A 57,175-nucleotide genomic window follows, 5' to 3' on the forward strand; every position below is an offset into this window, starting at 1 on the left:
CTGTGGTATACCAGCCGCTGGTAGGCAACCATTTCAATTTCATGGCGAAGATGAGTTGTAAAACAGGAGCAATTACAAACAAGGGTATGGATATTCCTATGACGGCCCATCCCATACTTAGGTAGTCTACCCAGGTATTTTGCCGTACGGCAGCTATTACCCCGGCCGACACACCCAACGTCAAGGCAATGAACATGGCCCAAAGCCCCAAGACAATCGAATTGGGAAGGCTATTGAAAATGTAATAGTTTACATCATAGTCCTTATACTTGTAAGACGGCCCGAGATCCCCTCTCAAAACGTCAAACATGTAACGGCCATATTGTTGTATCAAAGGTTCGTCCATATGGTACTTTGCCTCGATGTTCCTCTTTACAACCTCAGGTAAATTGCGTTCAGTCGCAAAGGGACCGCCCGGAGCTACACGGACGATAAAGAAACTTAACGTGATGATAATCAAAAGCGTAGGAATGATTCCCAGGAGTCTGTTGACGATATATTTTGTCATGCGCTTCCTCGTAGAGATAAATTACAGGGTACATTGAGGATGGTTTTTTCCTCGATTACACAGTCTTTCAGATACTATACCAAGAAGTCTATTTATGCAAGAATTAACAAAGTATTGAGGTTTCTTGTATGGAAGATTTCTTGAAAAATAAATATAAAATTTTTCATAGAAAAGATTTGAAAAATCAATCATAAGAAACCGATTAGTAAATGACAATAGGCTCCCGATAGAGAAATATCTCTAATAAGAGTTAAGACGTAAAATTTTTTTATGCTATTGTAGTCATATTCAGCTTTGTGTAGTAGGAGAAGGTGAAATTGAGAAAAATATATTTGGAAAATCTTGGCTGTTCCAAGAATCAGGTCGATGCAGAGACCATGTTGAAAATCCTCTGTGAGGATGGTTCTGTCAGGACTGAGGACGCCAGCGAAGCGGATTTGATCATTGTAAATACCTGTGGATTTATTGAAAGCGCCCGTGAGCAGTCAGTGGAATCGTTCTTTTCCCTGCATGACGCAAACCCCAAAGCGAAAATCATCCTTTCCGGTTGTATGGCCCAGCGTTATGCCGCCGAGTTGACCGATGAGCTGCAGGAAGCTTCAGCAATTTTTGGCAATCGGGACCTCTCGAAAATCAAGGAAGTCGCAGATGAAGTACTTAACGGTGAACGTGTAGTCCTTGTTCCTGAATATCCCCAGGTGAAGGCTGAGGTGTATGAGCGTAATGAATTGCTCTCCTATCCAGGCAGTGCCTACCTTAAAATCAGCGAAGGGTGCAACCATCGCTGTGCCTACTGTGCAATCCCGTTGATCCGTGGCGATTTGCGTTCGAAACCCATGGAAATGATACTGCAGGAGGCTGCTACCCTGCTCACTCGAGGCGTGAAGGAACTGAATCTTATAGCTCAGGACCTTGCTGCCTATGGTACCGATTGGGAAGATGGGAAAAGCCATTTTATGGAATTGCTTGCAAACCTTGTTGCGCTTGAGGGAGCTTTCTCGATTCGCCTCCTCTATATACATCCTGATGCGTTCCCGCAGGAACTTCCCCTCTTTGTTAAAGAGAACCCCAAGGTGCTTCAGTATTTCGATATTCCTTTCCAGCATGCAGCAGTACCTGTGCTTCGGAGCATGGGGCGGACAGGAACGAAGGAAAGCTACCTTGCCCTTATTGCCAATATCCGATCAGTCTTACCTGAGGCGGTCATTCGTTCCACCATTATGCTTGGCTATCCTGGAGAGGATGCCCCAGCCTTTGAGGAATTGAAAGATTTCCTTACCAAGGCAGAACTAGACTGGATGGGCTCTTTTCTCTATAGCAGGGAAGAAGGAACCAAAGCATACGACTTGCGCGATGAGGAAGAGCACCAGAAAGCCCGCAAGCGTGCCACCGTATACCAGAAGAAAATAGAAGCGCTGCAGGGTCCCTTGACTGCAAAAAGGCTTCAACGCTTCCTAGGAAAGGAATATGACGTTTTGATTGAGGAAAAAGTCGAAGGTGAGGACCTTGCCATTGGGAGGATCTACTCTCAGGCTCCCGAAGTCGATGGCCTGACTGTAGTCATGGGCAGGGATTTGAAGCCGGGGTCAGTACTCCGTTGCGGAATCAGGTCTGTGAATGGGCTTGATTTGGAAGCGGTTCCCGTGGGGCGTGCAAATGACTGAGATCGAGAATTTGCTTGGGCAGTTAAATGACAACCAAAAGGAAGCGGTCCTGGAAAACAGTGCACCTTTGTTGGTCCTTGCCGGCGCAGGTTCGGGAAAGACCAGGGTTATTACTACCAAGATTGCCTATTGTATAGAGAAGCTTGGAATTGCCCCCTACAAAATCCTTGCAGTTACCTTTACCAATAAAGCTTCCAAGGAAATGCGCGAGCGCGTAGGCTCGCTTCTTCCGGGGAAAGGGTATGAACAGGAATGCAACATACGGACCTTCCATGCCTTCGGAGCCTGGTTACTCCGCCGCTTTGGTACGGAAATTGGCCTGGATTCAAATTTCACCATCTATGACGACGACGATTCCCTGTCATTGCTAGCTTCCTGTTACCCAAACCACAAAAAGAAAGAACTGCAACCGGTAATGAAACGAATATCCTTTGCCAAGGACAGGGGGCTGGGCTGTCATGACAACCTCGCCTCTCTCAAGGCAGACAGTACCTTTCCAAGGATGTTTGAAGCCTATGAGAATAAACTCCATAAGGTCGGTAATGTAGATTTTGCAGACCTTATCACACGGAGTATTGAATTGCTCGATGCCCGTCCGGAGGTCCTTGCCTGGGTGCACCGGCGTTTCCAGGTTATTCTGGTCGATGAATACCAAGACTCAAATATTGCACAGTTTGAGTTGCTACGCCGTCTTGTCGGCCCCACTTGCTTTGTGTGTGTCGTCGGTGACGACGACCAGAGCATCTATCGGTTTCGGGGGGCAGAGGTCCAGAACATCCTTTCGTTTCCTGAAGTATATCCAGGGACCAAGGTAGTTAAACTCGAACAGAACTACCGTTCTTCCCAGAGCATCCTTGCCGTGGCGAATACGGTCATCAGCCATAATAAGGGAAGGCACCAGAAAAAACTGTGGACAGCAAATCCAAAGGGAGCGAAACCCAACCTTCTCTATGTCCAGGATGAAACCGATGAAGCCCAGCGGGTAGGGAATATTTTGAACCGCGACAAAGACTTTGACAGCAGTGCAATCTTGTATCGGACAAATGCCCAGTCGGTTGCCTTCGAGACAACATTCAAACGGATGCATATCCCCTATAAAGTGGTAGGGGCTTTGCAATTCTATGACCGCGAAGAAGTCAAGGATGTCCTGGCTCTGCTCTTTTTGCTGATGAACAATAAGGACGAGGTCAATTTCAAGCGGATGATCAATAAACCTGCCAGGGGAATCGGGGAAGGGGGAATCGAAAAAATCTTCTCCTATTCCGGTCAAGTTGGTGATGATTTGTTCATAACCCTTGAAAAGGCTATTGCTTCCGGCATTCTTGCGGGAAAGGCCCAAAGCGGTGCCCGTTCGTTCCTTTCCATGTTCAAGGAAGCCAACCGTTTGCTTGACAGCGAGGAACTGGTAGCATGTGTCAATTTTCTGATTCGTGAATCGGGCTTGCTTGATTATTACCGCAAGATTGACAGCCAGAACAGTACCGGCAAAGTGGATAACCTTGAGGCATTGGTCAATGCACTTGCCTCCTATGATTCATCCAGGGATGGCTTGGCCCTGTTCCTTGAACAGTTGTGTCTCGATCCCACTACGTTGGGTAAAGAAGACCCAAGGGACAAACCTGGGGTAACCTTGATTACCATGCATAATACCAAGGGACTCGAGTTTGACCGGGTGTTCATTGCAGGGCTTGAAGACGAACTCTTTCCCGGTAAGGCAAGTGAAAGCGATGACGACGTTGAAGAAGAACGCAGGATTTTCTATGTCGCGGTAACCAGGGCCCGGAAGGATTTGTACCTGCTGTCAGCCAAAGCACGGAGAATCTGGGGAAAAACCAGCTTCCAGCATCCCTGCAGATTCCTTGACGAGATTGGGTCTGAACTAGTCTCGGTACAGGGAATGAAGCCAGGGACACTGTCCAATGGATGGGAAAACGGCGGTTACCAGGGATTCGGCATGCTTGATGAACGCAGGGCACGGTCCTCGTCTTTCGGTGACGGGACAAAGCCAAGGCGCGAACCTATGGGAACGAGAATCCCTTCAGGCAACAATTTGATCCACCAGGGTTTCGGCGACAAAGCGAAGACCTTCGAAATGAAAAAAAGCCATGAAGAATCGAATGGCGAGAGTCTGTTTCCCCTTGGCCAGAAGGTTTTTAGCGACCAGTATGGAGAAGGTGAAGTCATCAGTGTAAAGAAGAGCGGGGACCGTGAAGTGATCGATGTGCGATTTGCCGGTGGACGGAAAGCAACTTTTATTAGCAAATTCGCCGCTCTTGAGAAAATAGGTCGTGACTGATATGCTTGCAAGTATGAAAGATACTAGACACAAAGACGGCGAAGGATATACAATGCCAGTCGTCGTCCGTGCTCGGTCATACTATTTGTATGATCGTTATGGCGTGCGATATATAGATTTTTTCCAGAACCATGGCAGAGCCATCCTTGGCCATCGACCTGATATGATGCAGCGGGCAATAAAGTCCACGGTCGGCAGGGGGTTGGTCAGCGAGTACCCTTCGGTATTCACAGGAAGACTCGAAAAGCTACTGGCACAACTGTTTCCTGATTTCTCGGCCTTTCGGATTTATTCTGATAGCCGGGTAGTCGCTGATCTGGCCATGAGGGTATCGCCTGATGCGAAAGCAATCTATGATCCCGCATGTTCTGCATCAAAGAACAGCTGCAAAGTGTCTTATTGGCGTCCGTACCTAGAGGTCGGCGGGGCAGATTCCGTGTTGCTCTTCCCTATCCTACCTTTCCCAGGGAGTTTCATACCTCAGGTCGTATGCATTAAGGATCAAACACTTGCAGAAGAGTTGCCGCCTTCGGATTGTATATCTCCGCTGCTTCTTGATTTGCTCATCAAGGCTACGGCGTGCTTGATAGATGAAATGAAGTCGGAAGAATCAGTTGCCAAGCGTATGGACAATCCTCTCAAGGGGTTGTTTGAAACTCGGGGACCGTACGGAATTACGAACCTCGACCACACGCGCTACCGAGAGTTCTATCATGAGGCCTTACAGCTTCGGGTAGTGCTTCCACCTTCTGCGGATATTCCTTTTATTGTCCCTGGTACATATTCCAAGGGTGATATTTCGGAATTCCTAAGGCTTTCGGAACAGTACGCAACAACAATGGTTGAATGAGATGGCAGCAAACCGTAATTGCATAGGGTATCTGTATAAGCATGGCTTGACAGGAGTCTCCTATTGTGCAATTATGCTTCGTGCTGTCCATGAACCAAAAACTACTAAGCGAAGCTTAAGCTTCGCAGACAGGATGAATAGATGAAAACTATTTTTGTAAAACCGCTGACGATTCAGAAGAAATGGTATCTGATTGATGCAGAGGGAAAGGAGCTTGGCAAGGTAGCAGTTGCCGCTGCACGCATCCTCCGCGGGAAAAACAAGCCCGAGTATGTCCCTCACCAGGACATGGGTGACTTTGTTATTATCATCAATGCCGAGAAAGCTGCCCTTACCGGGAACAAGTATGAGGACAAGATGTATTATCGCCACTCCAATTACCCAGGTGGCTTTAGGGAAACCAACTATGCGGATATGATCAAGCGCAATCCCGTATTCCCCATGGAGCATGCCGTCAAGGGAATGCTTCCCCGTGGACCGCTCGGTCGCAAGTTGTTCACCAACATGAGAGTCTATGCCGGTGCAAAGCATCAGCAGATGGCCCAGCAGCCCATCCAGGTTGAAATCTAAGGTAGGAGCGGAATATGGCAAAGAAAGAAGTTAAGAAAGTTGTTGATCTTGGTCATGGTGTAGGACGCAGAAAGACTGCTGTCGCCCGTGTCTATCTCCGCGAAGGTGAAGGTAAGATTATTGTAAACGGTAGAGACGTAGATACGTATTTCGCTAACCCGATGTTGGTATTTATCGTTAAGCAGCCGTTGCAGATTACCGATACCCTTACCAAATATGATATCCTTATCAATGTTGTCGGTGGTGGTCCTTCAGGACAGGCTGGTGCTTGTCGCCATGGTATCTCAAGGGCTCTTGTAGAGAACGATGAGACCTACCGTGCAGCATTGCATACCAGTGGATTCATGACTCGTGACTCCCGTATGGTTGAACGTAAGAAATATGGTCAGCCGGGTGCACGCCGCAAGTTCCAGTTCTCAAAGCGTTAGACTGTGTTTGCGACCATCAAGAGGGAATCCTCCAAGGAAGGGTATTTTGCCCTTCCCCGGGAGGGGTCCCCTTTTTTTATCTCTATGGAACTGTTTCTCTCCCAGCATCTTGCAGAGGGTCAGGAACTTACCGAAAAAGAATTTTTGGAACTCCTTGAAAAACAGCAGAGCTTGGCTTGCAGGGATAAGGCCCTCGTATATCTGGCAAGAAGAGAACATACGGCCTTTGAATTAAGGCTGAAACTGCAGGGCAAGGGATTTACAACTGAGCAGATTTCTTGGGCACTTACCTACCTGAAAGATAAAAACTATCTTTCGGAGCTACGCTATGCCCGTTCTATGATTGAGAGCCGGCAACGGAAAAACCCGGAAGGTCGGGCAATGTTGTCTAGAAGGCTGGCAAGTAAGGGTGTCAACCGCAACGATGCAGAGCAAGCACTTGATGAATTATTCTCAGAAGTGCGGACCTCAGAATATGTCATGAAAGCCTATGCAATGGTTTCGAAAACCGTAGAACCGGATTTGGTACTGATGAAATTACAGAAAAAAGGCTTTACCCGGTATGAGATCAAACGTGCCATGGAAGCTAGTGAGGATGAAACACTATGAGTCAAATGGTAATGTATGTGGCTTTTGTCGGGGGCCTGGTTTTGATTATAAAAGGCGGTGACTGGTTTGTCGATGCCGCTTCCTATGTCGCCGAGGCCTCGGGAGTCCCTAAGTTCGTCGTTGGGGCTACGGTAGTCAGTTTTGCAACTACACTCCCGGAACTGATGGTTTCATCCCTGGCCATGATGCAGGGGAAGGTCGACATGGCATTAGGAAATATTGTCGGTTCTGTTACCGTCAATACTTCCTTTATCCTTCCTTTGAGTATTCTGTTCTTGAGTGTTTCGGTCAAACGTAAGGATAATTTCAACCTCAAAGTGCTCTTGTTTCTCCTTTCCGAGATAGTCTTGTTCGCCATTAGCCTTACCCGTGGGGCAAGTATGGTTAAATCCTTGGCCTTGGTAGTCATGTTTATCCTCTACATCATTGAGAATATTCACAGTGCCAAGAAGAAGAATGAACCCAATGATGAACTGGCTAAAGACCAGAAGACTATCATTTTGAACCTTGCTAAGTTTTTCGTAGGTTTGTTCGGGATAGTCTACGGTTCCCGACTTCTAGTGGACAATGGAAGCGAAATTGCAAGGAGCCTTGGAATTAGCGAGGCCTTCATAGCACTTACCGCAATTTCCATCGGGACTTCCTTGCCGGAACTGGTAACGGCAGTGTCTGCGATTATCAAGAAAGAAGCAGCCCTCTCGGTAGGGAATATCTTTGGGGCAAATACCCTCGATATCGTTATGATTATTCCCGTATGCAGTTTTATTGCGAATAAAACCCAGGGAGTTCCCCTTCCTATTTCAGAAATGACCGTGATTCGGGATTTGCCAGTATGCATTGCTGTCTCACTTGTAGCTACTATTCCGACCATGATCAAGGGGAAGTTCTACAAGTGGCAAGGTGTTTTGCTTCTCGTTATGTATGGTGCCTATCTGACACTTCTTTAGCCGGTAAACGGAAAAAGGCAAAGGAAAAGTCGCCTATTCTTCCTTTCCTCTTGTATAAGTACTGTTTTTGGGTATTCTCTTACTAATCAATATGTATAAAACAACACAAGAATCCCTTCACAAAGGGATGATCCTTATTATAACTTCTGCAGTTTTCTTTTCGCTTGTCGGCGTAGGCATTCGAATGGCTGGCGATTTGCCTCTTATGCAGAAGTGTTTTTTCCGAAACATCGTAGCCCTGTTTTTTTCCTATCTCCTGCTGAAACGAAACAGGATTTCGTTATCAGTGGACCTATTCAAACCAAATTTCTCTCTTCTGCTTCTGCGTTCCATCTTGGGAACCATCGGTATGTTCGGCAATTTCTATGCAGTGGACCACCTTCTGCTCGGTGACGCCTCTATGCTTGCAAAAATGAGTCCTTTCTTTGTGGTAGTCTTCAGTGCATTTTTCCTGCAGGAAAAGGTCCGTCTCAACCAGGTCCTCTGTATTGTGGGCGCCTTCGCAGGGAGCTTGCTTATCGTCAAACCCTCTTTCTCCAATCTCCTGTTCATTCCTTCCTTGATCGGGCTGGTCGGAGGAATGGGTTCTGGCGGGGCACATACTGCAGTAAGGGCATTGGGAAAGAAAGGGGAGACCGGGGTCGTCGTAGTTTTCTTTTTTTCGCTTTTCTCGACGATTATAACCCTACCATCAACGCTTCTCAATTTTCATCCCATGACAATGGCCCAGTTGCTCTGGCTTCTCGCTACGGGATCACTTGCGGCCTGTGGCCAGTTTGCCCTTACCGCTGCCTACCGGTATGCCCCGGCAAATAAGATTTCCGTCTACGATTACAGCCAGGTTATTTTTTCAGCCTTGCTAGGGTTTGTTATTTTCTCGCAGGTTCCTGATCTGTATAGCGGATTCGGTTACCTGGTGGTAATCGGCATGGGGTTTGCCATGTTCCTCTTTACAAAGAAAAACCAGCAAGAAGCTGGTTTTCCCCCAAGTACAATGCCGAGTAACGAACAGTAACAATCAATTTCCTCTGATGTGTGCCAAAAATTCATCGAATCCGTTTTCATTTGCCTCAGGCTCATAGTCAACCAGCGGATAGTTTTCCATAACGAAATCGATATCCTTATCGCCACGTCCAGAAAGGTTTACCAAAATATTCTGGTCTTTTGTCAATTCTTGCGCGAGTTTGATGGCGTATGCCACGGCATGTGATGATTCAAGGGCAGGAATAATCCCTTCCATCCTGCTCAGACCATAGAAAGCCTCCACGGCCTCCCGGTCTGTCGCTGTCTTGTAGTTTACCCTACCGATTGTTTTTAAATAACTGTGCTGAGGGCCGACTCCGGGGTAATCGAGTCCACTGGCAATGGAATAGACCGGGAGCGGTTCTCCTTTTTCATCCTGCAACAGGTAACTCTTGAAACCATGGAGCACGCCCACCGATCCCTTTGTCAAAGTAGCCGCATTAAGGGGAGTGTCCAAGCCTTTCCCTGCAGGTTCTACACCGTAGAGTGGGACTGAATCCTGCAGAAATGCGCTGAAGATACCCATGGCATTCGAACCACCGCCGACACAGGCTACGATAGAATCGGGAAGTTTGCCTGTCATTGATGCAAACTGTTTCTTTGCTTCAAAGCCAACAATGCTCTGGAAATCGCGGACCATCATAGGGAAGGGATGCGGACCCACAACAGACCCGATGCAATAAATCTGGGAGATCGGATCGCCAAGGTAGGCTTCGAAGGCAGCATCGACAGCATCCTTGAGAGTCTGGGTTCCCCTGGTGACTTCTACGACTTTTGCCCCGAGTACTTTCATTCTGCTTACATTTGGTGCTTCTTTTCGTATGTCTATGGCGCCCATATAGATATCACATTCAAGCCCCATGAGGGCTGCGGCCGTTGCAAGGGCAACCCCATGCTGTCCCGCCCCGGTCTCTGCAATAACTTTTTTCTTCCCCATCTTTTTTGCCAGGAGTACTTCTCCGATGCAATGGTTGATCTTATGGGCCCCTGTATGGTTCAAGTCTTCACGCTTGAGATAAATCTGGGCTCCCCCGATTGCATCGGAAAGACGCTTTGCATGGTAGACAGGGGAAGGTCTTCCGACGTAATGGGTCAAAAGGTCATTCAGTTCCTCAAGAAACGCAGGATCCTTAACGATTTTCTCATATTCTGCGGTAACCTCATCCATGACAGCCTGCAGTTGCGGGGGGATGAATGATCCTCCGAATTCGCCAAAATAGCCATCCTGGGTAGGAAGATTGGTTGTATCGATATCCTTGATTATTCCGTTTTTCATGATATGCTCCTTTGCTTCTTATGAGCATGTTACTGTATATAGAAACATCATGTCAAGGAAAATATGTCTGTTTGTTAAAAAAAATAAGCCCACAACCGTGTGATACGGACATGGGCTTTTGCGCTGGGTCGGTTTTTTTACAGGCCGAGTAGTTTTTTGCAGGCATCAGCATCGCGTACGCCAACTGCCTTGTTTGTGATTTTTCCGTCTTTGTAGAACAGAAGGGTAGGGATGGACTGAACGCCAAAAGTTGCGGCAAGTTCGCCTTCCTCGTCTACGTTGACCTTACAGATCTTTACCTTGTCTGCTGCATATTCTTTGTCAAGCTGTTCAAGGATACCACCCTGCATTCTGCAAGGACCGCACCAGGTTGCCCAGAAATCCACTACAACGGGAACAGTGCTTTTCAATACTTCTTCTTCATATGTTTTTTTTGTCAGGTGTTTAATCATCTTTTGTCTCCTATGTCTCTACTATACCTATTTTTTTCTCTACCGCATAGTAAAAAATAAAAAATAGTTGCGGATAACAAATAAAAAAATACCCCTATCGTTTTGGTGTTTTCTGTCGATTTGCTGTATCATAGATGCATGAAACCCTTGATAGATCTCCATTGTGATACGTTCTTTGCAATGCACGAAAACCCAAAACAGGGAAACCTGAAACAGAATTCTTTCTCAGTCGATATTGAAAAGATGCAAAGAGGCAAAGTTGGGGCCTCTTGTTTCGCCCTATTTGTCGAGTTGCAGGAGGGAGCCGAGCCCTGGAATGAGGTTTGTGCCTTGCATGATCTTTTTGTACACGAGATGACAGAAAATGCCGATACCATCCGACAGATAAAAACAGCGAAGGACTTTTCCTCAAATGACCGCCTGGGAGCTATCCTCAGCTGTGAGGAAGGGCAGGTGATCGAAGGTGACCTCTCTCGATTGGCTATCCTTGGCCAATGGGGGGTAAGACTTTTTACCCTGACCTGGAATTTTGAAAATGACTTGGCTTACCCCAATTCATCGGATAAGAAGATTATGGGCAACGCACTGAAACCGCTTGGGCTCGAAGCTGTCAGTGAATTGGAGAGGCAGCACATATTGGTTGATGTTTCCCATCTGAACGACGGAGGATTCTGGGATGTTGTCAGGTATGCTAAGAAACCCTTTCTCGCTTCACACTCAAACAGCAGGTTTTGTACATCGGCAAACCGGAACCTTACCGATGAAATGATCAGGGCCCTTGCAAGCAAAGGCGGGGTTGCCGGACTGAATTTCTACCCGCCATACCTTAGTGATGATTCTTTACATGCCTCGAGAATTGAGGACATGGTTCGCCATTTGCAACACATGCACAATATCGGGGGAGCGGAAGTCTTGGCCCTGGGGACCGATTTCGATGGAATCGAAGGTGACTTGGAGATTCCCGATATCTCAAAGATGGAAAAACTCTGGGAGGCGCTCAAGAAGGCAGATTTCAAGGAACGTGAACTGGATATGCTTTGGCAGACTAACGCTTTGAGACTTCTTGGCGAATAGACCGCAACAACACCTTATCCTCTGGGGAGACCCGGAAAGATTCAATGCACTTCTGTATTGCTTTTTTCTGGACTCCGATGGGCAACCTGCCGGTTTTAAGGTAGGGGAGGGTCTCCTCCCTATATTTGGCAAAGGCTGTTGCATAGAACCAGCCAAGGCCCATTGTCACATAATAATGATCATTGGTGACAGCACTCAGAATTTCCAGGGTTTTATTGGCATACTCATCGGTCAGGTACCAGCACATCAACGCTATGGTGGCGAAACGGATGTCCCAGGGGTTCTCAGAGGACAGAAACCCAAGAAAGAACGGCCAATATTCTTTTTGATGTTTGCCCACTGTGGTCAAGGCACTGCACAGCGTATCATTTGTGGCCCAGCCATCGTTATAGGCGAGCAGTTCCCTCAGGTAGCCCTGTGTTGTCCCACTATCAAGCTTGAGCAAGCCCAAGACTTTATAGGCAAGGATTATCTCTTCATAGGAGACGTCCCCAAACAATAAAAAATCATCAATAAACAGGCTTCCCTCAGCCTTTGCCAATTCCTTGGCAAGGGCATTGAGCTGGGGGGAACGAATACCCAAAACCGGGTGATCTGAGCATTTCAGTCGATATTGGAACTGGGCATAGGCACTATCACTGAGCAGGAAGAGCTTTGCTTGCAGCATTTCTCTGTTCATAGCCCCATCCGTTTGATGAACCGCATAAGGTTGTCTATGGTTTTATCCATGTCTTCCTTTGCACGGGTTTTGGCGACTTTAAAATCTACAGCAAGCCGGTTTATCGAAAAAATGGCACTGACGCCCTCGTCATAGGCACCCTCAACATTATCAGCAATATCTCCGACAACGGCGACGACAGGAACGTTGGCTTTCTTGGCCCTACGGGCTACCCCGATGACAACTTTCCCCCGTAAGGACTGTTCATCTATTTTTCCTTCCCCGGTCAGTACCAAATCGGTATTTTGGAGAAGCGCATCAAACCCTACGGTATCGAGAACGGTTTCTATACCCATCTGCAATTGCGATTTGAAGAATGCGGCCATGCCTCCACCCATCCCTCCGGCAGCTCCGGACCCAGCGATGGACTGGACATCTACTTTGCAATCCCGTTCAATTACCTTGGCAAGTGATTGCATATTTGCATCGAGGCGTTCTACCAAAGCAGGGTCGGCACCTTTCTGTGGGGAAAAGACATATGCAGCGCCAGTCTTGCCATGGAACGGGTTGTCGATATCACACATGGTGGTTATGGTACTATTCTGTATCCTTGGGTCAAGGGAATCAGTATCTATGGACGCTACCTTGTCAAGGTTTCCCCCGGTTGGTACGAAGGTTCTTCCCTCTTTGTCCTTGAATACCACGCCGCAGGCAGCGGCTGCCCCGCATCCCGCATCATTGGTTGCGCTTCCCCCAAGGCCGACGATGATAGTTACACAGCCATGCTTTGCAGCATCGATCATCAATTGGCCTACCCCATAGGTTGTGGTCAGGTCAGGATGAAGGTCCTCGCCTACCAGCGGCAGTCCTGCACAGGCTGCCATTTCAATTACTGCCGTATTCCCCTTGAGTATCCCGTAGAAAGATTCCATGGGGTTGCCGAAGGGGCCTTGGACAGTAAGGTATACCTTCTCACCGCCAACTGCCTGCAAAAAAGCGTCGACACTTCCTTCCCCGCCATCTGCTACCGGTATCGAGGTAACCTGAGCGTCAGGAAAGTGACGTTTTGTAGCTTTGCCCATGATTGTACAGATTTGTTCGGAACTCATGGTTCCTTTGAAGGAATCGGGAATCAATAGAAAGTTTTTCATAGCAGGCTCCTGAAAAGTTCCGGGGGAAGAATCCCCCGGTAGTATTCAGCCCATTATAGCAAAAAGAGCGATAAAATCCAGATAAAGAGTATGCAAGCAATTCCTTGGAATAAGGTTACGGTTGTCTGCGTCTTATATCCATCCTCAGGGGTAATTCCCCCGAAGTTTGTAACCACCCAGAAATAACTGTCATTGGCATGTGATACGGTCATAGCCCCTGCGCCGATTGCCATTACAGTCAAAGCAGCGGCGACAGGTGAGGTGAGTCCCAAAGCGCTCATCATGGAACCACCATCCAAGAAGCTTCCCATAATCCCTGCTGTTGTGGTGATCGCCACAGTAGAGGATCCCTGTGCCGTCTTGAGGATTGCCGAGATGATGAAGGGGAAGAAAATTCCTACCATACTCAGTGCCGCGGCATTTTCTTTCATGTACCCTACAAATCCAGCACTTGCAATTACCTTGCCCAGAACTCCGCCGGCTGCTGTGATGAACAGGATAGGTCCGACGACTTTCAGCGTTTCTGTGGTCATAGCGTTGAATTGCTTCAGCATGCTTTTTTGGCCAAGCAGGATAATCCCAAAGATCAAACCTACGGTCAATGCAATGATCGGGGTTCCCAGGAAGGTGAAAAAGTCAGAGACAGCACCTTGCCATTTCAATGCGTTGGAAATCGATCCGAAGGCCATACAGAGGATTGGGATGATAATCGGTGCGAGAGCCATGAATCCATTGGGGAGGTCCCCAAAGCTTTTCAGCAGTTCCTCATAATCCTGGGTATCTGTATCCTCAACGGTCTCTTCGGTACTCTTTACCCGTTTTCCAATAAAGTTGGCAAAGAAATAGGCGACTAACAGAGACGGTATTGAGCAGAGTATTCCCAGGCCGATTACCAATAACAAGTTGTTTCCTATGCCCAACGTTCCTGCCGCCGCAATTGGACCTGGGGTTGGCGGGATAAGAACATGGGAAGTGTATAAACCGGCTGAGAGGGCAACAGTCATGGCAACCGAGGAAAAATGGGTCTTTTTCTGAAGGGCTTTTCTGATAGGGTTGAGGATGACGAAGCCACTGTCACAGAAGACAGGGATGGATACTACCCAGCCCATCAGTTCCATGGCAAGTTGAGGGCGTTTATGGCCAACCAAACGGACTACCATTTCGGCAAGCTTCAAGGCTGCCCCGGTTTTTTCGAGAATGGTTCCGATCAAGGCCCCGAGGATAATAACAATGCCTATGCTGCTGAATATGCCGCTAAAGCCTGACCCGATAATACCGGGAATATCTTTTAACGGGATACCGACAACAATGGCTAGAATCAGGGAAATCCCCATCAAAGCCAAAAACGGGTTCACATTCCATTTTGAGATTGCGATGATCATAATCGCAATTGCAATGATAAAAGTAATGATCAGAGCTATTCCAGACATTTGTTCCTCCTTGTCGAATTCTCCACTAGTGTATCATGGAAATTTAATGTAGGAGGAAAAATAATCGGGCAACATAGTTTTTATCGTTTCCAGAAAACCTTTGAAAACAATGAATAAACAGTGAAAAGTTCAAGTCTTCCTGCGAGCATCAAGAAGGAGCAGACCCATTTGATCCAGGACGGGTAGAAAGCAAAATTTCCCGTGGGCCCTACTTCGGAAAAGCCAATACCTATATTGCCCAGGCAGAGAAAAGAACTGGAAAAACAGGTAAGGATATCAGCCCCACTGAAGGATATCAGGACAGCTCCGATAAGCCCTGTTGCAATATAAACGCCGAAGAAGGTCGAGATGGAAAGCAAGATTTCATTCTTTACCGAGTTTTGACCAACCCTTACGTGGAAAATTCCATTTGGATGGATTCTTTGTTTGATATTCACGAAAGCCATTTTCATAAGCGTCACCACGCGTATTACCTTGATACCGCCACCGGCAGAACCTGCACAGCCACCGACAAATACCAAGAGAAACAAGAGCATCTGGGGGAGTGAAGGCCAATTGATATAATTCGCCGTTGCAAAACCCGTGGTAGTGATAATCGAAGCATTCTGAAAAGCACTGAAGCGCAAAGACTGCCAGAACCCATCGTAGGTACCGTTATAGGAGAGGCTTATAGCGGAAATGATGGAGATGATACCCCAGATTCCAAGATATGCCCTCAGTTCCCCATCCTTCCAGACCGAACGGAGGTGCCCTGAGATTGCTTTATAATATAAAGCGAAATTTGCACCGGCAATCATCATGAATACGGTAACCACAATATCTACATAGGCACTTTGAAATGTTCCTATGGATGCGTTCTTTACACAGAATCCGGCAGCGGCCATCGTGGAGAAAGTAACGGTTACCGCTTCATACAGGCTCAGGCCGCCGAATTTCAGCAGTATTGTTTCCAGAAGCGAAAACAGTACATAAATGGTCCAGAGAATTGAAGCAGTCGTCTTTATCTTCGGTGTGAGTTTGTCCTTTGTCGGCCCTACGGACTCTGCTCCTACCAGCATGGTCCCCGATACACCCAAGGCAGGGAGAAGCGCCACAAATAAGACTACGATTCCCATTCCTCCGAGCCAGTTTGTCTCGGACCTCCAAAATAGTATGGATTTCGGCAGGCTTTCGATCTCTGGCAAAACCGTAGCCCCTGTAGTGGTGAAACCACTCATAATTTCAAAATAGGCACTGCTATAGTCGACATATGAGCCACTGACGACTAAAGGGATTGCACTGAACGCGGTTGCAATTATCCAAGTGGAGGATACAAACAAATATCCATCGCGGGCATTCAGGTGGGTGTTGGTATTATTTCTGGTAATAAGGAAAATTGCTGCACTGAAAAGGAAAACTGCACCATAGGTAACCAAAAAACCGTGTAAAGCTGTGGTTTCGCCATAATACAATGCAAGGCATGTAGGAATGCCCATGAACAGAGCGAGAATAATCAATATTTTTGCCAGGAGTGTAGCATCTTGTTTCCAGTTAATCATATACCAGCCTAATTGAAAAAGTTTTGGATGAAATCGATTGAATTCCTATTTGCTGCAACAAGCACACGGTCCCCTTCGTTAAGTGTTATGTTTCCTGTTGGTATGACAATTTCTCCCTTTTTTGTCGTCAATCCTGCCACAATGGCTTTCTTGCGCATGTTCAATTCACTGAGTTTTTTGCCGCAGGCTTTGTTTGTGCTGTTAATGGTAAACTCAAATATCTCCAGCTGTCCATTGAATAATGAGTGGAGGCTGGTCACATTAGTTCCCCTCAAGTACCGAAGCAGTGAGTCTACCGTGGTGTCGGTGGTGGAAATGACAACGTCTATGTCCAGATAGGATGCAAGCCGTACATAGTTGTTGTTCTGTTTTACCAAGGCCATCGATTTGGAGATCCCTATGCGTTTTGCATAGGATGCAGTGATGACATTCAATTCGTCATTGTCGGTCAGGGCTATGAGGAGATCATAATTGGTCAATTGCTCCGTCTGCATGATATCCTCGTCGGTAATATCAGCTTTGATGACAAGGATTTCAGGAAACCTGTCTGAGAACAACGTGCAGATTGCTGGGTTCTGGTCGATTACCGCAATTTTGGAACGCACTGCAGGGGTCATGCTATTCAACAGGGCCCTGGCAATTTTGCTAGCACCTACCAATGCTATTTTACGGGGTTTTTTCTGTATTTTCCCAACGGCTTTAAGAATATCAGACACTTCTGCAGTCTCTGCCACTAAGGAAATGGTATCCTTGGCTTCAATGATAGTATTCCCTGAGGGTACAAATACCTTACCCTTTCGATGGATTGCCGCGATAATAAAGTCGGCCTTCAGTTTGGTACGCATGTCCATGAGTGAGATTCCGAGATAAGGGGAAAACTGCTCGATATAAAGATTGTAAAGCATGAGATTGGAATTGTTGAATTTGATTACATCGCTATAAACACCCTGGTCGATAATGTTGTATATATATTGGGCTGCTTCCGCATTTGGGTTGACGATATGGTCAATTCCCAGTAGTCCCTCGGTTAGTCCTTCTGTTCCCGTATATATCAACCCTCTGATAGTGGCAACAGTCTTTACGCCCTTGAAAGACCCTGATACCATTCCGCAGGAAACAAGGTTTATTTCATCGCTGTCTGTAACGGCAATGAAGGATTCAGCATCTGCACAGCCAGCTTCATTGAGTTTTGCCAAGTCAGTGCCATTGCCAAGGATGCCCATGCAATCGAGTTTTGATATCGCAAGGTCGATTCTCTCCGGATTGTTGTCTATCAATACAACATCCCTATGTTCCTCGATAAGTTGTTTTGCTAAGCCGAGGCCACGTCTTCCTGCTCCCAAGATGACAATTTTTTTGCTCGTAAGACAGCTCCTTTCCATGCAATATAAAAATATTGGCTTTTTTTTAAATCACTAGCAGATATTTGGTAATATCTCATGGTATTTACTTGCCTTAACCATCCTAACAGATTGATTTGGATTACGGAAGTGGTATTGTTTTCACAATATCAATCTTGTTTATTTTATTTCTCAATAAAAAGATAAATTATTTAGGCTTTCTTTTTCAGAAGCTGTTGACATTACTTTTGAATTGCCATAAGATACGTAAGCAATTCGACGCAGGGTGGAGCAGTTGGCAGCTCGTCGGGCTCATAACCCGAAGGCCGTAGGTTCGAGTCCTACCCCTGCTATAACAGTTGGTCTGATGAATGGACTACCGAATGTACAAAGGTACACGGTAGGACGGTGATTCCTGATTCTACCAAGTTCTGGCAACTTGTTGAGGCGGTATTGATCGCACGGCGGGTTGCCTTTCTTTTTGCCCAGACGCCACCCCTTACAAGAAACAGCTAAAAAAGAGACCTGACCTATCATTATAGAAAATGGGCAATCCATCTGTTAGTATTGAGTTAACCAAAAACCAAGCTAACAAGGACGGACGCCCATGCAACAGTATACAAATCAAGCTTGCACGTACTAGATTTCAAGGCACAGCCCCCAAAAAAGCAAAGAAAACTGATCAATTCACCCTTAGGCGCCTGGCCGACCTTCTGGGTCATGGCGAGCCTGCCTATTTTTTGCCAGGCGAATGTTCTGGATATACAAAACCTGTCTACCCATATAATATTCTATGGTAACGTTATGGCAATGGCCCAGAATTCCTTGGCATGCTATGGCCAATGAAAATTCTTCTGTTTGAGGAGGGGGAGATGGCTGGCAAGAACAAAAAACCTTGGCGCTTCCATTCCAAGAAGGCAGTGGTAATCACGGTATGCATGGTGGTAATCCTGCTGCTTATTCTGGTGTTGGTATATGATGGAGGAACGATGAAACCCTTGAAGGATGACCAGGGAAATGCAATCGCAAGCAGTATTTCTGAAAAAATCTTTGTCGAGATCAACGGGACAAGACTTGGAATGTTTATCCGATCGACCAATAAAGATAATCCTGTCCTCCTGTTCATGCACGGGGGTCCTGGCATGCCCGAATATTTCCTCGAGGAGAAATATCCTACCGGATTGGATAGCGTCTTTACCGTTTGCTGGCTGGAGCAGAGGGGTGCAGGCCTTTCCTATTACCCAGGCATGCCTGCCGAGGAAATTACTGTGGATCAATTGGTTTCCGATGGCATAGCTGTCTCAAGCTACCTCTGCAACCGTTTCGGAAAGGAAAAAATCTATCTCATGGGGCATTCCTGGGGTTCTTTGATTGGTGTAAAGATGGCGGGGAAGGCCCCTGGGCTCTATAATGCCTATATTGGAATAGCGCAGATCTCCGATCAATACCAGTCAGAGGTACTGGCTTTCGATTATATGCTGGATACCTATAGAAGGGAAGGAAATACCAGGATGGCGGAAAAACTTGAAATGTATTCTCCCTATATGTCCCAAAAAAAGTTTGAACACTATTTTGTTTCCGGCTTTAGGGATACGGTGATGCATGACCTTGGTGTTGGGACAATGCACGCTATGCATTCGGTTTTTTCTGGGATCTTTATCCCGGTAATGACAAGCAATGCCTATACGTTGAAAGAAAAAATCAATATATGGAAGGCAAAGTCCTTTTTGGCGAAATCCACCTCACTGCGAAAAGAAATGTTTGGGTCAAAACTTCCTGAACAGATAAAGGTGTTGGAAATACCCACCTATTTTCTCAGTGGAGTGTACGACTACACGGTTTCGGCCATACTGGCAAAACAGTTTCTATCGGGAATTACTGCACCAATAAAAGGCTTTTATACCTTTGACAATTCTGCACACAGCCCTTTGTTCGAAGAGAGCGAAAAATTTGTCAATATCATGCTTGAAGATGTCCTGACCGGTGAAAATAATCTTTCCGATAAAGAATAAGCATATAAAGCATCCTGGCTTACTGGTTGTTTTTCACCGGAACGGTGAAAGTTAAAAGACTTGTTTGCTTTATGCAAGAGAGAGCTCCTCTTTTCAATGTCCCAGTATCTGGGTTACTTGATAACCGGCTATAGCGACTGCGTGGATAAGCGCTTGGTTTTGCAAGGTAAATCCTTCGACCAGCGCGCTTTTTTTCGTCAGGTCAATCTGGACCCTCTGTACCCCTTCTGCCTCCAGGAGCTCTGCCTTTACCTTCATCGTGCAATGGCCACAGTTCATCCCTTCGATAATAAGGAGTTTTTTAGATGGATAGTGCTCCATTTGATTGGTTTCTACCGTTTTTTCAGTTTTTTTGAAGAAGCCCTTGAGCCAGCGGGAAACGCTCTGCATTGTCCAAACCCGGTACGCAATCTGCAAAAAATTGGTAAAAAAGGGATAGCCTCTCACTTCGATCGGATTGCTAGCGTTTCTCATGTCTTGTTTTCTCCCTCTGTCTGGACTGGGTCCCTAAAGAAAGGTACTACCTGTTTATGACCCTACCGTGAACAGCAGGTGAACAGTGTGAGACTTTTATATTCCTGATAAAGGCAAAGTATCTCAGGTATTTCGTACAGGTAAATCAACACAAAAGCGTGCACCGCCCAGATCAGAAGAGCCAATGGTTATTTTTCCTCCATGGGCTTTTACGATTTCGGAGGATATCGCCAGGCCAAGCCCCCGCCCGCCGGAAGCGGAAGAACGGGACTTGTCTATGCGGTAGAACCGTTCAAAGACCCGTTCGCGTTCAGAAATATCAATTCCAGGCCCTGAGTCGTCGATACTGAACCGAACGAGGTTTTTTGCAGGTTTTTCTTCCTGGATTTGGATGTGTCCTCCGGTCGGAGTATACTTGATTGCGTTGGAAATCAAGTTGTCGACAACTTCCCGTAGTCGAAAAAAATCGCCATAGGTAGTTGCTGGGTTGCCCAAACAAGGTTTAAAGGAAATGGTTATCTCCTTTTCGTTTGCAACAGGGACAAACAGGGCAAGGGATTTGGAAAGCAAAGAACGGATATCGATGGGTTCCTTGGAAAGCTTCAGTTCCCCGGCATCGATGAGTTCCAGTTCACGAAGCGTCTCAATAAGCAGGGAGAGCCTGAGAACTTCCTCGAGTACCGATTTGAGGTTTTCCTGGTCGAAGGAAAGAATGCCGTCAAGCATCCCTTCGATGGTTCCCTGGATGAGAGTGACAGGGGTTCTTAGCTCATGGGCAGCATCGGCAATTACCTGTTTTTTTGCAGTGTCGAGTTTTTTCAATTCAGTTATCATTTCATTAAAAGCCTGGGAGAGCTCTGCAAGCTCATCATTCCCCTTGATGTCCATGGGGGTAGAAAGGTTGCCAAGTGCAATTTCCCTTGCTCTCTGGGCTAACTCTGCCATCGGTTTGGTGAGGTGTATCGATAACATGATCCCTACTGCCAGGGCAATCAGTACGGAAAAGAATGAGGAATAGAGGAGGGACCGCTTGATGGAAGCGAGAAATAGTTCATCAGTGTCCGTGAGCGACGTGTCAACCATGGAACCGACAAGTATAACTCCCTTTTTCCCCTGTACAGTCATGATAGGGATGCCATGGGAGAGATGTCGCTGAGGGTGAGAGGTCCCTATCAACTTTCCTGCCGAATCGGCAACAATATATCCTTCGGTGTCTGCCAAAACCACACGGTTGGAGAAAAGGTTCTCCACCATCGGCTGGTAATAATGGCTCTCTGAAAAGGATTTTATTGTTCCGAACATGCCTTCATCGAGATTTTTGGTAATCATCTCGGGTAGTTCCATGATAAATGTTTGGACATTGTCCCAAGAACCCTGGTCCTCGAAATATTCACTAAGCAACCCAGCATAGACCTCTGCCTTTGACGAATCTCCGCTGAAAATGAAAGTGCGGAATCGGTCATCGGTAGTCTGTAGAATCAAAAATGAGTTTAACAGGGTCAGAATCGCCACTACCAGCAAGAAATAGAGGGGGAGACGATATTTAAGCTTCATGGGGTTGTTCCATGAAACGATACCCTATACCGCGTACGGTCTCGATGAACCTGGATTTATCGCTTTCATCGCCAAGGGCCTTCCTGATATTCTTGATCTGGGCATCGATTGTCCTTTCATACCCCTCGAAAGCCGAACCGGTAGAGGCTCCAAGCAGGTCGAGCCTGCTCCACACCCTTCCCGGTTGCTGGGTCATGAAAACCAGGATGTCGAACTGGGCTGCAGTCAGTTCGACAGGTTTTCCCTCTACGGTTATAGTCCTTTTGGGAATATTTATTGTGATGGGACCATGCACTATCACAGGCGTTTCCTTGTCAGGGCTCTGTACTTTTCTCCTGAGGATTGCTTTTACCCGTGCAACCATCTCCCTTGGACTGAATGGTTTGGGGATATAGTCATCAGCTCCGAGTTCGAAGCCGACAATCCTGTCGATTTCCTCAGTCCTTGCAGAAAGAAAGATGATCGGGATATCAGATTCTTTACGAACTCCTCTGGCAACGGAGAGCCCATCGAGGCCAGGCATATTTATATCGAGGATAAGGCAGTCGAGTGAATGCCTGTGAAAAGCTTCCATGGCTTCGGTTCCATTTTGGCAGGCGATTACCAAAAACCCTTCGGATTCCAAATATTTTGAAACCAGTGCTACAAGTTTTGGTTCATCGTCTGCAATGAGAATCGTCTGTGTCATGTTGTATCCTCCTTAATACCTATTGTTATCGTAAGGATTGACAGGAAAAGATATCTTGTCAAGGGCGAGGGGCAAAGGCATGTTTTTTCTAATCTGTTTGAAAGCACCCATTCATCCAATTGCTATTATCCATTCATAATGCATTCATCAAAATAGAATATATAGTATAGCAGTAAGGACAAAGATGTGCTGAATCATCATTCTTGCAGGAATTTCGAACAGACCTCCCAAGGCCTTGTATCGAAGCGAATCGAATCTCATTACGAGAAGAGGATTGCCTATGTTCGGTAGTTATTGTCTGGGATATTTTGGACGATCTGGCTGGGGAGGTATTACGATGGGATTATTTATGGTAATTATTCCGATTATTGTCATTTTGCTTCTGGTTCGGTACCTGGATGTTCCAGGACGGAAAACCTCTTCCTCGGCAACTGCCCTGGAATTGCTCAAGAAACGGTATGCAAGTGGCGAAGTTTCGAAAGCGGATTTTTTGCAAATGAAAAAGGATTTGCAGGAGTAGTAACCTGAAAGGGTGTGTTCCTCCTGCTTGTTTCCTATATGCATCAGTGAGAGGGTACCCCCACTTGCCTTATATGGCTTGTGGATTCTCTCCGGTTCAACAAAATTTTGGCAATCTGCAGTGGTGAATTATTTTACCCTGCAGGTTGCCTCATTTTTTCATTGGGGAACTACCAGGGTACCCGAGGCAAATAGGGCCACCTCACCCTTAATGAAAATATTGCCCGGTTTCCCCGATTCCATCCACCCGGTGAGTATGCTTGGCCTGTATACGAAACGACCTTGTTTGATCATGATTGGCTTTCCGCGTTCCTTGTATCCGTGGGAAACCAAATAGGCGACCAAAGGACCCGCTGCACTTCCTGTGGCACTATCCTCAAAGATACCACTGTTATCCCAAGACCGGCATTCCATCGATTCAGGGTCGAAGACATAAGCGAATTTTGCACCGAAACCGGAAAGCAAGGACTCGAAATCAGGATTGGCAATGTGCAAGTTCGGCAGAACGCCCCGTATGGGAACCAGTAGATAGGGAAGGCCTGTGGAGACTACTTCCAAGGGATACCCTGGATACAGGTCTTTTTCAGAACAGCTAATTGATGCACAAATCGAAGCGTACCGGTTACGGTCAACCAAACCCAGAAACTGGGGTTTCCCTTGGTTCATGACGACCGAATGAAAGGAGCCTTCCTCCCTTGAGGTAACGCAAATTATCCTGTTGCCTAGTTTTATCGATAGGTTTATTTCCCGTTTTCCGGGATAGAGAACCCTATGCAGCAATCCAGCCGTACCGAGGATGGGATGCCCTGCAAAGGGCAGTTCCTCCTGGACGGTAAATATTCTCAACGGAAAAATGTTATTCTCCTGGGGGAAAACGAACACAGTCTCGAACTGCTTGAACTCCTGGGCGATTTTCAGCATCAGATTTTCATCGAGAAATCCTTCGGCCAAAACGACAGTCAATCCATTCCCTCCCAGAACAGTCTGGGAGAATACATCCACTTGATAGAATTGCATGATTTATATTGAACCCCTACCTGGTTGTTTTCGCAAGTTTACCATAATGGAGAACTTGTAGGCAAAAAAAATTATTAAAGAAATTGGATGTGCGAAAGATAAATGTGATTTATTATACTGTAAACGTTTACAATAAATATTGACAACTGCTTTTTTACATGTAATGATTTCTTTATAAGATATTGGGTGTGTTGCTTTTTTCTAATCCGTGAATTGTAGTGGTGTGGTTTTTAAATAAAGGAGTAGTGGCTTTGAACAATGTTGTGTTGTCAATGAAAGCCATAGACAAGCGCTTTTCCGGTGTGCATGCTCTGAAACAAGTAGATTTCGACCTCTATGAGGGAGAAATCCATGCGCTTGTTGGCGAAAATGGTGCAGGTAAATCAACTCTCATGAAAGCCCTCACGGGAATTTTTCCCAAGGATTCGGGGGAGATTCACTATATGGGCAGGTTATTCAACCCCCGCGGTCCCAAACAGGCCCTTAATGCCGGTATTGCAATTGTCCACCAGGAATTGAATATGATGGACCATCTTACCGTTGCCCAGAATCTCTTCATCGGCAGGGAATCTACCAAGCTCAATGGACTGTTCCTCGATGAGAAACAACAAAACAACCGTGCCCGCCAATTGCTTGCAAAACTGCACATGGACATCGATCCTGAATTGAAACTTGCCAAACTCACCGTAGGGAAACAGCAGATGGTCGAAATAGCAAAGGCTGTCAGCTATAATCTCAAGGTGTTGATCCTTGACGAACCGACCGCAGCCCTGACGGACAGGGAGATCGAAGACCTTTTTACTATTATGCGGGACCTTGCCTCAAAAGGCGTTTCCATGATTTATATCTCCCATCGTCTCGACGAGATAGGCGAGATTTCCAACAGGGTAACCGTATTGCGGGATGGAGAACTTGTAGGAACGAGAAAAACCAGTGAACTGAGCAAAGAAGAAATGATCAACATGATGGTCGGAAGAGTCATCTATGAACAACCCAAGAGTCATAGCAATGTTCCCCCTGACGCTCCTGTGGTGTTGAAAGTTGCTAATCTCAACGCAGGTAATCTTGTCCAAGATGTCAGTTTTGAGCTGCATAAGGGTGAAATACTTGGCTTTGCCGGTCTGATGGGGGCGGGAAGGACCGAAACCGCCAGGGCTTTATATGGTGCTGACAAAGCAACCGGAATAATTGAAATACAGGGTCATCGAATATATATCGATAGTCCGATGGACGCAGTAAAGAATGGAATCGGGTACCTTTCGGAAGACCGGAAACGGTTTGGGCTGGCTATCAGGCTTCCTGTAATGGACAATGCCGTTATGGCTTCCTATGAGGAACTTACCCCCACGTTTTTGCTTCATACCAGAAACCTGGTCAAAGCTACCGGGGAATATGTTCAGAAATTGAAAATAAAGACACCCTCGCTACATCAATATGTCAAAAACCTTTCGGGGGGAAACCAACAAAAAGTAGTCATTGCAAAATGGCTGATAAAAAATAGTTCCGTTCTTATTTTCGATGAGCCGACCAGGGGTATTGATGTAGGGGCGAAGAGCGAAATCTATTCTCTGATGAATGAATTGGTCAAGGAAGGGAAATCGATCATCATGATCAGTTCAGAATTGGGGGAAGTCTTGCGAATGAGCGACAGGATTGTGGTGATGTGCGAAGGCAGGATAACCGGAATCCTTGACATAGCGGAAGCAACCCAGGAAAAAATAATGGGTTTGGCAACGCTTTCCCGATAGGAGTGTGGCAGGTATGGATAACAACGACACTGTAGATTTGCAAGAGAAGAAAAGTTTCATCAATATGCAGAAGCTCCTTGCTCCTCTGGCATTGATAATCATCTATGCATTTTTCTCGCTGTTCGGGAGAAATTTCTTCTCCTTCACCACTTTGGTAAACATCCTCGATTCTTCCTATTATATTGGATTTATTGCCATCGGGGTTACGTTCGTAATTATAACCGGTGGGATAGACCTGAGTTGTGGCACTGTGATGATGTGTGCTGCAATCATTGGGGGAACTGCCTACAAGTCATGGGGCTGGCCCATGTGGCTGTCTCTGGTGCTCATCCTCTCTGTGGGCGTTGCCTTCGGATTTTTCAACGGAATTCTCATTTCTCGGTTGGGACTTCCCCCGTTCATAGCCACTTTGGGGACCCAGATGATCAGCCTTGGTACCGGCTCGATAGTCTCCAACGTCCGGAGTGCAACCTTTCCAGCCAGAGGTGCATCAGACAGCTGGTTCAAGAGTATCTTCAAATTCATCACAGAAGACAACGCTTCGATTCCCACAGGGGCCATTGTCTTGTTCCTGACAGCTTTCATTGCCTATCTTCTTTTGAACAGGACAAAGATGGGTAGGTATATCTTTGCCATCGGTTCAAACAAGGATGCCGCCAGGCTTTCAGGGGTGGATGTTCGAAAATGGGAAATGATGGCCTATGTAGTAGCTGGTTTTACTGCCGGGATGGGTGGTATCGCGTTTGCTGCGGTATATACGACTGTTATGCCTGCCCAAGGGGCTGGATTCGAATTGTATGCCATCGCAGGGGCTGTTATCGGGGGTACTTCGCTTAGCGGAGGTGCCGGCTCGGTTTTGGGTACCATGATAGGTGTCTATATCATGAGCGTGCTTCGTTCGGGGCTTCCTTCCATGGACCTTCAGGCCCAATATCAGACATTCTTTACCGGTGTAGTGGTAATCGGGGCAGTTCTGCTTGATATCTACCGGAATAAAAAGGCCTCGGAAGTGAGAATACAGACTCCGGCGGACCAATTCCGCGAGGAGTCCTTGCATGAGATCGATACTTTGAAACAGCGCTTGGAGAAAGAGCTTTCCCGCGAGGAAAAAACAAAGATTCAACAAGAGATCAGACAGATCAGGGTCAATATGAAAAAGACGTATGCCAGAATGAGAAAGGAGGAAAAAGAGCAGAAAGCACGTTTGGCCCTTGAGGAAAAAGAGTTTGAGATGACAGTCAGGGACGAGAAATCCTAGGCTGTTTATAGATAGGGGAAAACCCGAAGGCGTATGCTTTTGGGAGAAACAGGAGGTTCACATGAAAAAGACCTTGGTTGTTCTGCTAGCTTTGGTTGTACTAGCCTCGTTTGCTCCGATTTTTGCCCAAGCGACACAGGAAATGGGAAAACCGTACATTGCGGTTGTTTCAAAGGGTGAACAACACGATTTCTGGCAACAGGTAAAACTGGGGGCTAATGCAGCCGCTGCCAAGTACAACGTGGATATTACCTTTGAGGGCCCACCGTCGGAAAGCGATGTCCAGATCCAGGTAGAGATGCTGAATAATGCTATGGCAAAGAACCCAGTGGCAATTGCCTTGGCAGCTTTGAATACAAGCAGCGTCCTTGACCAGCTTCAGGAAATCCAGGCAAAGGGTATTCCGGTAATCGGTTTTGACTCTGGTGTTCCAGAGGCCCCAAAAGGATCCATCTGGGCAAATGCTTCCACAGACAATTACAATGCAGCCGGTATGGCCGCAAAGAAAATGTTTGAAGTGATCAAACCCAAGATTGAAATGGCAACCGATGCAAAGCCTGTAAAGATTGTCGTACTGAATCAGGATGCTTCCGGCGAATCATTGCTAAGCAGGGGAAAAGGGTTCCGCGATACCATGGTAGAGCTTATCACCACCCAGACCAAACTGACGAAAAACGATATCAAGGTAATGGGTAACACTGCCTATATCGCTGCAGATAGCCCGACGATGGGAAAGAAAGTTCTCATTGAGATGGTAGTTCCTGCTTCATCGGCAATGACCGATGCCACCAACGCCTCTCAGGCTGTGCTCAATAAAATCGTTTCCGACCATGTACTCGGTATTTTCTGTTCCAACGAAGCTACTGTCAAGGGTTTGCTTGCTGCAACCAATGATGGTGCAATGTTGAAATCCAACCCCAATTACAAAGATGTTGTCGTAATCGGGTATGATGCTGGAGCTGGTCAAAAGAATGCGGTACGTAAGGGTTATTTCCTTGGTTCCATTACCCAAGACCCGTATTCGATTGGTTACCAGGCAGTTGAGTTGGCTTATAAGGCCTATAAGGGCGAGCCAGTTGCCGATGTTGACACCGGTGCAAAGTTCTATGACAAGACCAACATGGACAATGATGATATCAAGGGACTTCTCTACGATTAACAGAAAGTCTTTCTGAGTAAAATGGGGATAGGGGTCCTTTACAAAAGTAAGTCGGATCCCTATCCTTCTTTTTTAGGCATAGGAGCAAGAATCATGAAACGTGAGGGAGAAAACCCCATAACCATCAGGGAAGTTGCTCGGTGTGCCGGGGTTTCGATTGCAACGGTATCGAGGGTCATCAACGATTCTTTGACGGTGACACCTAAAACCCGGGAAAAAGTGAGCGCCGCAATGATTGGATTGGGGTATACCCGAAATGAGGTTGCCCGGTCTTTGAAAATTCGACATACAAGGACTATCGGTATAATCGCCCCGGAACTTTCCAATACGTTCTTCATGGAAGTCTTGGAATCGATGGAGAAGGTTTTTTCTCAACGTGGGTATACGATGGTTATCTGTTCTTCAAGCAACTCGGTTGAGGAAGAACAAAAAAAACTACAAGTTATGATGGAACGCACTGTCGATGCATTGGTAATAATCCCGGTCAGTGATGTCAGTGATCATTTCCAGGGGAAGATGTTGTCAAGTATCCCAATGGTAATTGTAGACAGGCAGCTTCCACGATTACATACCGATACGGTTCTTACCGATAACCGATACGGTGTCCAGCAGGTTATCAAGGCACTCGTGCAGGAAGGTTTCACCAGGATTGGTTTCATAGGCGGGAGTCTGCACATCCCTACTGCCAAAGAACGGTATGCAGGGTATCTCAATGCGATGGAAGAGGCAAATCTTACTGTAGAGGGGGAATATGTTTTTCTCGAAGGTGCGATGGATCAGAAAAGCGGCTACTCCTCCATACAGCGGATACTGCAAAAGCAAGATCATCCACAGGCTTTCTTCATTGCGAACGATTTGCTCCACCTAGGGGCTACGACGTATTTGATGGAAACCTTTTCCCCGGGGAATCGTCCTTCTCTGGTATTCGCCAGTTTCGACTACCTTTCCTATTCCCCTTTACTCCAGTTCTGCCATTATGCAGTATTCCAGCCTTTGGAGGAGATCGGGAAATCGGTGGCAGAATTGTTGCTCCGTCGTCTCGATGATGACTGGGAAGGTTTTCCCCAGCAGATTCTTTTTAAACCTGAAATCAAGGTTATGCATGCCAACGCTACGCCTCAGTTGCAGTTTCCTATTCAGGATTCTGGGAAAGCCTCTTCACAGGTGAATTGCTAGGGGGTTTGCCATGGAACGAGAAAAAGGGTTTGCCTTTTGCGGCCTTGCCTGCTGTGTGTGCAGTGAAAATGCTGACTGCCCGGGATGTCGTAATGAGGGTTGTAAGGATAAGCAGTGGTGCAAAAATTTTCTCTGTTGCAAAGAAAAAGGACTGGATGGCTGTTATCAGTGCGATCAATTCCCCTGCACGGGAAGCATGCTTGACAAGCCCAGGATACTCGCCTTTTCCAGATTTCTGGCCCTCTACGGGGAAGAGAAATTGTTTGCATGTCTGCAGAGAAATGAGGAAGAAGGAATTGTCTATCATTATCCGGGAAAATTGACAGGGGATTATGATACGAAAACTACCGAAAAAGAGCTTTTTGATTTGATTTTATATGGGAAAGAATATCTCTGACCCCTTCTTCACTTCGATTTCTTGCGATATGCTACGTTGCAGAAAGAAATGAGAGGTACCTCCATGATTATTGATCAGATTTCAGAAATGCACAGATATATTCCCCTTCTTCCGGCGCTTGGGAAAGTCGTAGAGATAGTAGAGAGCGGCATCCTCGACTCTATCGCGTTGGGACAATATACAACCGATGATGAGCGGGTCAGGTATAATGTCTTTACCTACGGGACCAAACAGGATTTCCCCGGTGAGTATGAAATCCATAGAAGGGAAGCAGATGTACAGATTCTGTTGCAAGGTTCTGAGAAAATGGATATTGCAAAAAGGACAGCGTTGACCGAGACAATGGCCTATGACGAGAAAAATGACGCTTTGATGGCTAGTGGAGCTTCCTTGGTCTCCTATCATGCAAGTGATGATACGTTTGCCCTTTTCCTGCCAGGTGAACCCCATGCTCCCAATCTGACGGACAGTACCTTTTGCGAGGTAAAGAAAGTGGTTTTCAAGATTCTGGTTGACTGAAGAATCAAAAGTATATTATTTGCTTGTAAGCACGCGTCTGAGGATGCGTGTTTTTTTTAATAAAAAAGTTTGACAGAAGGAAAAAGCTGTGTAACTATTAACCTGTAAGACAGCTTTACTGCTTAACAAAAGGATTGGATGGGGAATGGAAGATTTTACATTAGTCAGGACAAACCTAAGCCAGCAAGTGGCTGAACACCTAGAAGAAGTGATCCTATCCTCCAAATTATCGAAAATCGATGAGAAGCTTCCTTCTGAATTGGCTTTGTCGCGTCAGTACAATGTCAGTAGACCGGTAATTCGAGAAGCTTTAAAGCTGTTGCAGGAACGAGGGTTGGTTGTCATGAAGAATGGTGATGGGTCCTATGTTACCAAACCTGAGACCGATACCATTATGCAAGCGGTAAACAGAATCATGCAGATGGGCAATATATCCTCTGATGATCTGGCTCAAGTGCGGTCGATGCTCGAGATTTCTTCAGCCCAATTGGCAGCTAAAAATGCAACCGACGCACAACTTCTGGAGATTGAAGCCATTGCGGATTCGATGAAAGATGCTTCTTTATCCCTGAAACAACGTGTCGAGAAAGACAGCGCGTTCCATATAGGCATAGCAAGGGCAAGTGGAAACAAATTGCTTGAAACCTTTCTTCAAGTCATTGCTCCCTTGTTGCCTGACTATATGGGAAAAGGTGTATTGCTTCCCGGCGGTATCGAAGACGGGGTGCATAGGCATAGCCTACTTGTTGAAGCACTGAAAAGTCATTCGCCAGAGAAGGCCGCAAAGGCAATGGGAGAGCACTTGGCAGCTTCCCGAGACAACGTTCGGGAATTTGATTCCCGCTTATCCAGGAAACCTCGGTCTTGACCGGGTTATATAATTTTTTCAATGTTTTTCCAGCCAGATGCTGGACAAATTAGGAGGAAACAGATGAAAAAGCTTACTATCGTTCTGTTACTGGTTGCCATGGCTCTACCAATGGCATTTGCCCAGGGTGCTTCCGAAAGCGCAAAACCTGTCGAATTGGTCTATACCATGACTGCTGTTCCAACCGATGCCCATGCCGGTGCCATGAAAGTATTCAAGGAAACGGTAGAGAAGGCTTCCAATGGACAGATTAAGGTTCTTACCTATGATTCGGCTTCTTTGTTCAAGCAGGAACAGGAAGTCTCTGCAGTCAAGAGCGGGCAGGCAGATATTACTGCTACCAGTGCTTCCTGGTTGACTGATGGATCCCCTTGGGTGTCTATGTTCACAGCTGGCTATATGTTCAAGAGCTATGATCACATGACCTCAGTACTCAATGGACCCATCGGACAAGAAGTATTCAATAAGATTGCCCAGGAACAGGGAATTCGTCCCCTTGGTGCCGAATATCTCGGAACAAGGCAGATTAACCTGGTAGTAGACAAAGCCATCAAGACCCCTGAGGATCTCAAAGGGATCAAACTCAGAATGCCCAATTCCGATTCTTGGATTTTCCTTGGAAAAGCAATTGGTGCAAACCCCACCCCGATTTCTTTCAGTGAGTTGTACATGGCTTTGCAGACCAAGACTGTCGACGGTCAGGACAACCCTCTCCCGACAGACAAGAACGCCAAGTTCTATGAAGTCACTAAGTCTATTACTATCACCAACCACCTGGTTGACAGTGTCTGGCCCGCCATCAACGAGAAAAAATGGCAGTCCCTCACCGAACAGCAGAAAGGCTGGGTAATGGAAGGCGTCAAGGCAGGTATCAAGTATTGTGACGAAACCAACTTGAAGGCAGAAGCTGAATTGGTAGAATTCTTCAAGAGCCAGGGTTTGAAAGTCTATTATGCTGACATCAATGCTTTCAGTGAGCATGTTCTTCCCCTCTATCTTGCAAGTGATTATGCAAAGAGCTGGGACATGGATATGTTCAAGAAAGTCCAGGAAGCAGCGAAATAATCTACCAGCGTTTATTTCCGGGACAGGATTCCTGTCCCGGGGATTTTTTCATGAATCATTATGTTTTGTTTGAAGGGAGGTCTTACAAGTGAAAAAGACTGCACTGTTTCTCAGGGAATTCTTTGAGGTCTATGTACCCATTCTTTCCTTTACTGCCATGTTTGTTACATTCATCCTGCAGGTGTTTTTCCGGTATGTAGTCAACCATCCCTTGCTTTGGACCCAGGATGTTATCGTCATAGGATTTTGCTGGACTGTTATCTTTGGTGCCTGTTATACCATGCGGGAACACAGCCATGTACAATTCACGATGCTTTACGAGTTATACAGTCCCAAGTTGGCAGCGGGTACCCGCCTAGCTGGAAATCTTCTGATTGTAGGTACTTTCGCTGTTATGCTGATCCCCTCCATTCGTTATTCCTTTTTCCTGGGATTCCAGATGACTCCGGTATTGCGTGTTTCCTACACCTACATTTTCCTTCCGTTCTGTTATTTCTTATGTTCGATTATTGGTTATACCATCCCTTCAATCAGAGAGGACTGGAAGGTTTTGACCGGTAAACTTACTGACAGCGTCGACCATCTGAAGAAAATGGATGTCGAGGAGGGCCAGCTGGTATGAGTTTTCCCCTATTTATCACCTTATTCGTATTTGTTCTCATTTTCCTATTGAGAATGCCTATTGCCTTTGGCATGTTGGCCTCTGCCGCCTGTTATCTGTTAGTGAAAGGTGGGGATTTGAGCCTGGTAATCAATCAGGTTATGAATACCTATTACACAAACTATGTAATCATCGCTGTTCCTCTCTTTATATTCACTGCGAATATAATGAACTCGGGGAAAGTCACCGATATGATTTTCAATTTTGCCGGTGGCCTCTGTGGCCGGATGAGAGGTTCTCTCGGACAGGTAAATGTCATTGCTTCCCTCATTTTCTCGGGAATGACAGGATCGGCGATAGCTGATGCCGCAGGCCTTGGGAAAATCGAGATTGCTGCAATGAAAGACCAAGGCTACGATGCTGAGTTTGCCTGTGCCATAACTGCAGCCTCGGCGACAATCGGTCCCATTTTCCCTCCTTCGATTCCCCTGGTTATCTATGCGATGCTGTCAAGCACTTCTGTCGGGGCATTGTTTATGGGAGGTATGATTCCTGCCATTCTCCTTACAGGTTTTCTTATGATATATGTTGCCCTCGTGGCGAGGAAAAGAGATTATCCCCGCGGAGCCAAGATAGTCTGGAGCGTATTCTTGAAGGCCACCTTCAGGGCAATCCTTGGATTGCTTACCCCGGTGATTTTGCTTGTGGGAATCTATACGGGTATCATGACTCCTACCGAGGCCGGTGCCATAGCAGGTTTCTATGCTCTGATTATTTCTGTCTTTGCCTACAAGGCAATCGGCTGGAAGGAATTTTTTGCAGTCTTGAAACTTTCTGTGAGGGATATCGGGGCAACCAGCATCATGATCGGTGCAGCTACTATTATCAGTTATATCGTAGCAAGGGAGCAGTTGGCTCTCAATATCGGTAACTGGATTTTAAGTATTACCTCCGGAAAGTATGGATTCTTGTTCCTTGTGAATGTGGTTATCCTCATCCTCGGGATGTTTATGGATACTTCTACGATTCAGCTGGTATTTGTTCCTATCATGATTCCCGTTGCCAGGGCTTTGGGTATCGACATGGTGCATTTTGGCTTGGTCGTAACGTTTAACATGATGGTAGGGCTTTCAACACCTCCGTTTGGAATGTTGCTGTTCATTACTTCAGGGATATCGGGCACTCCGCTCAAAGGAGTCATGAAAGAAATCATCTGGCCTTTGGTGGCAATGATATTGGTTCTGATAATAATTACCTATTTCCCGGAAGTCACGTTGTTCCTTCCGAGAGCTGCTGGTCTGATTTAATTAATTTTCAAGGAGAATGAATACTATGGATTCTTCCTATAGGGGCTGCTGGCCCACCATGATTACCCCCTTTACTGCGGATAATAAAATAGATTTCAAAGGCGTAACTGCTTTGGTAGAATGGTATATAGATCATGGTTGTGACGGAATTTTCGCAGTCTGCCAGTCTAGTGAAATGTTTTTTCTTTCCGAACAGGAAAAATTTGACCTTGCAAAAGCAGTTAAGGATGCGGCCGAGGGCAGGGTAAAAGTGATTGCCTCGGGACATACTGCGGATGACCATGGAAAACAAATTGAACAGCTTGCAAGAATGGCAGAGACAGGGGTCGATGCGGTTGTCCTTGTTGCAAACAGGATGGCCCAAGAGCAGGAAGGTTCTGAGGTTTTTGAAAAAAATGCCAATGACATTTTCAGGCAACTTCCCGAGGTAACCTTTGGGTTGTATGAATGCCCGTATCCCTATCTGAGATTACTCACGGATGAGTTTCTCTCTGATTGTGCCAAAACCGGGAAACTTGTGTTCCTGAAAGATGTTTCCTGTAGTAACGAAATAGAGGAACGGAGAATAAAACTGGTACAGGGGACTAACCTCGCTTTATTCAATGCAAATACCTCGACGTTGCTCGATTCTTTGATTGCAGGGTATCACGGTTATAACGGGGTGATGGCCAATTTCCATATCGACTTGTACAAGTGGATGTACGACCATTTCAAGACCGAACCGGAACTTGCCCGTGAAGTCAGCGATTTTCTCACTGTTGCCGGAGTTTCCGAAGCCCGTGCATATCCGGTGAATGCAAAATACCATTTTGACAAAACCGATATTCCTATGAGCCTGGTAACCAGATCGAAGTCAATTTCTTTGCTGAACGAAAACGCCCGGCACGAAATCGACAGCCTGATCAGGATGGAGAAGGCTATGAGAACCAAATTGGGACTCAAAGGGTAGTAAAATGGACAGGGCACAAGAACTTCTCTCAAGAATGAAACAGGGCTCTTGCAAGGTGGTGGGAGGGCATGTGTTTTTTACAGATCCTTCTATCTCTGCAGCAATGGCGACTTTTGGCTATGATTTCATCTGGATTGATGGTGAGCATGGGCCGTTTGACAAACAGAATCTTTTGATGCATGTCATCGCGGTTAACGAGGGTGGCTCTGCCGCCTTCGTCCGTGTCCCGGTAAACGATCCTGCTGTTATCAAACCGGTGCTTGAAATGGGCATCGATGGCATCATTATTCCCATGGTTCTTACCCAAGCGGAAGCACAGGCAGCGGTTGCCGCCTGTTTGTATCCTCCAGAGGGAATTCGTGGATTCGGACCTAGAAGAGCCATAAAATATGGGAAAACTGACATCAAAACCTATCTGGAAACTGCAAAGGAATCTTTTTTGAGGATTATCCAGATTGAACATGTGACGGCAGTGGAAAACATTGAGGCAATCCTTTGCGTAGAAGGCCTTGATGCAATCATTATTGGGCCCAACGACCTGTCAGCCTCCTTGGATTTGCTCGGCCAGAGTACACACCCACAAGTTTTACAGCTGGGAAGCAGGGTTATCAAGGCTGCGAAAAATGCCGGGAAACCCGTAGGTGTTTCCATCGGGCCTGATGAAGCGGTTATTGGAATGTGGATGGAAATGGGAGTTGATTTCATTTCGGTTGGAGATGATATTTCCTTTTTACAGCAAGGAGCTGCTCGCACGCTTGGGTTTGTATCACGACAAGCAGAACGAATTGTCTAAGAGAATTTTAATTCTTGTGGGTATATTGCCTGAACTGCTGGAAATATCTTTACACAATGCCAAGTACCTTATACAAGTAGTAGTACTATTGCCAAGGAGTCTGTGATGGATGTTTCTGATTTTTCCCTTTCCCGAACCAACCTCAGCCAGCAGGTGGCGGACCATCTCGAGGAAGTAATCCTTGCATCTTCCTCGACGAGGGTTTCGGAAAAATTGCCTTCGGAGATGAAACTTGCAAAACAATACAATGTCAGTAGACCTGTCATTCGTGAGGCCTTGAAACTATTACAGGAGCGTGGGTTGGTCACCTTGAAAAACGGTTCAGGTGCCTATATTACAAAACCGGAAACCGATACGGTCATGACTGCAGTGAGCAGAATCATGCAGGTCGATAATATTTCCCCCGAAGAATTGACGGAAGTACGTGGAATCTTGGAAATGTCGGCTGTGGAGCTTGCAGCAGTACATGCGAATGCAGAGCAACTTGCACGAATGGACCATATCCTGAAGTTGTTCAATGATAAAACCCTGCCTTTGAAAGACAGGGTAGCCCTTGACGCTTCATTTCATATCGCAATTGCCGAGGCAAGCGGAAATGAATTGCTCACGATGTTTGTCGAAGTCCTTACTTCCTTGCTCAAAGAATATATGGGTAAGGGGATTCTCATTCAAGGCGGCATCGACGATGCCATCGATCGCCACCGGAAAATCCTTGATGCCCTCTCTGATCATGATGTGGGTTTAGCCCGTTTGGCAATGACAGAGCATCTGAAGGTTTCCAGCGAAAATGTCAGACAGTTTGATTCCCGGTCACAGGCCAAGGAAAACTAAGCAAGCCTCCTCTCTGTTTTAATGAAGGCACATGGTAAAAGGGTAGCGCTGCATACAGATTGTTTCCTCTCTTTGTGAAAAATATTATTGGTAAAAATTCAGAAACCCCGGTTATTGTGCATACTGTGCAAAGTTGGTTCTGAAAATGTGCAGGTATCTGCTGCACAGGCAGCTTGGAAATCATAAACTGCTTTCTCTTCATACAAGACCTTCCACTGGCATATTGCCTGTTGGTGATAGTTGGGTAATTTGTTTTTGTCGTCTCCTAAATCTTGTATTTTCCCCTCTTTGCTTTAGAATGGAAAGGCAAGGGGTTTGTTGTGCCTTTTTGCGAAGGAGAGAAAATGGATACTGCTTTTCATTCTCCGAGAGTCAGACATGCTGGTTTTGCAGGGTCCTGGTATCCTCTTGATGCCACTGAGCTAGAGTCGTTTCTGGAGATATCCCTGCAGGAAGCAAAAGACCGGGAATTGCAAAAAGGCAGCTTTTATCCAGAGGGAAGGTTTGCAATTCTTCCCCATGCAGGACTTTCCTTCTCCCAACGTGGCATAGCTCCTTTCTTTCTCCATTTCCCACCCCAGGCAGAGCGGGTCTTAATCATCGCTCCCTCCCATTATACCTCCCTGTATTCAGATGAATTGTCAGTAGGTTCCTTTGATGAATATGAGACGCCTTTGGGCAATCTAAAGGGGTTCTCGCTTTCCTTTGGGATCAAGGGTGGGGAGCGGGCAATTCAAAGTGAACATGCCGTGGAAATGGTCATGCCCTACCTAGCTTGGGTAGTAAAAACCAGGAAACAGGAACTTGCTGTCTCCACGGCGCTGGTCTCTCATCTGAGTGACTGTTCAAAAGCAAAGGAAATTGCCCATCGGTTGATCGATAATCTCGGTGAAGAATCCTTGCGCAGTGGAAAAACCCTGGTAATCGCCAGTAGCGATTTCACCCATTACGGTCGTCGGTTTGCACATACCCCGTATGAGAACAACCTTCCCCGTGCAATTTTCAACAGGGTCAAAGAAGACGACCTGGCATTGTCAGCCTTGCTTATCGACGGAAATATCAAGGAAGCCCTGGCTTTCTGTGAGAATCATCATAGTACGGTCTGCGGCCTTGCCTCGGGAGCCATCGTAGCCACGCTTGCAACCTGTTTTAATGCGAAAGGCACCCTCAGTGAGTATTACACGTCAAATGACGTATTCGAGAATGAAGAGGATGAATTTGTTACCTATTCGAGCATCATATGGAGTTGACCATGGAAACGAAGGATATGCATCTGCTGTTGGCCTTAGCTCGGGAAACTTTGGAGAAAACCCTTGGTGAAGATAGGTCGAACTATGCAAAAACTATCGAGAACAACCCCTCGGAGGCAATGAAAGCCCGTCATGGGGCCTTTGTAACCCTGAGAAGAAAAGGGAGCGAGAATGAAGGGCATGGTGCCTTGCGTGGTTGCATTGGCTATTTGACAGGGACGAAACCCCTTTGGAAACTCGTGCAGGATTTGGTTCTGGAAGCGGCTTTCGAGGACCCCCGGTTCCCTCCCGTCCAGATTGAAGAGCTGCCGTATCTGTCGATTGAAATCTCAGTACTCTCCCCTTTGAAACCCATTGCCTCGCCCCATCAATTTGAACCGGGACACGATGGCATCATTCTTTCACTTGGGCCACACCGTGCAGTATTCCTTCCCCAAGTCGCTACAGAACAGGGCTGGGGACGCGAAGAGATGCTTGACAACCTCTGCCTGAAAGCAGGTCTGGATCCTTCTGCATGGAAAGATCCTGATTGCCATTTTGAAACGTTTCGGGCAACCGTATTTTCGGAGGATGACTGATCATGCATAACACCTCCTGTGATTTCTGTTGGAGACATTGTTCGATTGCAAACGGAAAGACCGGGGTTTGTGGTGTGCGTAAGAACCAGAATGGCACAATCGTGACAACTGGGTATGGGCAGGTTGTCTCCATGGCAGTGGACCCAGTCGAGAAAAAACCGCTTTACCATTTTATGCCAGGGTCGAAAACCTTCTCATTTGCCCTGTTCGGTTGCAATTTCACCTGCTCTTTCTGTCAGAATTATCCCATAACGCAGAAAGAGTATATCTCTACCACTCCAATAATAGGTAATGAAATCCTTTCACCTTCCCAGATAGTAACACTGGCACTTGACTCTGGTTGTCCCTCTGTTAGCTATACCTATAGCGAGCCCATAGTCTGGCAGGATTATATGATTGAGACAGCCGCCCTTGCAAAAGAAAATGGCCTGAAAAACATTATGGTAACCAATGGTTCCTTTTCAAAGGAAGCCCTTGAAAGGGTAGTCCCACTCATTGACGCCTTCAATATTGACGTTAAGGGAGACCGCGCATTCTATAATCAAGTGTGCCAGGCTGATCTTGAACCTGTTCTCGATTCCATTGCCTATGTAGTAAAGGCAAATGCACATTTGGAGGTGACCACAATGGTCATCGAGGGCATGCATACCTCCAAGATGATACAGGAACTGGGAAAGGCCCTGAAAGAACTCAATGTTCAGGTCTGGCACCTGAGCCGATTCTTTCCCCGCTATAAATTTTCTTCTCGAAAACCGACCAGTGAAGAGTTCCTCTCTGAAATGATCGAAGAAGCAAAACTCTCCTCGATTCCCTATATCTACGGGGGTAACAGTGCAAGAAGCGATGTGACCTATTGCCCTTCCTGCCATACCCTGCTCATGGGCTCCCATTCCTACGAGGGGAAGAACACCCCAGGAAAGTACACCTCGATCAAAAAAGGGCGTTGTGAGCACTGTGGCCTACCCATATATGGGCTTTTCCCCTGACGCTCAGTCGAGGATTTCCTGAACCCTTCCTACCTGACCTGACTCCAGTCTCACTTTTATCCCATGCGGATGGGTAGGGGAATTGGTAAGCAAGTCTTTGACAATGCCTTCCGTGCGCTTCCCGGTTCTCTGGTCGGCCTTGAGTTCTATCGAGACTTTGAGTCCTGCATGTAGGTTGCTTCTGGTTTTTCCGTCCATCTCTTGTTCTCCTTGCCATTGAGTATATGCTAAGGCGAGTGCCTTGGTCATTACGATGACAAATTTTTATGATTCTGTTACAGTGGGCTTTTTTAGGAGTAATTTCGTGATGAAGCTTACCGGAATCAGAGTGGCCTATGGTGAACGTGTCCTGTTGAATAATGCAGATTTATTGATTCGTCCCGGGGATAAAATCGGGCTTGTTGGTCCTAATGGGGCCGGGAAGACAACCCTGTTGAAAGTAATCGCAGGGGAAGAGAAACCTGATGATGGAACTGTATTGGCTGATAGTGGGACCGTTATTGGCTATTTTTCCCAGAACGTAGGGGAAATGTCAGGGCGAAGTGCCCTTGAGGAAGTCCTTGCCGGGGCAGGTTCCGTATATGAGATAGGACGGAAACTCTCAGAGCTCGAGCACCGTATGGCAGACCCCGCCTCGCAAATGCTTTCAGATGCAGAGATGGACCTATATGGGGAACTGCAGACCGAGTTCCTTGCCCGTGAAGGTTATGATTTGGAATATAGGTGCGAGGCAGTGCTTACCGGCCTTGGCATCGGGCCTGATCGATTCCGTGAGCCTGTGGAGAATTTCTCCGGTGGTTGGAAGATGAGAATCGCATTAGCCCGGATTTTGGTCCTGAACCCCGATGTGTTGCTCATGGATGAACCGACAAACCATCTGGACGTGGAGTCGATCGTTTGGCTCGAGCAATGGCTGAGGAACTTTAAAGGTGACTTGGTGATGACCAGCCATGACCGTGAATTCATGACCAGACTCTGTTCCAGAACAGTTGAGGTGGCAGCAGGGGCGGTTACCACCTACAGCGGGGATTACGATTTTTATCTGCGGGAACGTGAGATACGGAGAGAACAGCTTATTGCAACCTTTAACCGGCAGCAGGCCAGGTTTGCCAAGGATGAGGAATTCATTGCCAAGTTTGCCGCAAGGGCCTCCCATGCCTCGCTTGTCCAGTCTCGTATCAAGGCTTTGGAGAAAATCGAAAGGATTACCCTCCCTGCAGAAACCAAGGTCATGCAGGTCCAGTTTGCCGATTGCCCGAGAAGCGGCGACCAGGTTGTCATGATGAAAGACCTTGGGAAAGCCTGGAAAATTGAAGGGAAGCGCGACCATGAGGTTTTTTCAGGTCTGACAGGGGCGGTGATGCGTGGCAACCGTATTGCACTTACTGGTGTCAACGGGGCAGGCAAATCAACCTTGCTCAAGGTTATTACCGGTTTGACTCCTCCCACTGAGGGAACCGTGACTCTCGGCTCAAGTGTAAACCTAGGCTATTTCAGCCAGTATTCTTCAGATGTATTGAATCCCGAGCGAACAATCTTTGAGGAAGTATCTGACAGGATTCCCTTTGCTACAATCGGATCGATCAAGAATATTTTGGGTTCGTTCCAGTTTTCGGGCGACGATTCGGATAAAAAGATTTCGGTCCTCAGTGGCGGGGAGAAAAGCCGGGTAATGCTGGCGTGTATGCTGGCAGTTCCGGTCAACTTCCTTGTCCTCGACGAACCTACCAACCATTTGGACATACAGAGCAGGGAAGTGTTGCTCGATGCCCTCCATCGATTTGAGGGTACCATACTCATCGTCAGCCATGACCGGTATTTTCTGCGTCATCTGGCTAACCGGGTATTCGAGATGGACAATGGGAAACTGAATGTATATGAAGGCGATTATTCGTATTATTTGCACAAAAAGAATATGGATTAGCAATATACTGCTACTAACAGGAGGAATTGTATGGAAAACGCATTTGTAGAGAAGGCAAGGGAGAATCATGAGAAGGGATATAACTGTGCACAGTCTGTAGCCTGTGCCTTTTTGCCTGTTCTCTCCATCGACGAGAGTACCTTGTTTTCTGTCATGGAAGGCTTTGGTGGCGGGATGGGTGGCAACGAGGCAACCTGTGGCGCACTAAGCGGGGCAGTGGCAGTGGCATCGCTTCTGACAAGCAGTGGAAAAGTTGAAAACCTTACCAAGGCCAAGACCTATGAACTTGCAAAGCAGATGGTCGAACTGTTTGAACAAAGGACACAGAGTCTTGTCTGCAAGGAGCTCAAAGGAACTGAGAGCGGTGTTGCCTTGCGTAGCTGTCCCCTCTGCATTGAAGACGCAGTACTCATTGCACAGCAAGTACTTCATATCGAATAGACCTGAAATGTTGCAATATGCAATATATTCGATAAATAAATATTGAAATCTGTTGCAATTCAATGTTGGTACACATGATACGACAAAAATTTGTTGTAAAATTGTAGCATTTTGAATTGCAATTCTTTCCTTGTTTCGGTATGGTACGCATATACGTTTCAATTGAGAGGGAAGAGGACGATGATGAAAGTTGCCATTGTGATGGGAAGTGACAGCGATTTGCCCTTAATGAAAAAAGCTTTCAAGGTACTTGAAGACTTTCAGATACCCTATGACGCGCACATCTACTCTGCCCATAGGACTCCGGTCCAGGCAATTGAGTTTGCCTCAACAGCCGCATCCAGTGGCTATGGGGTGATCATAGCAGGGGCGGGAAAAGCCGCCCACCTTGCAGGGATTCTTGCAGCAAACACCATCCTGCCAGTCATAGGGGTGCCCATATCGGCCTCGCTTGGAGGATTCGACGCCCTGCTCTCCACAGTGCAGATGCCCACGGGTATACCCGTAGCGACTGTCGCGGTCGATGGGGCGGGCAATGCAGCCTTGCTTGCTGCACAGATCCTTGCCCTTGGGGACAAGGAGCTGTCGGCAAAACTCTCCAAGAACCGGATAGCCATGGAGCAATCGGTACTTAAAAAGAATGATGAACTTGAACAAAGCTTTACAAAATAAGGCTTTGTTCTTTTTTAGTCCTGAAAAAGCAATACATTTCTGTAAGACAAGGGAGATTCTCTATGGTCAAGACCAAGCAGTTGTACGAAGGGAAAGCCAAGAAAGTATACGCTACCAATGAAGACGGGGTGTATATTGTCTCGTATAAAGACGATGCCACGGCCTTCAACGGGTTGAAGAAAGGGACCATCGAGGGGAAAGGTTCCATCAACAACAGGGTAAGCAATCACCTCATGGGGCTTTTGCACCAGAGTGGAATCCCCACGCATTTTATTGAGGAACTCAACGAACGGGAAACCGCAGTGAGAGCAGTGCAGATAGTTCCCCTGGAAGTTATCGTACGCAACATTGCAGCCGGTTCCCTGTCCAAGCGCCTTGGCCTTGAGGAAGGTACCAAACTCAAAACCACGGTTTTGGAATATTGCTATAAAAACGACGACCTAGGCGATCCCATGCTCAATGAGTACCACATTAAGGCAATGGAATTGGCCACTGAAGACGAATTGGCCATCATCTCCTCCTATAGCTTCGAGATAAACAAGATACTGAGTGAATATCTGCTCGACCTTGGTATCGAATTGGTCGACTTCAAGTTGGAATTTGGTCGCGCTGATGACGGTTCGATTATCCTAGCCGATGAGATTTCTCCCGATACCTGCCGGTTCTGGGACAGCAAGACCAAGACCAAGCTTGACAAGGACCGGTTCAGACGTGACCTCGGAAATGTTGAAGATGCCTACAAGGAAATTCTCAAGCGACTCATGGGAGTATAACCAATGTCCGAAATTCACGAAGAGTGTGGACTTTTCGGCGTCTACTCGAAAGCAAACGAGGATGTCGCCGCTCTCTCTTATTATGCACTGTATGCCCTGCAGCACAGGGGTCAGGAAGGCTGTGGCATAGCCCTGAACGACGATGGGGTGATTACTGTACATAAGGATAGCGGCCTGGTCAGGGATGTCTTCCCCCCAGGCTCGATTCCTTTGGGTTCCGGCTCTTCGATGGCCATTGCCCATGCACGGTATGGTACAACAGGCAATGACCCGAGGACCAATGTGCAACCCTTGGTGATAACCCATAGGAAAGGCCGTATGGCCCTTGCCCACAACGGGAACCTTACCAACGATGCCGAGCTACGGGAATCGCTTGAGATGAAGGGCTCCATTTTCCATACGACCAGCGACACTGAAGTAATTGCCTATATCATTACCAAGAACCGATTATCCTGTACGAGCATCGAGCAGGCGATCGAGAAGACCATGGAAGAAATAGCCGGGGCGTACTCGCTTATGGTTATGTCCAGCACAAAGCTTATTGCCGTGCGCGACCCCTGGGGGTTTCGTCCCCTGTGTATGGGAAGACTTGGCGATGGGTATGTCTTTGCCTCGGAGAGCTGTGCCCTCGATGCTGTCGGGGCTATCTTTGAACGAGATGTGGAACCTGGGGAGATTGTAGTCATTGACTCCAAGACAGTTTCCGAGACCGGTCCTGTGAGCATCAAGACACACTGTAAAAAAGAAAAATCCTCGCTCTGCGTTTTTGAACTGATTTATTTTGCACGGCCTGATAGCATTGTCGATTCCATTCATATTCACTCAGCGCGCCTGAGGGCCGGGGCATTTTTAGCCCTTGAGCATCCCTCCCAGGCAGATGTGGTGATCGGGGTCCCCGATAGTGGCCTCGATGCTGCAATCGGCTATTCAAGGCAATCGGGTATCCCCTATGGCCTTGGGTTTATCAAAAACAAGTATATCGGGAGGACTTTTATCCAGCCAAGCCAGAGCGACCGTGAGGATACCGTACGGATTAAACTCAATCCCATTGTTTCCACAGTGAAAGGCAAGCGGGTAGTACTCATCGACGATTCGATTGTCAGGGGAACTACAAGCAAACGTATTGTCAGGTTGTTGCGTGAGGCAGGGGCAAAGGAAATCCATTTTAGATCCTCGGCTCCGAAATTCCTCTACCCCTGTTACTTTGGCACAGACATAGACTCTTCGACAGATCTGTTTGCCTACAAGTATGATGACGAGCAGATGTGCAGGCAGCTCGATGTCGACTCGCTGGGGTTTCTCAGTAGTGAAAATGTTACAAAACTTGCAGACCATCCCTGCATTGGGTTCTGCACTGCCTGCTTTACCGGGAATTACCCTTGTCCCGAGCCCTTGTGCAAGGGAAAAGACAAGTATTCGGCGAAACTGCCAAGGAGCGAAGAAGAATGAACAGCAATAGCCAGAGTGAAAGTTACCGCCTCAGCGGTGTAGATATAAATGCAGGCTATAAAGCAGTGGAACTGATGAAAAGCCATGTCGCCCGTACCCTCATCCCTGGGGTCCGTTCGGATATCGGGGGGTTCGGGGGCTTGTTCGAACTTGACCTGGCAGAGACTCCCCATCCCTTGCTCGTAAGCGGTACCGATGGGGTTGGGACCAAGTTGAAACTTGCCTTTTTGATGGACAGGCACGAGAGCGTCGGTATCGACTGCGTGGCCATGTGTGTCAACGACGTCATCTGCTGCGGTGCAAAACCGGTGATTTTCCTTGATTACATTGCATTGGGAAAAACCGTACCTGCCAAGGTTGAGGCAATTGTAAAAGGGGTAGCTGAAGGATGCGTTCGCTCTGGCTGTGCCCTTATCGGGGGAGAGACGGCCGAGATGCCCGGTTTCTACAGTGAGGACGAATACGACCTTGCAGGTTTTACCGTAGGGGTTGTCGACCGTGACCAGGTCTTTGCCAAAGAGACTATCGAAGAAGGTGATATCTTGATCGCCCTGCCTTCCTCTGGGGTTCACTCCAATGGATTCTCCCTTGTAAGGAAGGTCTTTAATCTGGAGAAGGGTCCCTCTATCCTTGAGGTCCCCTTTTCCTCCCTTGGGAAAACGCTGGGGGAAGCCCTTTTGGAACCCACGGCAATCTATGTAAAGCCTGTGCTTGCCCTTGCGAAGAAGGTGAAAATCAAGGCAGCTGCCCATATAACCGGCGGTGGATTCTATGAAAATATTCCACGGTGCCTTCCTGAGGGGAAACAGGCCGTCATAAAAACCGGCGATGTCCGCATCCTTCCCATTTTCGATCTGATCCAGAAAACTGGTAAGATTCCGATGAGGGATATGTTCAACACCTTCAACATGGGGGTAGGGATGGTCCTTGTCCTCGACCGGGATTCGGCAAGTCTAGCCTTACAGGAAATCCCGGAATCCTATATTCTGGGAACCATCGAGAACGGGGAGGCCGGAGTAGTTTTATGTTGAAGCGCATCGCTGTACTGTGCAGTGGCGGAGGCACCAATTTGCAGGCACTTTTCGATGCGCAGGCAAACGGTACCCTTAAAAGCGGTTTTGTCTGCCTGGTGATTGCAAACAAGAAGGATGCTTATGCGCTGAAAAGGGCGGAAGGCCAAAGGATAGCCACCTTGGTCATAGAAAAACACAAGGGACAGGCCTCTTTGTTCGAGCAGCGACTCAGTGAGGCTCTTAAGGAAAACTCCATAGATTTGGTGGTGCTTGCTGGGTTCCTATGTATTCTTTCCCCTTCCTTCGTAAGGAACTATCCAAACCGGATTATCAATATTCATCCTTCTCTTATACCCAGTTTTTGCGGGAAAGGGTATTATGGGCTTACCGTACACCGCGCGGCCCTCGAATATGGGGTGAAAGTAACCGGAGCTACGGTACATTATGTGAACGAAATACCAGATGGTGGCGCAATCATCGCGCAAAAGGCTGTTTCTGTGTTGCCTGGAGATACTCCCGAGAGCCTTCAGAAACGGGTTATGGAACAGGCCGAGTGGGTGTTGCTTCCCCAATGTGTCGAAACTCTGTGTGCTGAAAGAGGAGCGGAAATGGATCTGAAACAATTGCTGAAAGGAAACCGGTACCCCGGGAGGGGGATTCTTGTCGGGGTGTCTGAGGATAACCAGGCGGTAGTCGCCTATTTCATTATGGGACGGAGCGAGAACAGCCGGAACCGAATCTTTAGGGAGCAGGCAGATGGCCTGAAAACAGAGGCCTTTGACCCAAAACGGGTAGAAGACCCTTCTTTGATAATCTACAGTCCTGTCCGTAGCGTTGGCAATTTTCTTATCGTTACCAACGGGGACCAGAGCGATACCATCTATGATTTTCTTTCTGAGGGAAAAACCTTTGAGCAAGCTTTGCAGACAAGATGTTACGAACCGGATGAGCCAAACTATACCCCACGTATCAGTGCAGTGGTGAAAATGGGGAAACCGTTCGGGTATTCCCTCTCAATACTCAAGCGAAACAACGGGGAATGTGAAAGGCTTTTCTACCAGTATGATAAACCAGAGAAGGGAACCGGGCATCTGATCCATACCTATGAGAGTGACGGGGCCCCGCTTCCTCCTTTTGAGGGACCACCAAAAAAAGTATCGCTTGCAGGTTCTATCGATGCTTTCACCGAGGACCTTTGGGACAGTTTGGACAGCGAGAACCGGATTTCCCTGTTTGTGCGGTACACGAACCTGGAAAACGGGAAAAGCGAGCAGAGAATCATCAACAAGAACAAGAGGTAGGAAATGGATAGTTTGGAATTGAAATACGGCTGTAACCCGAACCAGAAACCGGCAAGGATTTTCGTTGAGAACGGAGAGCTCCCTTTGCAAGTCCTCAATGGCAAGCCAGGCTATATCAACCTGCTCGATGCCCTCAACGGCTGGCAAATGGTCAGCCAGATGGAAAAGGCCACAGGCCTGCCTTCCGCAGCCTCCTTCAAGCACGTCAGCCCGGCAGGTGCTGCTGTGGGACTCCCCCTCAATGAGGAAGAGCGGAGCATGTATTTTGTAACCTCAGGTACGGAGCTTTCCCCGCTTGCCTGTGCCTATACCAGGGCCCGCGGTGCTGATAGGATGTCCTCCTTCGGTGACTTTGTGAGTCTCAGTGATGTATGTGACCTCAGTACCGCAAAATGCATTAACAAAGAAGTTTCAGACGGGGTCATCGCACCCGGCTATACAGAGGAAGCACTTGCGCTTCTGAAAACAAAACGCAATGGAACGTATACCATACTTTCCATCGATCCCAACTTTATCCCTGGCCCCATTGAGAAGAGAAGTGTGTTTGGTATCACCTTTGAGCAGGGAAGAAATGCTATTGTCCTAGACCAGTCGGTTCTCCAGCCAATTGTTACAACAAATACAGTATTGCCGAATTCTGCTAAGATTGATTTGGTCATTGCTCTCATAGCGCTCAAATATACCCAGTCGAATTCTGTCTGCTATGTGAAGAACGGGCAGACTATCGGGGTGGGGGCCGGCCAGCAATCAAGGATCCATTGCACCCGTCTAGCCGGAAGCAAAGCCGATCTGTGGCATCTGAGGCAGAGTAACCAGGCGCTTTCCCTTCCGTTCCTTCCTTCTTTGAGCAGAAACGCAAAGGATAATGCAATCGAACAATACCTTGCAGAGGATCCCGAGACTTCCCTGTATGAAAACGAGGCCTGGAAACAATATTTTACTGCATGCCCGAAACCTTTTCTCTTGGAAGACAAGAAAGACTGTTTGAAAAAGGTCAGGGGTGTTTCCCTTGCCAGCGATGCCTTCTTCCCCTTCCGTGACAATATTGACAGGGCAAGACGCAGCGGGGTTGACTATATCGTCCAGCCTGGCGGATCGGTCAGGGATGATGTAGTTGTAGAAGCCTGCAATACATATGGTATTGTCATGATTTCCAATGGCATCCGCCTGTTCCACCATTAGACGATGGATATACTCATAATTGGCGCAGGGGGAAGGGAACATGCCCTCGCTCAGGCCATCAGGAAAAACAAAACGGTGGAAACCATCTATGCGCTTCCCGGCAACGGGGGAATCGCAGAGATTGCCACCTGTGTTCCCATTGGTACAAAGGAACTGGGTAAAATAGTTCGGTTCGCGCTCGAAAAACAAGTTGGGTTCGCCGTGGTTGCCCCGGACGACCCCTTGGTCCTCGGCTTGGTTGACCTGCTCCAGGAACAAGGGATTCCCTGTTTCGGTCCCTCCAAAAAGGCTGCCATTATCGAGGGGAGCAAGGTTTTTTCCAAGAACCTGATGAAACGCTACCATATACCCTCTGCTCTCTATGAAGTCTTTTCCGATGTGACCTCCGCTCTTGCCTATGCTAGGGAATGTCCGCTCCCTGCCGTGGTGAAAGCCGATGGCCTTGCTTTGGGAAAGGGGGTCGTCATTGCAAATACCAAAGAAGAATTGGTGCACGCCATTGAGACTATGCTTGTCGACAAACAGTTTGGGGCAAGTGGTGATTCGATTGTCATCGAGGAATTTTTACAGGGGCCAGAGGTATCGGTGCTCGCGTTTACCGATGGGAATACCCTCGTTCCCATGATCTCCTCCATGGATCATAAGCGAGCCTATGACCAGGACAAAGGACCGAATACGGGAGGAATGGGAACCATTGCCCCAAACCCGTACTACACGGAAGAAATGCAAAGAATCTGCATGCAAGATATTTTTCTGCCTACAATCGAGGCGATGAAAGCAGAGCTCAGACCTTTCAAGGGTTGCCTGTATTTCGGTTTGATGCTAACCCCCTCTGGGCCGAAGGTCATAGAATATAACTGTCGTTTCGGCGATCCCGAGGCGCAGGTGGTGCTTCCGCTTCTGGAGAGCGACCTTCTTACCATCCTTATGGCTGTCGAGAAGGGGGAACTGGATTCTGTCGAGGTGAAATTTTCGTCTGCCAGTGCTTGCTGTGTTGTCCTTGCAAGCGGAGGCTATCCGCTTTCCTATGAGACAGGGAAAACGATTGTCTCAAGTCCCCTTGGCAAGGATACCTACCTGTTCCATGCGGGAACCCGAAGGGAACAGGATAGGCTTGTAAGTGCAGGTGGCAGAGTGTTGAATGTAGTTTCTACGGCCAATACGTTATCCGAGGCGATTGAGAAAGCCTACCTGGGGGTGAAAACCATTGCCTTTGATGGGATGCACTATCGAACCGACATTGGGCAAAGCGCCCTCAAGGCGTAAGGGAGAACCATGGTCTACCGGTTGTTTGTTGAGAAGAAAGAAGGGTTCAGGATTCAGGAAGCGGCTTTGGCCGAGGATATCAGGACTTTTTTGGGTGTTACAGGTTTGAAGGACCTCCGTGTAGTGAATCGGTACGATGTCCAGGGTATCGACCAAAATTTGCTTGAACGTTGCAAGCAGACAGTTTTTTCCGAAGTGCAGGTCGATTCGGTTTACACTACCTTGGATTTTGCAAAAGATGCACCTGTCTTTGGCGTCGAATACCTTCCCGGTCAGTTTGACCAGCGATCTGATTCCTGTTCCCAATGCATCCAGTTGATATCAGGGGGGGAGAGACCCCTGGTAAAAAGTGCAAAGGTCTATATCCTGGAAGGGGAAATCAGCTCCGATGAACTTAAAACCATCAAACAATACCTTATCAACCCGGTGGAAAGCCAGGAGGTTTCGCTTGAACCTGTTGGGGATCTGCATCTTGAGATGATGCCCCCTGAAGCGGTAGTGAGCATCGAGGGCTTTACCGACTTGGGGGAGGAACAACTTTTTCAAATGGTTTCCACCTTTGCCCTCGCCATGGATTTCGAAGACTTGAAAATGGTCCAGGCCTATTTCAAATCCGTGCATAGGAATCCTACGGAAACCGAACTGAAGGTAATCGACACCTATTGGTCCGACCACTGCCGCCATACGACCTTCCTTACTTCACTCGATTCAATTGCCATCGAGGATGAACAGGTTCAACAGGCCTACCAACAGTATCTTGCACTCAGGAAGACATTGGGTATAAAGAAACCAATAACGCTCATGGACCTTGCAACCATTGGGGTCAAGGCTTTGAAAAAAGCAGGGAAGCTGGAAAGGCTCGACGAATCGGAAGAAATCAATGCCTGCTCGGTAAAGATTAATGTGGACCATGACGGGGTGGATGAACCTTGGTTGCTTCTGTTTAAAAATGAAACCCATAACCATCCAACCGAGATTGAACCGTTCGGGGGGTCTGCAACCTGTATAGGCGGCGCCATCAGAGACCCGCTTTCCGGCCGTGCCTATGTCTATCAGGCAATGCGTCTCAGCGGTTCAGCCAATCCGCTTGCCCCGGTGGAGGATACTTTGGAGGGTAAGCTTGCGCAGCGAAAAATTGCCGTTACCTCAGCCAATGGGAACAGTTCGTATGGAAACCAGATTGGCCTTGCCACGGGCCTTGTGGATGAGATCTACCACCCCGGCTTTGTCGCCAAACACTTGGAGCTTGGCGCAGTCGTGGGGGCTGTCCCTTCCTGCCAGGTCAGGCGTGAGGTTCCTTCCCCCGGGGACAAAATCATATTGGTTGGTGGAAAGACCGGCCTTGATGGCTGTGGAGGGGCCACCGGTTCGTCCAAGAGCCATGACCTAGGGTCCCTGTCCAGTTGTTCTGCCGAAGTGCAGAAAGGAAATGCTCCCGAGGAGAGAAAGCTTCAGAGACTTATGCGGAACGGGAAAGCTTCGCTCTTGATCAAACGGTGCAACGATTTCGGTGCAGGCGGAGTCAGTGTCGCTGTCGGGGAACTTGCAGAAGGTTTGGAGATTTACCTCGATTCCATTCCCTGCAAATATGAAGGAATGGACGGGACTTCCTTGGCGATCAGTGAATCCCAGGAACGGATGGCTGTTGTCCTCGATGCTGCTGATGTAAAGCTTTTCTGCTCCTATGCGGAACAGGAAAATCTCGAAGCTACGGTTATCGCTACCGTTACAGAGCAAAAACATCTTGTCATGTACCACGGGAAACGACGGATAGTCGACCTTGACCGGTCGTTTCTCGATACGAACGGAGCTGAAAAACATGCTTCGGTGTGGGTAAGAAATCCTAAGAAGAAGAAAAGACCTGTCCAGCAGGATAAGAACTCCCAGCTGGAAACCCTGATGGCAGACTTGAATATCTGTTCAAAACAAGGACTCAGCGAGCGTTTTGACTCTACCATTGGAGGCGGCTCCGTTTTGATGCCTTTCGGTGGAAAATACCAGAAGACCCCTGCACAGGTAATGGCTGCAAAGATTCCTGTACTCGAGGGGGAAACCTCTACCTGTTCGGTGATGACCTACGGCTATGATCCCTACCGGATGGAAGAAGATCCCTTTGGGGGTGCCTTTGATGCGGTTGTTCACTCGGTGGCAAAACTGGCGGCCAGCGGAGCTGACCTGACGCAGGTATATCTCTCATTCCAGGAATATTTCGGGAGGGTAAATGCAGACCCCTTGCGATGGGGGCTTCCGTTTTCATCTCTCCTTGGTGCTCTCAAAGCCCAGTTGCTGCTTCAAAAAGGGGCCATCGGGGGTAAGGATTCGATGAGCGGTTCCTTTACGCAGATCGATGTTCCCCCGACGCTTGTATCCTTTGCTATAAGTTGTAGCAATGCAGGTGATATTATCAGTCCCGAATTTAAGAAGAGCCATTCAAGGGTTGTCTTGCTTTGTGCGGAAAAAGAAGAGAAACTACCGGCCCTGTTTAAAAAGGTCTCTTCCCTGATACGGGAAAAACGGGTGCTTTCCTGCTATGCTGTAGGCTCTGGAGGCATTGCAGAGGCCTTGGTGAAAATGGGGTTTGGCAATCGGATCGGTTTTCTTGTAGAGACGGGCGAAGACCTTTTTTCCAAGCGTTATGGTTCCTTTGTCCTGGAATTGGCCTCTGAAGAGGAGTTGGGCGTGCTGCTTGGCCATACGTGTGAAACCTATCGTTTTTCTGGCAGTGGTTTTGACCTCAGGATGGAGGCTCTTGAAGATCTCTACGATAATAAACTTGAAATTCTATATCCCCGAAGAGCTGCAACCGATACGCATGGCACTGTCCCGACCCTTTCCTTTACAAGGGGGAACCTTGCCAAGCCTTCCTATACATGTCCAAAACCCAAGGTCCTGATTCCTGTTTTCCCCGGTACTAACTGTGAATATGATTTGAAACGTGCCTTGGACTCAGTAGGAGCTCAATCTGAGATTTTTGTTATCAATAATGCCAGTGCCCGCCATGTCCAGGAAAGTGCCAACCTATTTGCCAGAAAACTGGCGGACAGCCAGATTCTGTGTATTCCAGGTGGTTTTTCCGGTGGTGATGAACCGGATGGATCGGGAAAATTCATTGCTTCCTTTATGCGTAATCCCCAGATTGCAGAGGAAATCACCCGTTTGCTTGAGGTTCGTGATGGACTTGCCTGCGGAATATGCAATGGTTTCCAGGCTTTGGTCAAATTGGGTCTGTTGCCATATGGGAAAATCAAGACGCTGGATGCCTCGTGTCCGACTCTTACCTTCAATACGTTGGCACGCCATCAATCGATGCTGATCAGAACCAGGGTGGCTTCGAATTCATCACCTTGGTTGTCGAACTATAGGGTAGGGGATATCTCGATGCTTCCGATTTCCCATGGGGAAGGGCGTTTTGTCTGTGATGCGCAACTGTTTTCAGAGATGGAAAAGAATGGGCAGATCGCTACACAATATGTCGACCAGGCGGGTTTTGCCACCATGGAGATGCCCCATAACCCAAATGGTTCCATGTACGCGATTGAGGGCATTACTTCCGCTGATGGGAAAGTTTTTGGCCGTATGGCACATAGCGAACGGTTTGGAAGTCATCTCTATAAGAATACTCCCTATGTTGCTGAAAATGGTATATTTAGGGGCGCGGTAGAGTACTTCTCCTAAGGGTTATGGAGAGATTTGGCCCAAAAAACGAGTAAAATTGCCCCTAGTGTGTCAAATTGATACATTGGGGGTTTTTAGTATGCCCGCATTGACTTTGATTTGCTTTTTGGGCATGTGCTGTGGGAATATAAAAAATTATAAATGTATTTAAATAAAGGAAATAAAATACGAATATAAAAAGTTGGCACGCCTTTTGCACATAGTATTGCATAAGCCATTGAGGCTTGGAAAACAAAACCAAAAGAACCTGCGGAGGTAGCAACATGAAATATTACGTAACGTACAATCATCAGAATCCGGTTTCAAACTTTGAATCATTGTTTAACGATATTTGGTCTGACTGGGGCGTAAGCTCTTCCAAAATCCCCCCTGTGGATATCTTCGAGACCAGCAAAGCCTATGTCCTTGAAGCTGAGCTTGCCGGTTACAAGAAAGATGAGGTCCAGGTAAATGTCGATAAACATGTGCTTCGCCTCACTTCTTCCAAAAAGAGTGAGAAAACCCCTGAAGGGAAGAAAGCCTTGGTTCGCGAACGGTATTATAAGGAATTCGAACGATCTTTCAGTCTTCCGGAGGATATTGATGAGGAAGCAATCGAAGGTGAATTCGCTGATGGTATCTTGACAGTCACACTCCCTAAGAAGGAACTGGTCAAACCAAAACAGATTGAAGTCAAGATTAAGGAAAACGTATAATTTTTCCCAAGTGAATAATGAGTAAACCACCCCTTGAGGCCTGCAGGAAGCTGCAGGCCTTTGGTGTTCTTAGTCAAGGATAATGAGAGCTATGAAGGTCAACGGTTCATCACCTTCGTTTCGAATTGCATGACTTGCGCCGCCGCCGGTGATGACCAGATCGCCTGCTGAAACTGTTTTCTCACCATCGGCTTCCGTGACAATTCCTTGTCCACCGGTTATCAGATAGTATTCGGTCTCGTTCACATGGTCATGCTGTCCGATGGAACATCCTTTTTCCAGTTTCAATTCGGAGAAGAGCCTGCAATGGGCAATGGTTCCCTCATCCATGAGCGAGGTTGCCAGCACCGAACCGTTTCCTCCGCGCATTTTCTCGCGGACACTTGTTACCATTTCATTTTTTTTCTTGATCATCGGATCCTCCATGCGGTAGTTTGCCTTCTTGAAAAGTGTTTGGCAAGCCCCATTCAGTTTGCTTTCAATTACATTAATATGTAAATTCCCACCATATAATACTCGACCATGAACATTATGTAGTGTTTTTGAGCTAGAAATCGAGTATTAATCAGTTGTTTGTATTTAAAGAACAGAAGGATATTGTTCTGGTAAAGCGAAAGAAAGGTTTTCACTATTTAAATTATCTTGTATGATACGGGACAAACTTGCAATAATGTACGGTGCATACCGAGGAGCGTTTATGAACAAAATTCTATCAAAGAAGAAACTATCCGCCGAAGTTTTCAGAATGGTTATCGAAGCCCCTGAAATTGCAGAAGCCAGAAAACCCGGTCAGTTTATCATCCTTCAGATGGGAGGGGATTTCAATGAGAGAATTCCTTTGACCATTGCTGATGCCAATGCAAAGGAAGGTTCCATAACCTTGATTTTTCAAGCGGTTGGAGAAACCACTCATCGGCTTGCTATGCTTGAAGTCGGGGATGAAATCGAGAATTTGCTTGGTCCCTTGGGAAAGCCCACCGATATCGAGAACTTTGGAAAGGTTGTGTGCGTAGGTGGCGGTATCGGGGTTGCCCCCCTTCATCCAATTGTACAGGGAATGAAAGCAGCAGGAAACGAAGTCAAGGTAATCATGGGTGCAAGGACTAAGGACTTGATCATCATGGAAGAAGAGATGCGTTCCATTGCCGATGAAGTAATCATCTGTACCGACGACGGCTCCTATGGCCAGAAAGCTTTGGTTACCGTACCTTTGAAGGAACTCTGTGAGACTTGGAAACCCGACTGTGTCGTCATTATCGGACCTCCTATCATGATGAAATTTGCAGCTTTGACCACCAAGCCATATGGTATCCATACCATAGTTTCTCTTAATACCATCATGATTGACGGTACCGGTATGTGTGGTGGTTGCCGGGTAAGCATCGGTGGAAAGACCAAGTTTGTCTGTGTCGATGGCCCGGAATTCGATGGTCACCTGGTTGATTGGGATAATATGCTTCTACGTCTTGGCACCTATAAGAGCAAAGAACAGGAAGCCCATCATAAGTGTCACATTGGTCTGCATATTACCGAAGGAGAGGCTTAAACCATGCATGTTTCCATTGAAGAACTGGATCTCCAGGCAAAAGAAGTATTGAAAAAGTTTGATAACGTTACTCTTACGGCAAAGGACCGTGGGCAGATTCCGATGCAGGAAATGCCTACCCAGGATCCTTCGGTCCGTGTTACCAACATGCAGGAAGTTGCCCTCGGGTATACTGACAGCCAAGTCAGGGCCGAAGCCCTGAGGTGCCTGCAGTGCAAGAACAAGCCTTGTATCCAGGGTTGTCCCGTCTCCATCGATATTCCTGGCTTTATTGCTGAAGCTGCAAAGGGTAACTATGAGAAGTCTGTCGATATAATTAAGCAGAGCAGTCTCCTTCCTTCCATCTGTGGGCGTGTATGTCCCCAGGAAAGCCAGTGCCAGAAGTATTGTACGGTCGGAAAAATATATAAGGATGTCGATCAGTCTGTATCCATTGGCCGTATCGAACGGTTTGTTGCCGATTATGCACGTGAAAACGGGTGTGAGACAATTCCTCCTGTTGCCCCGGAAACCGGAAAGAAAGTTGCCATTGTAGGAACAGGTCCTGCAGGGATTGCCGCTGCTGCCGATTTACGCAGGGAAGGGCACACTGTGGTGATGTTCGAGGCTCTGCATAAAGCTGGTGGAGTTCTTGTCTATGGTATTCCTGAGTTCAGGCTTCCCAAGAAAATTGTCCAGCATGAGTTGGATAATCTCAAAGAAATGGGTGTTGAGATCAGGCGGAATTACCTGGTTGGCAAGACCAGAAAGATTTCCGACCTTATGGAAAAAGACGGTTTCGATGCTGTGTTTGTAGGTTCCGGTGCCGGTCTTCCCAAATTTATGGGTATCGAGGGCGAAAACTATATCGGTGTCTTCTCTGCAAATGAATACCTCACCAGAAGCAATCTGATGAAAGCCTATTCAATCGGCGATTCCTTGACTCCTCTTTACGATTCAAAAAAGGTTGCAGTCTTTGGCGGTGGTAACGTCGCAATGGATGCTGCCCGTACGGCAAAACGGCTTGGCGCCGAAGAGGTTTCCATTGTCTATCGCCGTACTGAATTTGAAATGCCGGCAAGAAAGGAAGAGGTAGGCCATGCAAAGGAAGAAGGGGTAAACTTCATGTTCCTGCATGCTCCCCTTGAAATTGTTGCCAATGAGCAGGGTAGGGTCAATGGGGTAAAGCTCATCGCCTGTGAGCTTGGTGAAAGCGATGCCTCCGGCCGTCGTTCTCCCGTGGAAATCCCGGGAAGCGAGAAGTTATATGATTTCGATACAGTTATTGTTGCAATCGGTAATGCCAGCAATCCTCTGATCAAGGCAACCACGGATGGCATCGAGGTGGATAGGCGCGGTAATTTCATCGTTAATGAAGATACCTGTGAAACGACGCTTCCCGGTGTTTATGCCGGCGGCGATATTGTCCTCGGGGCCGCTACGGTAATTCTTGCCATGGGGCAAGGTCGAAAAGCTGCGAAGGCAATGAATGAATATCTCTCTACAAAGTAATAAATTATATTCACATGGCGCCTGCATTTCCTTTGCAGGCGCCATGTCTTGAAACACCTTCCATCATTGTGTATAGTTACACTCGTGATTATTCATAGCGATTGCCAATCGGTAATCTGTCAACTCCAAGAAAACGATAAGAAAAAAGCCATTTTGGAAGTGATAGATTCCTGTTCTATATTTC

General features: G+C 47.2%; 55 protein-coding genes and 1 tRNA gene (2 of these 56 running past the window's edge). 42 read left to right on the plus strand and 14 right to left on the minus strand.

The genetic code is table 11. The annotated features are described in order from the left end of the window. Positions 1-508: the 5' portion of an oligopeptide ABC transporter permease OppB gene (gene oppB / locus SPIGRAPES_RS13025; protein WP_014271214.1), read on the minus strand. It extends 422 nt beyond the left edge of the window; 508 of the gene's 930 nt are visible here — the first part of the coding sequence; the start codon lies at positions 506-508; its stop codon lies off the left edge, out of view. A gap of 311 nt (positions 509-819) precedes the next feature. On the opposite strand from oppB, the gene rimO reads away from it, so the two are divergent. The 8 genes from rimO (at position 820) to SPIGRAPES_RS13065 (ending at position 8,887) form a co-directional block, all read left to right on the plus strand. Continuing rightward, positions 820-2,172: a 30S ribosomal protein S12 methylthiotransferase RimO gene (gene rimO / locus SPIGRAPES_RS13030; RefSeq protein WP_155816747.1), complete on the plus strand. Its 1,353-nt coding sequence runs from the start codon at positions 820-822 to the stop codon at positions 2,170-2,172. Beyond that, a complete protein-coding gene (locus SPIGRAPES_RS13035; RefSeq protein WP_041384689.1) occupies positions 2,165-4,468 on the plus strand; it encodes an ATP-dependent helicase in 2,304 nt (767 codons plus the stop codon). Before rimO ends, SPIGRAPES_RS13035 begins: the two co-directional genes overlap by 8 nt. 13 nt (positions 4,469-4,481) lie before the next feature. Further along, positions 4,482-5,318, plus strand: coding sequence for a glutamate-1-semialdehyde aminotransferase (locus tag SPIGRAPES_RS13040; protein ID WP_014271217.1), 837 nt, complete (start codon positions 4,482-4,484; stop codon positions 5,316-5,318). A gap of 141 nt (positions 5,319-5,459) precedes the next feature. After that, the gene (gene rplM / locus SPIGRAPES_RS13045; RefSeq protein WP_014271218.1) at positions 5,460-5,888 is read left to right on the plus strand and encodes a 50S ribosomal protein L13; all 429 of its coding nucleotides are present in this window, start codon (positions 5,460-5,462) and stop codon (positions 5,886-5,888) included. Positions 5,889-5,902: 14 nt separating this feature from the next. Next, the gene (rpsI, locus tag SPIGRAPES_RS13050) at positions 5,903-6,316 is read left to right on the plus strand and encodes a 30S ribosomal protein S9 (protein ID WP_014271219.1); all 414 of its coding nucleotides are present in this window, start codon (positions 5,903-5,905) and stop codon (positions 6,314-6,316) included. A gap of 84 nt (positions 6,317-6,400) precedes the next feature. Further along, positions 6,401-6,925, plus strand: coding sequence for a regulatory protein RecX (locus tag SPIGRAPES_RS16665; RefSeq protein ID WP_155816749.1), 525 nt, complete (start codon positions 6,401-6,403; stop codon positions 6,923-6,925). After that, a complete protein-coding gene (locus SPIGRAPES_RS13060; protein ID WP_014271221.1) occupies positions 6,922-7,872 on the plus strand; it encodes a calcium/sodium antiporter in 951 nt (316 codons plus the stop codon). Before SPIGRAPES_RS16665 ends, SPIGRAPES_RS13060 begins: the two co-directional genes overlap by 4 nt. A gap of 127 nt (positions 7,873-7,999) precedes the next feature. Beyond that, positions 8,000-8,887 carry a DMT family transporter gene (locus tag SPIGRAPES_RS13065; protein ID WP_215904750.1) on the plus strand — a complete coding sequence of 296 codons (888 nt, stop codon included), beginning with the start codon at positions 8,000-8,002 and terminating at the stop codon, positions 8,885-8,887. Positions 8,888-8,890: 3 nt separating this feature from the next. Here the strand turns inward: SPIGRAPES_RS13065 and trpB are convergent, their stop codons facing one another. Together trpB and trxA are read right to left on the minus strand one after the other, a co-directional pair. Further along, positions 8,891-10,171: a tryptophan synthase subunit beta gene (gene trpB / locus SPIGRAPES_RS13070; RefSeq protein ID WP_014271223.1), complete on the minus strand. Its 1,281-nt coding sequence runs from the start codon at positions 10,169-10,171 to the stop codon at positions 8,891-8,893. 137 nt (positions 10,172-10,308) lie between these two features. Next, on the minus strand, positions 10,309-10,623 hold the full coding sequence (trxA, locus tag SPIGRAPES_RS13075) for a thioredoxin (RefSeq protein WP_014271224.1): 315 nt from the start codon (positions 10,621-10,623) through the stop codon (positions 10,309-10,311). A 138-nt stretch (positions 10,624-10,761) separates the two neighbouring features. Between trxA and SPIGRAPES_RS13080 the strand changes: the two genes are divergently transcribed. Continuing rightward, entirely contained in the window at positions 10,762-11,697 is a 936-nt protein-coding gene (locus tag SPIGRAPES_RS13080; protein ID WP_014271225.1) for a dipeptidase, read from the plus strand. On the opposite strand, the gene SPIGRAPES_RS13085 is transcribed toward SPIGRAPES_RS13080, so the two are convergent. From SPIGRAPES_RS13085 to trkA, 5 genes are all read right to left on the minus strand, one after another. Then, complete coding sequence (locus tag SPIGRAPES_RS13085; RefSeq protein ID WP_014271226.1) at positions 11,669-12,376, minus strand: DNA alkylation repair protein; 708 nt, start codon at positions 12,374-12,376, stop codon at positions 11,669-11,671. The two genes, SPIGRAPES_RS13080 and SPIGRAPES_RS13085, sit on opposite strands and share 29 nt — an antisense overlap. Further along, positions 12,373-13,506: a glycerate kinase family protein gene (locus tag SPIGRAPES_RS13090; protein WP_014271227.1), complete on the minus strand. Its 1,134-nt coding sequence runs from the start codon at positions 13,504-13,506 to the stop codon at positions 12,373-12,375. Before SPIGRAPES_RS13090 ends, SPIGRAPES_RS13085 begins: the two co-directional genes overlap by 4 nt. 53 nt (positions 13,507-13,559) lie before the next feature. Then, complete coding sequence (locus tag SPIGRAPES_RS13095; protein ID WP_014271228.1) at positions 13,560-14,936, minus strand: GntP family permease; 1,377 nt, start codon at positions 14,934-14,936, stop codon at positions 13,560-13,562. Positions 14,937-15,016: 80 nt separating this feature from the next. Further along, positions 15,017-16,411 (minus strand): TrkH family potassium uptake protein, encoded by a 1,395-nt coding sequence (locus tag SPIGRAPES_RS13100; protein WP_245535436.1) that lies wholly within the window; start codon positions 16,409-16,411, stop codon positions 15,017-15,019. 71 nt (positions 16,412-16,482) lie between these two features. Further along, a complete protein-coding gene (trkA, locus tag SPIGRAPES_RS13105) occupies positions 16,483-17,856 on the minus strand; it encodes a Trk system potassium transporter TrkA (protein WP_014271230.1) in 1,374 nt (457 codons plus the stop codon). 238 nt (positions 17,857-18,094) lie between these two features. Here trkA and SPIGRAPES_RS13110 point away from each other — a divergent pair. Next, positions 18,095-18,167: transfer RNA gene (locus tag SPIGRAPES_RS13110), tRNA-Met, on the plus strand. Positions 18,168-18,686: 519 nt separating this feature from the next. After that, complete coding sequence (locus SPIGRAPES_RS13120; RefSeq protein WP_014271232.1) at positions 18,687-19,826, plus strand: alpha/beta hydrolase; 1,140 nt, start codon at positions 18,687-18,689, stop codon at positions 19,824-19,826. A 93-nt stretch (positions 19,827-19,919) separates the two neighbouring features. Here the strand turns inward: SPIGRAPES_RS13120 and SPIGRAPES_RS17370 are convergent, their stop codons facing one another. The 3 genes from SPIGRAPES_RS17370 to SPIGRAPES_RS13135 all read right to left on the minus strand — a co-directional run bounded on the left by SPIGRAPES_RS17370 (position 19,920) and on the right by SPIGRAPES_RS13135 (position 22,542). Next, a complete protein-coding gene (locus SPIGRAPES_RS17370; protein WP_014271233.1) occupies positions 19,920-20,300 on the minus strand; it encodes a heavy-metal-associated domain-containing protein in 381 nt (126 codons plus the stop codon). Positions 20,301-20,423: 123 nt separating this feature from the next. Beyond that, positions 20,424-21,854 carry a sensor histidine kinase gene (locus tag SPIGRAPES_RS13130; RefSeq protein ID WP_014271234.1) on the minus strand — a complete coding sequence of 477 codons (1,431 nt, stop codon included), beginning with the start codon at positions 21,852-21,854 and terminating at the stop codon, positions 20,424-20,426. Beyond that, positions 21,844-22,542: a response regulator transcription factor gene (locus SPIGRAPES_RS13135; protein WP_014271235.1), complete on the minus strand. Its 699-nt coding sequence runs from the start codon at positions 22,540-22,542 to the stop codon at positions 21,844-21,846. The genes SPIGRAPES_RS13130 and SPIGRAPES_RS13135 overlap by 11 nt, the downstream gene beginning before the upstream one ends. A 337-nt stretch (positions 22,543-22,879) precedes the next feature. On the opposite strand from SPIGRAPES_RS13135, the gene SPIGRAPES_RS13140 reads away from it, so the two are divergent. Then, positions 22,880-23,062, plus strand: a complete 183-nt coding sequence (locus tag SPIGRAPES_RS13140; RefSeq protein ID WP_050805777.1) for an SHOCT domain-containing protein — start codon at positions 22,880-22,882, stop codon at positions 23,060-23,062. Between the two features lie 158 nt (positions 23,063-23,220). Here the strand turns inward: SPIGRAPES_RS13140 and SPIGRAPES_RS13145 are convergent, their stop codons facing one another. Further along, positions 23,221-24,078, minus strand: a complete 858-nt coding sequence (locus tag SPIGRAPES_RS13145; protein WP_014271237.1) for a PhzF family phenazine biosynthesis protein — start codon at positions 24,076-24,078, stop codon at positions 23,221-23,223. Between the two features lie 251 nt (positions 24,079-24,329). Here SPIGRAPES_RS13145 and SPIGRAPES_RS13150 point away from each other — a divergent pair, with 251 nt between their 5' ends. The 16 genes from SPIGRAPES_RS13150 to amrS all read left to right on the plus strand — a co-directional run bounded on the left by SPIGRAPES_RS13150 (position 24,330) and on the right by amrS (position 39,563). Then, positions 24,330-25,826 (plus strand): sugar ABC transporter ATP-binding protein, encoded by a 1,497-nt coding sequence (locus SPIGRAPES_RS13150; RefSeq protein WP_014271238.1) that lies wholly within the window; start codon positions 24,330-24,332, stop codon positions 25,824-25,826. Between the two features lie 13 nt (positions 25,827-25,839). Then, on the plus strand, positions 25,840-27,084 hold the full coding sequence (locus tag SPIGRAPES_RS13155) for an ABC transporter permease subunit (protein ID WP_014271239.1): 1,245 nt from the start codon (positions 25,840-25,842) through the stop codon (positions 27,082-27,084). A gap of 61 nt (positions 27,085-27,145) precedes the next feature. Then, positions 27,146-28,243 (plus strand): ABC transporter substrate-binding protein, encoded by a 1,098-nt coding sequence (locus tag SPIGRAPES_RS13160; RefSeq protein ID WP_014271240.1) that lies wholly within the window; start codon positions 27,146-27,148, stop codon positions 28,241-28,243. 93 nt (positions 28,244-28,336) lie between these two features. Then, positions 28,337-29,419: a LacI family DNA-binding transcriptional regulator gene (locus tag SPIGRAPES_RS13165; RefSeq protein ID WP_014271241.1), complete on the plus strand. Its 1,083-nt coding sequence runs from the start codon at positions 28,337-28,339 to the stop codon at positions 29,417-29,419. Positions 29,420-29,429: 10 nt separating this feature from the next. After that, a complete protein-coding gene (locus SPIGRAPES_RS13170; RefSeq protein WP_014271242.1) occupies positions 29,430-29,816 on the plus strand; it encodes a DUF3795 domain-containing protein in 387 nt (128 codons plus the stop codon). Between the two features lie 63 nt (positions 29,817-29,879). Beyond that, the gene (locus SPIGRAPES_RS13175; RefSeq protein WP_014271243.1) at positions 29,880-30,335 is read left to right on the plus strand and encodes a NanQ anomerase/TabA/YiaL family protein; all 456 of its coding nucleotides are present in this window, start codon (positions 29,880-29,882) and stop codon (positions 30,333-30,335) included. 145 nt (positions 30,336-30,480) lie between these two features. Beyond that, the gene (locus SPIGRAPES_RS13180) at positions 30,481-31,203 is read left to right on the plus strand and encodes a FadR/GntR family transcriptional regulator (RefSeq protein ID WP_014271244.1); all 723 of its coding nucleotides are present in this window, start codon (positions 30,481-30,483) and stop codon (positions 31,201-31,203) included. Between the two features lie 63 nt (positions 31,204-31,266). Continuing rightward, positions 31,267-32,268, plus strand: a complete 1,002-nt coding sequence (locus SPIGRAPES_RS13185) for a sialic acid TRAP transporter substrate-binding protein SiaP (RefSeq protein WP_014271245.1) — start codon at positions 31,267-31,269, stop codon at positions 32,266-32,268. A gap of 88 nt (positions 32,269-32,356) precedes the next feature. Beyond that, on the plus strand, positions 32,357-32,890 hold the full coding sequence (locus tag SPIGRAPES_RS13190) for a TRAP transporter small permease (RefSeq protein WP_014271246.1): 534 nt from the start codon (positions 32,357-32,359) through the stop codon (positions 32,888-32,890). Then, on the plus strand, positions 32,887-34,176 hold the full coding sequence (locus tag SPIGRAPES_RS13195; RefSeq protein WP_014271247.1) for a TRAP transporter large permease: 1,290 nt from the start codon (positions 32,887-32,889) through the stop codon (positions 34,174-34,176). The genes SPIGRAPES_RS13190 and SPIGRAPES_RS13195 overlap by 4 nt, the downstream gene beginning before the upstream one ends. A 25-nt stretch (positions 34,177-34,201) precedes the next feature. Beyond that, positions 34,202-35,125 (plus strand): dihydrodipicolinate synthase family protein, encoded by a 924-nt coding sequence (locus SPIGRAPES_RS13200; protein ID WP_014271248.1) that lies wholly within the window; start codon positions 34,202-34,204, stop codon positions 35,123-35,125. A 4-nt stretch (positions 35,126-35,129) separates the two neighbouring features. Next, the gene (locus tag SPIGRAPES_RS13205) at positions 35,130-35,918 is read left to right on the plus strand and encodes an HpcH/HpaI aldolase family protein (RefSeq protein WP_014271249.1); all 789 of its coding nucleotides are present in this window, start codon (positions 35,130-35,132) and stop codon (positions 35,916-35,918) included. A gap of 105 nt (positions 35,919-36,023) precedes the next feature. Beyond that, positions 36,024-36,749, plus strand: coding sequence for a FadR/GntR family transcriptional regulator (locus SPIGRAPES_RS13210; protein WP_014271250.1), 726 nt, complete (start codon positions 36,024-36,026; stop codon positions 36,747-36,749). A 344-nt stretch (positions 36,750-37,093) separates the two neighbouring features. Beyond that, positions 37,094-37,999: an AmmeMemoRadiSam system protein B gene (gene amrB / locus SPIGRAPES_RS13215; RefSeq protein WP_014271251.1), complete on the plus strand. Its 906-nt coding sequence runs from the start codon at positions 37,094-37,096 to the stop codon at positions 37,997-37,999. A 2-nt stretch (positions 38,000-38,001) separates the two neighbouring features. After that, positions 38,002-38,577 (plus strand): AmmeMemoRadiSam system protein A, encoded by a 576-nt coding sequence (gene amrA, locus SPIGRAPES_RS13220; RefSeq protein ID WP_014271252.1) that lies wholly within the window; start codon positions 38,002-38,004, stop codon positions 38,575-38,577. 2 nt (positions 38,578-38,579) lie between these two features. Continuing rightward, entirely contained in the window at positions 38,580-39,563 is a 984-nt protein-coding gene (amrS, locus tag SPIGRAPES_RS13225) for an AmmeMemoRadiSam system radical SAM enzyme (RefSeq protein ID WP_014271253.1), read from the plus strand. 3 nt (positions 39,564-39,566) lie between these two features. On the opposite strand, the gene SPIGRAPES_RS13230 is transcribed toward amrS, so the two are convergent. Continuing rightward, entirely contained in the window at positions 39,567-39,761 is a 195-nt protein-coding gene (locus SPIGRAPES_RS13230) for a YwbE family protein (protein ID WP_014271254.1), read from the minus strand. 109 nt (positions 39,762-39,870) lie between these two features. Between SPIGRAPES_RS13230 and SPIGRAPES_RS13235 the strand changes: the two genes are divergently transcribed. The 11 genes from SPIGRAPES_RS13235 to SPIGRAPES_RS13285 all read left to right on the plus strand — a co-directional run bounded on the left by SPIGRAPES_RS13235 (position 39,871) and on the right by SPIGRAPES_RS13285 (position 53,954). Beyond that, positions 39,871-41,487 (plus strand): ABC-F family ATP-binding cassette domain-containing protein, encoded by a 1,617-nt coding sequence (locus SPIGRAPES_RS13235; protein ID WP_014271255.1) that lies wholly within the window; start codon positions 39,871-39,873, stop codon positions 41,485-41,487. A 30-nt stretch (positions 41,488-41,517) separates the two neighbouring features. Then, positions 41,518-41,928: a C-GCAxxG-C-C family protein gene (locus tag SPIGRAPES_RS13240; RefSeq protein WP_014271256.1), complete on the plus strand. Its 411-nt coding sequence runs from the start codon at positions 41,518-41,520 to the stop codon at positions 41,926-41,928. 180 nt (positions 41,929-42,108) lie between these two features. Continuing rightward, the gene (gene purE, locus SPIGRAPES_RS13245) at positions 42,109-42,600 is read left to right on the plus strand and encodes a 5-(carboxyamino)imidazole ribonucleotide mutase (RefSeq protein ID WP_014271257.1); all 492 of its coding nucleotides are present in this window, start codon (positions 42,109-42,111) and stop codon (positions 42,598-42,600) included. A 62-nt stretch (positions 42,601-42,662) separates the two neighbouring features. Continuing rightward, complete coding sequence (gene purC, locus SPIGRAPES_RS13250) at positions 42,663-43,373, plus strand: phosphoribosylaminoimidazolesuccinocarboxamide synthase (protein WP_014271258.1); 711 nt, start codon at positions 42,663-42,665, stop codon at positions 43,371-43,373. A 3-nt stretch (positions 43,374-43,376) separates the two neighbouring features. After that, a complete protein-coding gene (gene purF / locus SPIGRAPES_RS13255) occupies positions 43,377-44,822 on the plus strand; it encodes an amidophosphoribosyltransferase (RefSeq protein ID WP_014271259.1) in 1,446 nt (481 codons plus the stop codon). Continuing rightward, complete coding sequence (gene purM / locus SPIGRAPES_RS13260) at positions 44,819-45,853, plus strand: phosphoribosylformylglycinamidine cyclo-ligase (RefSeq protein WP_014271260.1); 1,035 nt, start codon at positions 44,819-44,821, stop codon at positions 45,851-45,853. Before purF ends, purM begins: the two co-directional genes overlap by 4 nt. Then, the gene (gene purN, locus SPIGRAPES_RS17375; protein WP_014271261.1) at positions 45,847-47,136 is read left to right on the plus strand and encodes a phosphoribosylglycinamide formyltransferase; all 1,290 of its coding nucleotides are present in this window, start codon (positions 45,847-45,849) and stop codon (positions 47,134-47,136) included. Before purM ends, purN begins: the two co-directional genes overlap by 7 nt. A 3-nt stretch (positions 47,137-47,139) precedes the next feature. Then, positions 47,140-48,318 carry a phosphoribosylaminoimidazolecarboxamide formyltransferase gene (locus tag SPIGRAPES_RS13270; protein WP_014271262.1) on the plus strand — a complete coding sequence of 393 codons (1,179 nt, stop codon included), beginning with the start codon at positions 47,140-47,142 and terminating at the stop codon, positions 48,316-48,318. Between the two features lie 3 nt (positions 48,319-48,321). After that, positions 48,322-49,584, plus strand: a complete 1,263-nt coding sequence (purD, locus tag SPIGRAPES_RS13275) for a phosphoribosylamine--glycine ligase (protein ID WP_014271263.1) — start codon at positions 48,322-48,324, stop codon at positions 49,582-49,584. A 9-nt stretch (positions 49,585-49,593) separates the two neighbouring features. Then, positions 49,594-53,259, plus strand: coding sequence for a phosphoribosylformylglycinamidine synthase (locus SPIGRAPES_RS13280; RefSeq protein ID WP_014271264.1), 3,666 nt, complete (start codon positions 49,594-49,596; stop codon positions 53,257-53,259). Positions 53,260-53,522: 263 nt separating this feature from the next. After that, a complete protein-coding gene (locus tag SPIGRAPES_RS13285) occupies positions 53,523-53,954 on the plus strand; it encodes an Hsp20/alpha crystallin family protein (RefSeq protein ID WP_014271265.1) in 432 nt (143 codons plus the stop codon). A 69-nt stretch (positions 53,955-54,023) separates the two neighbouring features. On the opposite strand, the gene SPIGRAPES_RS13290 is transcribed toward SPIGRAPES_RS13285, so the two are convergent. After that, the gene (locus SPIGRAPES_RS13290; RefSeq protein ID WP_014271266.1) at positions 54,024-54,368 is read right to left on the minus strand and encodes a cupin domain-containing protein; all 345 of its coding nucleotides are present in this window, start codon (positions 54,366-54,368) and stop codon (positions 54,024-54,026) included. A 283-nt stretch (positions 54,369-54,651) separates the two neighbouring features. Between SPIGRAPES_RS13290 and SPIGRAPES_RS13295 the strand changes: the two genes are divergently transcribed. From SPIGRAPES_RS13295 to SPIGRAPES_RS13305, 3 genes are all read left to right on the plus strand, one after another. After that, positions 54,652-55,500 carry a sulfide/dihydroorotate dehydrogenase-like FAD/NAD-binding protein gene (locus SPIGRAPES_RS13295; protein WP_014271267.1) on the plus strand — a complete coding sequence of 283 codons (849 nt, stop codon included), beginning with the start codon at positions 54,652-54,654 and terminating at the stop codon, positions 55,498-55,500. 3 nt (positions 55,501-55,503) lie between these two features. Next, complete coding sequence (gene gltA, locus SPIGRAPES_RS13300; protein ID WP_014271268.1) at positions 55,504-56,991, plus strand: NADPH-dependent glutamate synthase; 1,488 nt, start codon at positions 55,504-55,506, stop codon at positions 56,989-56,991. 84 nt (positions 56,992-57,075) lie between these two features. Next, on the plus strand, positions 57,076-57,175 hold the 5' end (the start) of the coding sequence (locus SPIGRAPES_RS13305; protein WP_172635099.1) for a PTS sugar transporter subunit IIA. It continues 395 nt past the right edge of the window; the window shows 100 of its 495 coding nt (coding positions 1-100); the start codon lies at positions 57,076-57,078; the stop codon falls past the right edge of the window.

The sequence above is a fragment of the Sphaerochaeta pleomorpha str. Grapes genome, assembly GCF_000236685.1.
GTDB classification, from domain to species: Bacteria; Spirochaetota; Spirochaetia; order Sphaerochaetales; family Sphaerochaetaceae; genus Sphaerochaeta; species Sphaerochaeta pleomorpha.

Excerpts from the sequence above, each read along its gene's own strand:
- SPIGRAPES_RS13035 (WP_041384689.1), top strand. The coding sequence starts at position 2,165 with ATGACTGAGATCGAGAATTTGCTTGGGCAGTTAAATGACAACCAAAAG.
- SPIGRAPES_RS13120 (WP_014271232.1), top strand. The coding sequence starts at position 18,687 with ATGGCTGGCAAGAACAAAAAACCTTGGCGCTTCCATTCCAAGAAGGCA.
- SPIGRAPES_RS17370 (WP_014271233.1), bottom strand. The coding sequence starts at position 20,300 with ATGAGAAACGCTAGCAATCCGATCGAAGTGAGAGGCTATCCCTTTTTT.
- trkA (WP_014271230.1), bottom strand. The coding sequence starts at position 17,856 with ATGGAAAGGAGCTGTCTTACGAGCAAAAAAATTGTCATCTTGGGAGCA.
- SPIGRAPES_RS13165 (WP_014271241.1), top strand. The coding sequence starts at position 28,337 with ATGAAACGTGAGGGAGAAAACCCCATAACCATCAGGGAAGTTGCTCGG.
- SPIGRAPES_RS13060 (WP_014271221.1), top strand. The coding sequence starts at position 6,922 with ATGAGTCAAATGGTAATGTATGTGGCTTTTGTCGGGGGCCTGGTTTTG.
- SPIGRAPES_RS13230 (WP_014271254.1), bottom strand. The coding sequence starts at position 39,761 with ATGGACGGAAAAACCAGAAGCAACCTACATGCAGGACTCAAAGTCTCG.
- SPIGRAPES_RS13175 (WP_014271243.1), top strand. The coding sequence starts at position 29,880 with ATGATTATTGATCAGATTTCAGAAATGCACAGATATATTCCCCTTCTT.
- purN (WP_014271261.1), top strand. The coding sequence starts at position 45,847 with ATGTTGAAGCGCATCGCTGTACTGTGCAGTGGCGGAGGCACCAATTTG.
- SPIGRAPES_RS13170 (WP_014271242.1), top strand. The coding sequence starts at position 29,430 with ATGGAACGAGAAAAAGGGTTTGCCTTTTGCGGCCTTGCCTGCTGTGTG.
- SPIGRAPES_RS13040 (WP_014271217.1), top strand. The coding sequence starts at position 4,482 with ATGAAAGATACTAGACACAAAGACGGCGAAGGATATACAATGCCAGTC.
- SPIGRAPES_RS13280 (WP_014271264.1), top strand. The coding sequence starts at position 49,594 with ATGGTCTACCGGTTGTTTGTTGAGAAGAAAGAAGGGTTCAGGATTCAG.
- SPIGRAPES_RS13195 (WP_014271247.1), top strand. The coding sequence starts at position 32,887 with ATGAGTTTTCCCCTATTTATCACCTTATTCGTATTTGTTCTCATTTTC.
- SPIGRAPES_RS16665 (WP_155816749.1), top strand. The coding sequence starts at position 6,401 with ATGGAACTGTTTCTCTCCCAGCATCTTGCAGAGGGTCAGGAACTTACC.
- SPIGRAPES_RS13085 (WP_014271226.1), bottom strand. The coding sequence starts at position 12,376 with ATGAACAGAGAAATGCTGCAAGCAAAGCTCTTCCTGCTCAGTGATAGT.
- SPIGRAPES_RS13200 (WP_014271248.1), top strand. The coding sequence starts at position 34,202 with ATGGATTCTTCCTATAGGGGCTGCTGGCCCACCATGATTACCCCCTTT.
- purE (WP_014271257.1), top strand. The coding sequence starts at position 42,109 with ATGATGAAAGTTGCCATTGTGATGGGAAGTGACAGCGATTTGCCCTTA.
- SPIGRAPES_RS13285 (WP_014271265.1), top strand. The coding sequence starts at position 53,523 with ATGAAATATTACGTAACGTACAATCATCAGAATCCGGTTTCAAACTTT.
- SPIGRAPES_RS13155 (WP_014271239.1), top strand. The coding sequence starts at position 25,840 with ATGGATAACAACGACACTGTAGATTTGCAAGAGAAGAAAAGTTTCATC.
- purD (WP_014271263.1), top strand. The coding sequence starts at position 48,322 with ATGGATATACTCATAATTGGCGCAGGGGGAAGGGAACATGCCCTCGCT.
- SPIGRAPES_RS13240 (WP_014271256.1), top strand. The coding sequence starts at position 41,518 with ATGGAAAACGCATTTGTAGAGAAGGCAAGGGAGAATCATGAGAAGGGA.
- SPIGRAPES_RS13130 (WP_014271234.1), bottom strand. The coding sequence starts at position 21,854 with ATGAAGCTTAAATATCGTCTCCCCCTCTATTTCTTGCTGGTAGTGGCG.
- SPIGRAPES_RS13270 (WP_014271262.1), top strand. The coding sequence starts at position 47,140 with ATGGATAGTTTGGAATTGAAATACGGCTGTAACCCGAACCAGAAACCG.
- SPIGRAPES_RS13135 (WP_014271235.1), bottom strand. The coding sequence starts at position 22,542 with ATGACACAGACGATTCTCATTGCAGACGATGAACCAAAACTTGTAGCA.
- SPIGRAPES_RS13100 (WP_245535436.1), bottom strand. The coding sequence starts at position 16,411 with ATGGGCATTCCTACATGCCTTGCATTGTATTATGGCGAAACCACAGCT.
- amrB (WP_014271251.1), top strand. The coding sequence starts at position 37,094 with ATGGATACTGCTTTTCATTCTCCGAGAGTCAGACATGCTGGTTTTGCA.
- purC (WP_014271258.1), top strand. The coding sequence starts at position 42,663 with ATGGTCAAGACCAAGCAGTTGTACGAAGGGAAAGCCAAGAAAGTATAC.
- SPIGRAPES_RS13185 (WP_014271245.1), top strand. The coding sequence starts at position 31,267 with ATGAAAAAGCTTACTATCGTTCTGTTACTGGTTGCCATGGCTCTACCA.
- amrS (WP_014271253.1), top strand. The coding sequence starts at position 38,580 with ATGCATAACACCTCCTGTGATTTCTGTTGGAGACATTGTTCGATTGCA.
- SPIGRAPES_RS13205 (WP_014271249.1), top strand. The coding sequence starts at position 35,130 with ATGGACAGGGCACAAGAACTTCTCTCAAGAATGAAACAGGGCTCTTGC.
- trpB (WP_014271223.1), bottom strand. The coding sequence starts at position 10,171 with ATGAAAAACGGAATAATCAAGGATATCGATACAACCAATCTTCCTACC.
- SPIGRAPES_RS13290 (WP_014271266.1), bottom strand. The coding sequence starts at position 54,368 with ATGATCAAGAAAAAAAATGAAATGGTAACAAGTGTCCGCGAGAAAATG.
- purM (WP_014271260.1), top strand. The coding sequence starts at position 44,819 with ATGAACAGCAATAGCCAGAGTGAAAGTTACCGCCTCAGCGGTGTAGAT.
- SPIGRAPES_RS13295 (WP_014271267.1), top strand. The coding sequence starts at position 54,652 with ATGAACAAAATTCTATCAAAGAAGAAACTATCCGCCGAAGTTTTCAGA.
- gltA (WP_014271268.1), top strand. The coding sequence starts at position 55,504 with ATGCATGTTTCCATTGAAGAACTGGATCTCCAGGCAAAAGAAGTATTG.
- SPIGRAPES_RS13235 (WP_014271255.1), top strand. The coding sequence starts at position 39,871 with ATGAAGCTTACCGGAATCAGAGTGGCCTATGGTGAACGTGTCCTGTTG.
- SPIGRAPES_RS13095 (WP_014271228.1), bottom strand. The coding sequence starts at position 14,936 with ATGTCTGGAATAGCTCTGATCATTACTTTTATCATTGCAATTGCGATT.
- SPIGRAPES_RS13145 (WP_014271237.1), bottom strand. The coding sequence starts at position 24,078 with ATGCAATTCTATCAAGTGGATGTATTCTCCCAGACTGTTCTGGGAGGG.
- amrA (WP_014271252.1), top strand. The coding sequence starts at position 38,002 with ATGGAAACGAAGGATATGCATCTGCTGTTGGCCTTAGCTCGGGAAACT.
- SPIGRAPES_RS13140 (WP_050805777.1), top strand. The coding sequence starts at position 22,880 with ATGGGATTATTTATGGTAATTATTCCGATTATTGTCATTTTGCTTCTG.
- purF (WP_014271259.1), top strand. The coding sequence starts at position 43,377 with ATGTCCGAAATTCACGAAGAGTGTGGACTTTTCGGCGTCTACTCGAAA.
- SPIGRAPES_RS13210 (WP_014271250.1), top strand. The coding sequence starts at position 36,024 with ATGGATGTTTCTGATTTTTCCCTTTCCCGAACCAACCTCAGCCAGCAG.
- rpsI (WP_014271219.1), top strand. The coding sequence starts at position 5,903 with ATGGCAAAGAAAGAAGTTAAGAAAGTTGTTGATCTTGGTCATGGTGTA.
- rplM (WP_014271218.1), top strand. The coding sequence starts at position 5,460 with ATGAAAACTATTTTTGTAAAACCGCTGACGATTCAGAAGAAATGGTAT.
- SPIGRAPES_RS13180 (WP_014271244.1), top strand. The coding sequence starts at position 30,481 with ATGGAAGATTTTACATTAGTCAGGACAAACCTAAGCCAGCAAGTGGCT.
- SPIGRAPES_RS13065 (WP_215904750.1), top strand. The coding sequence starts at position 8,000 with ATGATCCTTATTATAACTTCTGCAGTTTTCTTTTCGCTTGTCGGCGTA.
- trxA (WP_014271224.1), bottom strand. The coding sequence starts at position 10,623 with ATGATTAAACACCTGACAAAAAAAACATATGAAGAAGAAGTATTGAAA.
- SPIGRAPES_RS13090 (WP_014271227.1), bottom strand. The coding sequence starts at position 13,506 with ATGAAAAACTTTCTATTGATTCCCGATTCCTTCAAAGGAACCATGAGT.
- SPIGRAPES_RS13080 (WP_014271225.1), top strand. The coding sequence starts at position 10,762 with ATGAAACCCTTGATAGATCTCCATTGTGATACGTTCTTTGCAATGCAC.
- SPIGRAPES_RS13160 (WP_014271240.1), top strand. The coding sequence starts at position 27,146 with ATGAAAAAGACCTTGGTTGTTCTGCTAGCTTTGGTTGTACTAGCCTCG.